Origin of the sequence: Sphingopyxis sp. (genome assembly GCF_016704835.1) — a bacterium.
GTDB lineage: Bacteria > Pseudomonadota > Alphaproteobacteria > Sphingomonadales > Sphingomonadaceae > Sphingopyxis.
In genome coordinates, this window is record NZ_JADIZJ010000006.1 from 225,791 (window position 1) to 283,461 (window position 57,671).

A 57,671-nucleotide genomic window follows, 5' to 3' on the forward strand; every position below is an offset into this window, starting at 1 on the left:
ATCCCCGGACCGGCGGGCAGCCTGTCGGCGAGCGGCGCCGACATGGGCAAATTCATGATCGCGCATCTGAACGATGGCGCAGGGCTGTTGAAGCCCGAAACCGCAAAGCAGATGCATGATTTCAAGGCACCCGGCGTTGGCCCCCTCAACAGCATGGCGCTCGGGTTCTACGAACAATGGGTCAACGGCCGGCGCGCGATCGCGCATGGCGGCGACACCGTGTGGTTCCACTCCTATCTGTGGCTGTTCCCCGATTCCGACATCGGCGTCTATGTGTCGATGAACAGCGCCGGGGCAGCCGGTGACGCGGGTGCAGTGCGGAGCGCCTTGTTCCACAAATTTGCCGATCGTTACCTGCCCGGCGACGACGAGGCGGGGACAGTCGATGCCAAGACCGCAAGCGAACATGCGCAAATGCTGGTCGGCAATTACGTCAGCAGCCGCGGCTCTTTTACCAATTTCATGAGCCTCCTCGGCCTGCTCGGGCAGGCGAGCGTCACGCTGACCGAGGATGGCAAGATCAGCTTCCCGGCGCTCGATGGGCTGGGCGCCGGCGCGCGCGACTGGGTCGAGGTCGCTCCCTTTGTATGGCGCGACCGGGGCACCGGCGAACGCCTCGCCGCCGAGGTCAAGGATGGCCGCGTTGTGCGTTTCAGCGTCGATGCCGGTTCGCCGTTCATGGTGTTCGAGCCGGCCGCGGCGAGCGTCAACGCCGGCTGGCTCAACCCGGCGCTGATCGCCGCGCTCGCTATCGTGCTGCTCGCGGCGCTGGCGTGGCCCGTGCGGGCGCTGGTGCGGCGCAGCTTCAAGTCCGATTTCGCGCTCGAAGGCAAGTCGCGGCGCGCTTATCGCCTATCGCGAATCTTCGCATGGCTCGTGCTCGCGGCGCTGGCGGGATGGCTTGGGTTGATCGCGGCGTTTTCGGCCGACATCGGCAGCCTTGGCGGGCCGCTCGACTGGCTGATCCATCTGCTGCGCGTTCTGACCCCGGTGGCGAGCTTCGGCCTGCTGGCGACCGCTGGCTGGCACCTGTGGCTGACGATCAAGGACAAGCGCCGCTGGACGATGAAGCTGGGTGCGGTGCTGCTCGTACTCGCGGCGCTGCCACTGGTGTGGGTGACGCTCGTCTTCCACCTTTATGGCTTTGGAATGGTCTATTGATGGCGACGCAAACGACGCGGGAACTGACGCTCGACCTGCGGGTCGAGCATTTTCCCTACCACCAGCCGTTCCGCATATCTGGACATGTTTTTACCGAGACCGCGCTGCTGGTCGCCGAACTGTCCGACGGCACGCATGTCGGGCGCGGCGAGGGGGCGGGGGTCTATTATCTGGCTGACGACATCGACCATATGATGGCAGAGGCGACGCGAGTGCGCGCGGCGATCGAGGGCGGCGCGACGCGCGCGGATTTGCAGCAATTGCTGCCGCCGGGTGGCGCACGCAACGCGCTCGATTGCGCCTATTGGGATCTGCAGGCAAAGCAGACCGGGCGGCCGGTGTGGAAACTGGCGGGATTGAATCCGCCGCGCGCGCTGCCTTCGACGCTGACGCTTGGTGCTGACAGCGCAAGCAATATGGCGAAGGCGGCGCTGGCGATCGATCCCGAAGCACCCATCAAGGTCAAGCTGACCGGTGATTTGAGCGACGACATCGCGCGCGTCGTCGCGATCCGCACCGCGCGCCCGCAGGCGTGGATCGGAGTCGATGCCAACCAGGGGTATGATATCCGCACGCTGGCGGAGTTGTTGCCGGTGCTGGTCCAGACCCGCGTCGCGCAGCTCGAACAGCCGCTGAAGCGCGGGCGCGAGGCCGATCTCGATGGGTTCAAGCGGCCCTTGCCGTTTGTCGCGGATGAAAGCGCGGTGTCGCTCGCAGATACCGCAACGCTCGTCGGCCGCTTCGACGTCGTCAACATCAAGCTCGATAAGTGCGGCGGGCTGACCGAAGGGCTGGCGATTGCGCGGCAGGCGCGGCTGCTGGGGCTCGATGTGATGGTCGGCAATATGATGGGGACCAGCCTGTCGATGGCGCCGTCGTTCGTCCTCGGCCAGCTTTGCGACATCGTCGATCTCGACGGCCCAACCTTCCTCGCGCGCGATCGCGCGCCGGGAGTCGAATATCGCGGGGGGATGATCCATTGCCCGGCAGAAATTTGGGGATAAATGATAAAAAATGTCCTAAGTGGGTTGACAGTTCTCTGATTAGGACAATAGTCGTCCTATTGAAATTTCGTTGAGAGGGAGGCTGGAATGACCGGGTCATTCGCAGTGGCGCGCCGCACGGTCATCGTCGGCGCGGTCGGCGCCGCCTTGTCGGCGCCGATGGTGAACAAGGGGAGTTATGCTTTTGCCGCCGCGCCGGGGCGCACCTATTCGCGTCGCGCTGTCGATCTGGTTCGCGCATCACTCGTCATTGACATGCTCGCTCCGCTTAAGATTACGATGGCGGAGGACTATGTCGCGCACCGGCTGACCGATGCCGAGGCGGCCGAGTTTCGTGCCAGCGGCATCACCGGATTTCACAATGCCTTTGGGCTTGGCGGCCCCGAAGCGAAGCAGCAGGCGCTGACATTTCTTGCGGGCTGGCAAGGATTTGCCGGGCGCAACAGCCATGTCTTCACGCTGGTCGACACCGTCGCTGACCTCGATCGTGCCAAGGTTGACAATATATGCGCCGTTATCATGGGCATCCAGAATGCCGAGCATTTCGAAAAGATCGAGGATGTCGCGCTGTTCCGCCGTCTCGGTCTGCGCTGCGCGCAGCTGACCTATAACAGCCAGAACCTGATCGGATCGGGCAGCACCGAGCGCATCGACGGCGGGGTCAGTGACTATGGCGCCGCGATCATTGCCGAGATGGAAAAGCAGCGCATGCTGGTCGATGTCTCGCATTGCACTGACAAGACCACGCTCGATGCCATCGCGATCGCCAAGGGACCGATCGCGATCACCCACAGCAACGCCCGCGCGCTGGTCGACCATCCGCGGGTCAAGACCGACGCAGCGATCAAGGCGTTGGCGGCCAAGGGCGGCGTGATGGGGATCACCGGGGTCCGCATGTTCGTGCGCACCACCGACCCGACCAATGTCGGGCATATGGCCGACCATATCGACCATGTCGCAAAGCTGGTCGGGATCGATCATGTCGGCATCGGATCGGACGCCGATCTCCACGGCTATGACGACATGATCCCGGCCGAATATGCCGCGCTCAAGGGCAGCTACAAGGGGAGCTACGCCTTTCGCGACAAGATCGACATCGACGGATTCGACCATCCGCGCAAGGTCTTCGACCTGACCGAGGAACTGATCCGCCGGGGCTATTCCAACGACAACATCGGGGCCATGCTTGGGGGGCAATTTCCGCCGCCTGCTGGCGCAAGTCTGGGGGTAAGACAATGAACAAGGGACTCTATATCGCGGCAAGCATGGCCGCAATGATTACTGCGATGCCGGCACAGGCGCAGGAACCGGGTGCGGTTGAGGCAGCAGGCGAAATCGTCGTTACCGCGCAAAAACGCGTCCAGAATGTCCAGGACGTGCCGATTTCGATCGCCGTCGTGAATGGCGAAGAGCTTCAGCAACAGGGCTCGGCATCGCTGGTCGACTATGCGGGTTACGTCCCCGGCATGAACGTCAGCAACAGCGGCACGCCGGGCCAGACGACGATCACATTGCGCGGCGTCGCTCCGCTCAACGCCAGCCAGACCGTTGGTATTTACCTTGACGACGCACCGGTTGGGTCGAGTGCGATCTACAACCGCGCCGGGGCGTTCACGATCGACCTGATGCCCTATGATCTGGAACGGATCGAGGTGCTGAAGGGACCTCAAGGCACGCTTTATGGCGCCAGTTCGATCGGCGGATTGGTGAAATATGTCACGGTCCAGCCGAACACCAATGCGTTCAGCGTCAAGGCCGGGGTTGAAGGCTTCGCGATCAAGGGTGGCGACGGGCTCGGATGGGGCGCGCAGGTGATGGTCAATGTGCCGATCATGCAAGACAAGCTGGCCGTCAGCGGCAGCTTTGCGTGGCGCAGCACTTCGGGCTGGGTCGATACCGTTAACAATGCCGCGCTGAAGGACCAGAATGATTATGAACAGCGCGGCGGCCGTGCGGCGCTGCTGTGGACGCCGACGCCCGAATTCAGCGTGAAGCTGGCGGGCATCTGGCAGTCACTCGATTCCGAAGGCAACGCGCTTTATGCCGCCGACCTGACCGGCGTGCGGCTTGGCGATGGGCGCTCGTTCAACAATTTTGTCCCCGAATCTTTCAATGTCGATCTCGACTATTATTCGGCGACGCTCGATTATGATTTCGGTGCCGCCACGCTGACCTCGGCGACGACGTACAGCAAGACGCAGAGCGCGCAGGTACAGGATGCCAGCTATGCCTTTGGCGTGCTCTTCCCGCTGCTCACCGGCGGCGCGGTGCCGCCGGGAATCACGCCGTTCCTGCTCGATCTGGGCCTGAAAAAATGGACGCAGGAAGTGCGGCTTGCCTCGCCCAGCGGCGGGCGGTTCGAATGGCTGATCGGCGGTTTCTTCACCGACGAGACAACGAGCAATTCGCAGCTTGTCCGCTCGTTCGACATGGCGGGCAATCCGATTCCCGGTCTTGATCCACTGGCGATCGTCGGCCTGCCCGCGACCTACAAAGAATATGCGATCTTCGGCAACGGCACCTTCAAGCTCAGCGATCAGTTTGAAATCACCGGCGGGCTGCGCTGGGCGCGCAACAAGCAGACCTTCCGCCAGATTAGTTCGGGCGCGATCGTGCCGCAAGCCGACGATCCCGGTGAATCGGCTGAAAGCGTGTTCACCTATTCGATCAGTCCGCAGTTCCACATCAACGAGGATGCGATGCTCTATGCGCGCCTCGCGACCGGCTATCGCCCCGGCGGGCCGAACGTCATCGTCCCCAATGTCCCGCCGACGGTCGATGCCGACCGCATGAAGAATTATGAAATCGGGCTGAAGGCCGACTTCGCCGATCGTTTGGTCTCGGTCGATGTCGCGATCTTCCTGATGGACTGGACCGACATCCAGGTCGTGCGCTCGTTCGGCGGCGTATCGGGCGGGGCGAACGGCGGCAAGGCGCGGAGCAAGGGGATCGAGGGCAGCTTCGCGCTGCGTCCGACGCCCGGCCTGACGATCAGCGCGACGGGCAGCTATACCGATGCGGTGTTGAGTGAGGATGTGCCCGACATCAGCGGCGTCGATGGCGACCGTTTGCCTGCGGTGCCGAAATTCAGCGGCGCACTACGTGCCGATTATGAGTTCGATCTGGGTAGCGGCCGCAAGGGCAGTTTCGGTGCCGGAATCCGCCACGCCAGCAACCGACTGTCGCTGGTCGAAAGCGATCCGCTGGTGGCCACGGCGAATCCTTACACGTCGGTCGATCTCAACGCCTCGATCTCCTTCAACGATCATTGGACATTGCGTGCTTACGCTCGCAACCTGCTCGACAATCGGGGTGAGATGGCGCGATCGACCTTTGCCAACGGGCTCAATCAGCCGAGCTTCCTCGGCATTTCACCGCTCCAGCCGCGCACGGTGGGCGTCGCGCTCGACCTGGCCTTTTGAGCGGATTGGAGTGGAAACGATGAACGCGCCCACCGGCAGGCTGGAGAGTAGCCTGACTCTGCCGCAGCCCTATCTGCTGTTTCTCGGCGATACGACCGAGGCCGGTTATGCCAAGACCGCTTTTGGTCTGGCCGACTGGGCGGCGGACCGCTGTGTCGGTGAGCTGGCGATCGGCGGCTGCACCGTCTCCACTGGCCTGCCGCCGATGTCGCCCGCAGAGGCGCGGGCGGCCGGGGCGCGGTCGCTGGTGATCGGGGTCGCCAACCAGGGCGGGGTGATCGGCGACAGCTGGATCGCCGCGCTGGTCGAGGCGATGGAGGCGGGGCTCGACATCGTCAGTGGACTGCACGTTCGGCTGGCGAGCCTGCCCGCGCTCTGCGAGGCGGCAAAGCGCACCGGGCAGCGGCTAATCGACGTGCGCACCCCGCCGCCTGCGATACCGATCGGCAACGGCCGCAAGCGCAGCGGCAAGCGGCTGCTGACCGTCGGCACCGACTGTGCGCTTGGCAAGAAATACACCGCGCTCGCGCTGCACCGCGCGTTCGTCGAACGCGGGATCGATGCCGATTTTCGCGCTACTGGGCAGACAGGCATCATGATCGCGGGCGGTGGCATGCCGATGGATGCGGTGGTTTCGGATTTCGAGGCGGGGGCGGCGGAGATTTTGAGCCCGGACGCATCTGATCATCATTGGGATCTGATCGAGGGGCAGGGATCGATTTTCAATCCCGCCTATGCCGCGGTGTCGCTCGGCCTGCTGCATGGCAGCCAGCCCGATGTGTTCGTGGTGTGTGATGATCCGACGCGCAAGTTCATCCTCGGTATGGAAAGCTTTGCGCTGCCCTCGATCGAGGAAGTCATCGACCTGACGATCCGCCTCGGTAGCCGCACCAATCCTGCGATCCGTTGTGGTGGGGTCAGTTTGAATACGTCGAGCTACGACGCCGACAGCGCCGAAGCGCTGATGGCGGCTGAGCGCCAACGATTGGGGCTTCCGGTCGCAGACCCCATCCGCGGCGGCGCCGCATTCGACGCGCTTGTCGACAATATTCTCGCATGAAGGTGGACGCGACGAACGGTGGGTCGAGCTGGTTCCAGCGCTTCCTGCTCCCCGGTTTTGCATTGAAAGCGGTCATCATCGGCGGCGGTTATGCGACCGGTCGCGAGCTGGCCGAGTATTTCGTGCCGTCGGGGCCGTGGGGCGGGCTCGCTGCGATGCTGCTCGCGACATTGGTGTGGAGCGTGGTTGCCGCGCTGACCTTTGCCCTCGCGCGGTCGCTCGGCGCTTATGATTATCGCAGCTTTTTCAAAGGGCTGCTTGGCTCTGCGTGGATTGCGTTTGAGGTCGCCTATATCGTCTTCGTCGTGCTGATTCTCGCGGTGTTCGGCGCCGCGGCGGGAGCGATCGGCGCCGCGACCTTTAGCTGGCCCGAAGTGGCGGGTTCGGTGCTGTTGGCAGTCGCGATTATTGCGGTGGTGGCGTGGGGTACCGGCGCGGTCGAACAGATGTTCAAATATGTCTCGTTCCTGCTCTACGCGGTGTACGGGTTGTTCCTGATCCTGGCGCTCGCGAGTTTCGGCGGCTTGATCGGACAGGGTTTTGCCGATGCGCCGCCGCCGTCGGGCGATTGGATGGCGGGCGGGCTGACCTATGCCAGTTACAACATCGTCGGCGCAGTCGTGATCCTGCCGGTGCTGCGCCACCTGACCAGCCAACGCGACGCGGTGGTCGCGGGGTTGATCGCCGGGCCGCTGTCGATGCTCCCCGCAATCCTGTTCTTCGTCGCCATGATGGCCTTTTACCCCGCGATCGGCGCCGAGACCTTGCCGTCCGACTTCCTGCTCCGCCAGATGACGGTGCCGGGGTTCCATATATTGTTTCAGGTGATGATCTTTGCCGCGCTGCTGGAAAGCGGAGCGGGGGCGGTGCATGCAATCAATGAGCGGATCTCGGGTGCGGTCGAGAGCCGCGGTCGCCCACCGCTGACGCCTGGCGCGCGCGCTATCATCGGTGCGGTGATCCTGACCGGCTGCATGTTTGTCGCGGGCAAGATCGGTCTCGTCGATCTGATCGCCAGCGGCTACCGGTTCCTCGCTTGGTTGTTTCTCATAGTATTTGTTGCGCCTTTGCTCACCATCGGGGCGTGGCGCCTGCTGCGCCGCTCCCCCGCTTCAATGGAGACCGTGTCATGACAGCCGTCCGCCTGCTTGCCTTGTCGCTGATGCTGTCGGTGGCAGCGCCCGCCTGGGCCGAACCGCCCGCTGACATCAGGGAAAGCGTTGAGGCGCTGCGCAAAAAGATCGGGGCGCCCGGCGTATCGATCGCGATCGTCGAGGACGGCAAGACGACGCTGTCGCGCGGCTGGGGCGTCCGCAAGCTTGGCGAGCGCGCGCCGGTCGACGAACACACGCTGTTCCAGACCGGATCGACGGGCAAGGCGATGACCGCCGCGGCGCTCGCGATCCTCGTCGACGAGGGCAAGATCGCTTGGGACGATCCTGTGATCAAGCATATGCCGTGGTTTCGCATGCACGACGCGTGGGTGACGCGCGAGATCACGATCCGCGACCTGCTCGTCCACCGCAGTGGGCTGGGGCTGGGGCAGGGCGATCTGATGTTCGTGCCGCGCACCAATTTGACCCGCAAACAAACCGTCGAACGCGTCGCGCACCTCAAGCCGCAGACAAGTTTCCGCTCGGCCTATGCCTATGACAATATCCTCTACGCGGTCGCGGGGCAGTTGATCGAGGAGGTCACCGGCAAGACGTGGGAGGTCTTTATGCGCGACCGCCTCCTGCGCCCCGGCGGGATGAAAGACGGGACGACCGACAGCGAGGACCGCTTCCGCATTCCGAACCGCTCGTGGCCGCACGCGCGGCTGTCAGGCGCGCTGCGCGGGCTTGGTCCGCAACAGGCGCTGAACGAACGCGACGAACTTGGCCGCAACGGTGCGCCAGCGGGTGGGCTTGCGCTCAGCGCCGACGACATGGCGGCGTGGCTCAAGATCCAGCTGGCTTATGGGGCGCTGCCGAACGGCAAGCGGCTGTTCAGCGAAGAACAGGCCAAGCAGATGTGGGCCCCGGTCACGCCGATGCCGATCACCCCGCTGCCGGACAGCCTGAAACCCGCGCAGCCAAACCAGCAAGCCTATGCATTGGGCTGGCAGGTGCAGGATTATCGCGGTCACCGCATCGTTCAGCACAGCGGCGGAGTGTTCGGATCGATCACCCGCGTCGTGATGATCCCCGACAAAAATGTCGGCTTCGCGATCATGATGAACAGCGAGGACAGCGGGATGCTCCTCGGCCTCTACTACGACCTGCTCGACCATTATCTCGATCAACCCGACTATGGCTGGATCGCCAAATGGGAGGATTGGTATCAATCGCGGCTCGCAGGCGGGGTGGAGTATCTGAAACAGGCGCAGGCCTCGCCGGTGAAATCGGGCCCCTCGCTCGCGCTGGCCGGCTATGCCGGGCGCTATCGCGATCCCTGGTATGGCGATGTGGTGATCGGGTCGGCGACGGCTGGGCTGACGATCGACTTCACCTCGACCCCGCGGATGGCGGGGCGGCTCAAACATTGGCAATATGACAGCTTCGTCACAGATTTTGACGATCCCGCCATTGAACCCGCTTACGTCACTTTCGCGCTCGATGCCGAGGGCAAGGTGATCGGGGTGACGATGAAGGCGGTGAGCAAGATTGCCGACTTCAGCTGGGACTATCACGATCTCGATTTGAAGCCGGTGGAGGATGAAAAGTGAAGCGGTTAGTGATTTTTCTGACCGCCACCGCGCTTGCGGCGTGCTCGAGCGGCGAGCAGGTGGTTAAGGCCCCCGATGCGCCGCTGCACAGCCGGATGCTGGTGCTCGACACCCATCTCGACACCCCGCTGCATTTCGAGCGGCAGGGTTGGAGCTTCGCCGATCGCCATGCGCTCACCGACGACATCGCGCAGCTCGACATTCCGCGCATGAAGGATGGCCATCTCGATGGCGGCTTCTTCGCAATCTATACCGACCAGCGGCCGCTGACCGCGAAAGGTTATAGCGATGCGCTCGCCTTTGCGCGCAAACGGTCGGATTTGATCGACAAGACCATCGCAGCGAATTCGGGCACGATCGCGCCCGCTTTGACCGCGGCCGATGCAGTGCGGCTGAATAAGGCAGGCAAGCTGATCGCCTTCAAGTCGATGGAAAACAGCTATCCTCTCGGCGAAGACCTGTCACTGTTGCAGGAATTCTACAACAAGGGCCTCCGCCTCGCGGGCCCGGTACATTCGAAGGACAACCAATTCGCCGACAGCGCGACGGGCGAGGGGCGTTGGAAAGGCCTCAGCCCGCTCGGCAAACAATGGGTGGCCGAGATGAACCGCCTCGGCATCGTCATCGACGCGAGCCATGCGTCGGACGCGGCGTTCGACCAGATATTGGCGCTGTCGAAATATCCGATCCTGCTTTCGCACTCGAGCCTGCGCTCGGCCTATGATCATCCGCGCAACATCGACGAAGGACGATTGACGGCGCTCGCCGCGAAGGGCGGCGCGATGTGCGTTTCGACGATCTTTCTGTCGGAAATGAACATGACCCCGGCGCGCGGCGAATTGTTCGGGCAATATGAAAATATTGGGACCTTGTCGCCCGCGCAACAGGCGGAGCTCAATCGCAAATGGCGTGAGCTCGACAGGAGCGAGCCGCTGTGGGCAGCCGATTTCGAAAAATATATGGCGATGGTGCTGCGCGCGATCGAGGTCGGCGGCGTGGATCATATCTGCTTCGGCGCCGATTGGGACGGCGGCGGTGGTCTTGCGGGAATTGAGGATATTTCGGCGCTGCCCAAGGTCACCGAGCGATTGAAGGGTGCGGGCTATTCCGACGCCGATGTCGAAAAGATGTGTAGCGGCAATATCCTGCGCATCCTGGCGGCGCAACAGGCGCGTTGATCAGTCGGCCTTGCCGTTTCGCAGCGACAGGCGATATCCAACCGCGAGTTCGTTGACGATCAGCCGCGGGCGCGCCGGATCGGCCTCAAGCTTCTGACGCAAGCCGCGCACTGCGATCCGCAGATATTCGACGCGCTCCGCATGCGCCGGTCCCCACACAGCTTTCAACAGCTGCGCGTGGCTGAGCACGCGATCGGGGCGCTGGGCGAGTTCGGAGAGTATGCCATATTCCTTGGGGGTCAGATGCACCTCGGCGCCGCCGCGCTCGACGCGCCGGTGGTCGAGGTCGATACGCAAATCGCCGGTCTCGATGATCGAGACCGCATCGCCCTCCGCGCTCGCCCGTTGATGGCGCAGCGTCGCCCGGATCCGCGCGAGCAGTTCGTCGGTGTCGAACGGTTTGGTCAGGTAATCGTCGGCGCCGAGGTCGAGCGCCGCGACCTTTTCGGCGCTGTCGTCGCGCGCCGATACGACGATGATCGTCGCCGCCGAGCGCTGGCGGATCGGGCCGATCAGCTCGAGCCCGTCGCGGTCGGGCAGGCCGAGGTCGAGCAGCACGACATCGGGCTTTTCGATGTCGAGCAGCGCCAGTGCCGCTCGCGCATCGGCCGCCTCGGCGACTTCGTGCCCGGCCCGCTGCATTGTTGCACGCAGCAGTCGCCGGATATGGGCGTCGTCCTCGACAATCAGAATTTTTGCGGCGCCCAGCATCGCACTGCTCTAGCTTTGCGGGCGCGTCCGGTCGAGGGCGCGATTGAGCAGCAGGACATTGACCCGCGGTTCCCCAAGGACGCCGAGCGCCGGTTGCTCGACCGCCGCCGTGACCAGAGCCCGAACCTGCGCGGGGGAGAGGCTGCGGGCGGCAGCAATGCGGCTCACCTGCGAAAAGGCCGCCTCGGGGCTGATATGGGGGTCCAGCCCCGAGGCAGAGGTCGTCACCAGGTCAGGCGGGACAGGTGTGCCCGGTGTCGTTTCGGAAAGGGTGGCAACGTCAGCTTTGACGCGGTCGGTCAGCGCCTGCGCGGCGGGGCCGAGGTTCGATCCGGCTGAGGCGGCGGCATCATAGCCGTCGGCGCCAGCGGCGGAGGGGCGGCCGTGAAAATAGGTCGCTCCGGCAAATTTCTGGCCGATCAGTTCGGAACCGACTACGGTGTCGCCGTCGCGGATCAGGCTGCCGTTGGCTTGTGCCGGGAACAATGCCTGGCCGATCCCGGTCAGCGCGAGCGGGTATGCGATGCCGAGCAGCGCGGCGAACAGCAGGGTCAGCACCAGCGCGGGGCGGATAGCGGATTTCAGATCGTTGAACATCGATTGGTCCTTAAGCGAGGTGGAGGCCGGATACGGCGAGGTCGATCAGCTTGATGCCGACGAACGGCGCGGCGAGCCCGCCGAGGCCGAACACCGACAGATTGCGCGCAAGCAACTGGCCTGCGGGCATCGGCCGATAGCGCACGCCCTTCAGCGCGAGCGGGACGAGGCAGGGGATGATCAGCGCGTTAAAGATGATCGCCGACAGCACCGCACTTTCGGGCGTCGCCAGCCCCATCACGTTGAGCACCCCGAGCTGCGGATAGAGCACGACGAAGATCGCCGGGATGATCGCGAAATATTTGGCGACGTCGTTGGCGACCGAAAAGGTTGTCAGCGCGCCGCGCGTCATCAGCAATTGTTTGCCCAGTCCGACGATCTCGATGAGCTTGGTCGGGTCGCTGTCGAGGTCAACCATATTGCCCGCCTCGCGCGCCGCTTGCGTCCCCGTGTTCATCGCGACGCCGACGTCGGCTTGGGCAAGGGCAGGGGCGTCGTTGGTGCCGTCGCCGCACATCGCTACGAGGCGCCCTTCGGCCTGTTCGCGGCGGATCAGCGCCAGCTTGTCCTCGGGCGTCGCCTGCGCCAGGAAATCATCGACCCCGGCCTCGGCCGCGATCGCAGCGGCGGTCAGCGGGTTATCGCCGGTGATCATCACGGTGCGGATGCCCATTTTGCGCAGTTCGCCAAAGCGTTCGCGCACTCCCGCCTTGACAACATCCTTGAGGTGAATGGCGCCAAGCAACTGACCGCCGCGAATGACCGCCAGCGGTGTGCCGCCCGAGCGCGCAATTTCGTCGGTGATCTTACGGAGTTCGACCACGGCTGCGTTTTCGCTCTGCGGATGCGCCTTCAGCACCGAGTCGACCGCACCCTTCTGGATCGTCACCCCGGCGACGATCACTCCCGACAGGCGGGTCTGCGCGGTGAAGGGGATGATGTCTGACCCGGCGGGCAGCGTCTCGACACGGATCGCATAGCGTTCGCGCGCCAGTGCGACGACCGAGCGGCCCTCGGGGGTTTCGTCGGCGAGGCTCGACAGCAACGCCGCTTCCGCCAGCCGGTCGATTTCGATCCCGCTCAGCGCGCGGAACTCGCTCGCCTGACGGTCGCCGATGGTGATCGTGCCGGTCTTGTCGAGCAGCAGTACATCGACGTCGCCTGCTGCCTCGACCGCGCGACCCGATTTGGCGAGCACGTTAAAGCGTACCAGTCGATCCATGCCCGCGATGCCGATCGCCGACAGTAGGGCAGCGATCGTCGTCGGGATCAGGGTGATGAGCAGCGCGGCGAGCAGCACCACGGGCACCGACCCACCCGCGTACGCAGCGAAACCCGGGATGGTCGACACGGCAATAAGAAAGATGATCGTCAGGCCCACGAGCAGGATCGTGAGCGCAATCTCGTTCGGCGTCTTGCGGCGCTCGGCGCCCTCGACGAGGGAGATCATGCGGTCGAGGAAACCTTGGCCGGGTTCGGCGGTGACCTGCACCTTGATGCGGTCGGAGATCACCCGCGTGCCAGCGGTGACCGCGCTGCGATCTCCCCCCGCCTCGCGGATCACCGGCGCACTTTCGCCGGTGATCGCGGCTTCGTTGACCGACGCGACACCCTCGATCACATCGCCGTCGGCGGGGATCAGGTCGCCGGTCTCGACGAGGACAATCTCGCCCTTTTCGAGCTGGCTCGCAGCGACTATTTCATAGGTGTCGCCGACCCCGAGCATCAACTTGGCCTTGAGTTCGGCCTTCGTCGCCCGCAGCGATGCCGCTTGCGCCCTACCGCGACCCTCGGCGAGCGCTTCGGCAAAGGTGCCGAAGAGCACGGTGAGCCACAGCCAGATAACAAGCTGGATCTCGAAGCCGAGCGACAGGCCGGGTTCGCCGATGACAAGCAGCACGGTGAGCAGCATCGCGACGACGGCGGTGACGAACATCACCGGATTGCGCATCAGCTGGCGCGGGTCGAGCTTGCGCACCGCGTCGCGCATCGCGGGGACGACAAGGGCGGCGCTGAACATCGAAGTGGGAGCGTTCATGGCTTTATATCCGTCAGAAAAGCTGGCCGCTGGTCACCGCGAGGTGATCGGCGATGGGACCGAGCGCGAGGCTAGGCAGGAAGGTGAGACCGCCAAGGATCAGGATGATCCCGACCAGTAAACCGATCCACAGCCCACCGGTGGTGGGGAAGGAGCCGCTGGTCGCAGGGACATGGCGTTTGGCGGCAAGGCTGCCGGCGATGGCGAGCGCGGGGATGATCACGAAGAAGCGACCTAGCCACATCGCAATGCCGAGCATGCCGTTGTAGAAAGGCGTTCCCGCTGTCAGCCCGGCGAAGGCCGACCCGTTGTTCCCGGCCCCCGACGTAAACGCATAAAGAATCTCCGAAAAGCCGTGCGGACCCTTGTTGAGCGGACCGGCGAGGCCAACAGGCAGCACGCTGGCGATCGCGGTGAAGCCCAATATCACCAGCGGCAGGATCGCGATCGCGAGCACCGCGAGCTTGACCTCGCGCGCCTCGATCTTCTTGCCGACATATTCGGGTGTCCGCCCGACCATCAGCCCGGCGACGAACACCGCCAAAATGGCGAACAGCAGGAAACCATAGATGCCCGCGCCGACCCCGCCGACGACGATTTCACCGAGCTGCATGTTGAACAGCGGGATCATGCCGCCGAGCGCGGTGAAACTATCGTGCATCGCATTGACCGCGCCGCACGACGCCGCAGTGGTGACGACCGCGAACAGGGCCGACGCGGCGATGCCGAAGCGTACCTCCTTGCCTTCCATATTGCCGCCTGCGACGCCCAACTGGTGCAGCACCGGGTTGCCCGCCGCTTCCTGCCAATAGGTGATGGTGACGCCGGCGATGAACAGCACGCCCATCGCGGCGAGGATTGCCCAGCCCTGGCGCGTGTCGCCGACCGCTTTGCCGAAACACCAGGTCAGCCCGACGCCGATTGAAAAAATTGACAACATCTGGACCAGGTTGGTCAGCGCAGTAGGGTTTTCGAACGGATGCGCGCTGTTGGCGTTGAAGAAGCCGCCACCATTGGTGCCGAGCATCTTGATGGCTTCCTGGCTCGCGACCGGGCCGAGCGCGATCGTCTGCTTGACGCCCTCGAGCGTGCTCGCGTCGATCGAGCCTGCCAATGTTTGCGGCACCCCGCTCGCGATCAGGAAGATCGCGTAGACGATACAGATCGGCAGCAGCAGATAGAGGGTGACGCGCGTCATATCGGCCCAGAAATTGCCGATCGTCTTCATCTCGCGCCGCGCGAAGCCGCGGAACAGTGCAAATGCGATTGCGATGCCGGTGGCGGCCGACAGGAAGTTGTGGATCGTCAAACCCAGCATCTGGCTAAGGTTCGACAGCGTCGTTTCGCCGGAATACCATTGCCAGTTGGTGTTGGTGGTAAAGCTGACCGCGGTGTTGAACGCCCCGTCGGCACCGACCGCGCCGAACCCCTGCGGATTGCCCGGCAGCACGCCTTGCAGCCGCAGGATCGCATAAGTGAACAGCAACAGCACAAGGTTGAACAGCAGCATGTGCAGCGCGTAGCGCCGCCAGCCTTGCTCCTCATTGGGGTCGATCCCGGCAAGGCGATAGAAGCCGCGCTCGACCGGGCCGAACACCCGGTGCAGCCAGGTGGTGCGCCCCTCGTAGAGCGCGAACAGCCACAGCCCGATCGGCTTGGCAAGCGCGATGAGGATAGCGACGAAGAGGAGGATCAAGCCCCAGCCGGCGACGGTCATGTCAGGTTCCGATCAGAAGCGCTCGGGCCGCAGCAGGGCGGCGAGCAGATAGATGAGGAGGGCGGCGGCGGTGACGCCTGCGAGGATCAGCGCGGTGCTCATGGGTTAGGCGCCGTCACAGAGGTGCGCGTAGCCGAGCGTACCCACGAAAAGCAGGGCGATAAGGCCGAGCCACAATAAATCGGACATGGTTTAATCTCCGGCGAGGGGACTCCAGCGGGAGCCGGTTGGGATGTGGGCGCCGCTACGCCCCTTCGCCGTAAAGTTTCGCGGGCGAATTGGCCGATCCGCATAAAGTTTCCATAAAGTTCGGCGGCGGCCGCTTGGCGTCGGCGATCGCGTTCGTCTAAGCTTGGCCGATGCCGACGCCGCCCTCTTCGGAAAAACGACCCTCGCCCGAAGCCCTGTTGCGTCAGGCGCGGCGTGAGGATCGCGGCCAGCTCAAGATATTCCTCGGTGCCGCGCCGGGGGTCGGCAAGACCTACGCGATGCTTCAGGAAGGCGCAGCGCTGAAACGTGTCGGGGTCGATGTCGTTATTGCCGTTGTCGAAACCCATGGCCGCGCCGAAACCGAAGCCCTGCTCAGCGGACAGGAAATCATCGCACGCCGCGAGCAGGAATATCGCGGCCGCACGCTCACCGAAATGGACCTCGACGCCGTGCTGCGCCGCGCACCCGCGCTGGCGCTGGTCGATGAATATGCCCATACCAACGTCGAGGGCAGCCGCCACCCCAAACGGTGGCAGGACGTCGCTGAACTGCTCGACGCGGGTATCGACGTCTATACAACGCTGAACATCCAGCATGTCGAGAGCCTCAACGATGTCGTTGCCAGCTTCACACGCGTCCGCGTGCGCGAGACGGTACCCGACAGCGTGTTCGAGGGCGCCGAGATCAAGCTTGTCGACCTGCCGCCCGACGAACTGATTGACCGGTTGAAGGACGGCAAAGTCTATGTGCCACAGGAAGCGTCGCGCGCGCTCGGTCATTTCTTTTCCAAGCCGAACCTGTCGGCCTTGCGCGAAATGGCGCTGCGCCGGGCGGCGCTTAGCGTCGATCGCCAGATGCTGCACGACCTCGATGTCGGGGGTCTCGCGGGGACGTATGCGGCGGGCGAACGCATTCTCGTGGCGATTAGCGAGCAACCGGGTGCCGACGCGCTGGTCCGTACCGCCAAACGGCTTGCCGACGGGCTCAATGCGCCGTGGACGGCGGTCCATATCGAAACTCCTCGCAGCGAAAATTTCGACGAAGATGCCAAGCGGCGGATTGCCGCGGCACTGTCACTCGCTGCCACCCTCGGCGCGACGATCGCCACCATTCCGTCCGAGAATGTCATTGCCGGATTGCGGGGCCAGATCGAGGTGCAGCGGGCGACGCAGCTGATCATCGGCCGCTCGCAACGCAGCTGGTGGTTCGAGCTGCGCCATGGGTCGGTGGTCGAAACGCTGATTCGAGGGTCAAACGATCTGGCAGTCCATGTCATTCCGTCGCCAGAAACCATTTCCGGCGCGGTGGGGTGGGCCGGCTGGCTGCGCGGCTGGGGACAGCCGGCGGCGTATATGGGCGCGCTGATACTGATCGCGGCGACAACGCTGCTCGCCAGAATTGCTCAGCCGCTCATCGGCCGCGGCGCCGTCGACCTGCTCTATCTCGTTCCGGTAATCGTCACTGCGACGCTTTACGGTCTCCGCCCCGGACTGTTTGCGAGTATCGCGGCCGCGCTGGCGTTCAATTTCTTCTTTCTCGACCCACTCCACACCTTCACCATCGCCGATCCGCAAAGTGTGCTGACGATGCTGGTGCTGACCGGGGTGGCGGCGGTGACCAGCAACCTCGCGGGTCGGCTCAGGACCCGCGCGCGGATTGGCGTGCGCAGCGCTGAGGAAAATGCCTCGCTGGCTGCCTTCGGTCAGATGCTGGCGCGGGCATCGGATCGCGAGGCGACCGCGGTCGCGACCTGCGATGAAGTGTCGCGACTGCTGGGCGTACGCTGCGTCATGTTCGCCGAAACTGAAGGCGTCTTGAGCTTGATCGTGGCGCGTCCGCGCGAGGCGACGATCTCGCCGATCGATCAGGCGGCGGCCGAATGGGCATGGAGCAGCGGTGAGCCCGCCGGTCGCGGTACGGGCACGCTGCTGGCCTCGGACTGGCAGTTCCACCCGCTCAAGACCAGCCTTGGCGTCCTCGCGGTGCTCGGCATCGCGCGCGACGACGACAGCGCCCCGGTCGCTGCCGACAAGGCAACCTTGCTTGCAACGCTGATCGGGCAGGCGGCGCTCGCGCATGAGCGCCTCTATCTCGAGGATGAAATGCGCAGCCTGTCGGTGCTCGAAGAGCGCGACCGGCTGCGCGCAGCGTTGCTGTCGTCGATCGGCCACGACCTGCGCACGCCGCTGACCGGGGTAACTGCAGCGATCGAGGCCATCGGAGCCGAGCATCCGGGCGCCCGCTCGCTGCCAACCGCGCGCGCTGAGCTTTCGCGCTTGCGCCGCTTTCTCGACAATCTGATCGAACTGGTGCGGATCGACGCGGGGGGCATTGATCTCAGCATGGCATCGGTTGACCTCACCGATGCGGTCGCCGGGGTCGTTCACGACCTCAAGGACATGCTGCGCGGGCATCAAATCGATTTTCAGGTTCCGGCCAGCTTGCCGTTCGTCAGGACCGACGAGCGGCTGCTTCACCATATTCTGCTCAACCTGGTCGCCAATGCGGTTCAGCATGGCGGCAACGCCGGGCCGATCTCGATCATTGGCCGCCGCACCCCCGACGCGCTGCTGCTGACCATCCGCGATCGCGGCGCCGGGCTGGAACCGGGAACCGAAACCGCCATTTTCGACACTTTTGCCCAGGGCGCGGGCACCGACCGACATGGCGGGAGCGGGCTGGGGCTGGCCATTGCCAAGGGTTTTGCCGATGCGCTGGGCATCGGCATAGGGGCCGCCAATCACCCTGATGGCGGCGGCGCGTTCACGCTGACTTTTCCCGACAAGCTAGTCGTGGCCATGTCGGATTAGCCGGGCGGTAGCAGCCGCAGGGTCTTCGTCGATGGAGTGCGGCCGCCCCGGCGCGCGCTGATAGTTAACACGCCGTTAACCATGTTGCTGAAGCGAATTCTCACCTCGCTGCGGCATGACTTGCGGCATGATCGCGCGCGCGCCTCCTCCGGCCTTCACCAGTCTTGCCACGCTTGCGATGGTGGCCGCCGCCGCCTTGCTGCCGACGACCGCCCATGCGGCCATCGCGGCGCCGCTCGCGAAGGCCGCCAACACCAAGCGTTTTGCGGTCAGCGACACATGCCGCGCCCGTGCGGCATTTGCATCGCCGGCGCTCACGTCCGTTACGCCGTCGCCGATCGCGGACCAGTTGCCAAGCGCGCTCGATCGGATGCGGATGAGCCAGGAACGCCCGATGCCAATCGTCGATGTCACCCCGGCGCGCGGCGAACCCGCCACCGTCCGAGCCGTCGCAACGGGCGCCGATCGCCTTTTCAAGCCCGTTCGCCCTCCATCCATGTCGTTGGCGCAGACCGCCTCTGCGCCGCGGGTCGACTGCGCCGCGCAGGCCGCTGCGATGGCGTCGCCTGCGTTCGATGACGACAGCGAACTCGGGACGTTGGCGATCCAGGTCGAAACGACACGCTTTGACGATCGCTGGGCGCGCGTTCGCCGCCCGCCGGCGGTGCGACTGATGCGGGCGCAGCTCGATCGCGCCGTGGTGAACCATGGCATCGGTGAAGCGGCGACACTCGAGCGCGTCAACCTGTGGGTCAATCGTCAGATCGCCTATGTCGATGACGAGCGCAATTACCGACAACGCGACTTCTGGGCGACCGCCGACGAGACGGTCGCCCGCGGCAGCGGCGATTGCGAGGACTTTGCAATCCTGAAAATGCATATGCTGCGCGCCGCCGGCATCGATGATGATCGCATGAAGCTGGTTTTGTTGCGCGATCTTGCGCTCAACGCCGACCATGCATTTCTGTTGGTACGGTCCGCATCCGGATGGGTCGTGCTCGATAACATGACCGACCGGATCTACGATGGCCGTCAATCCGATGCGATGCGGCCGATCCTCTCGTTTAGCGGCAGTCACCGCTGAGTCCATGGCTATCGCGACGCGGCGGCGCCGACATTGATAACGACTTTATCGGACAAGGCCGAAGTATCGTCGGCAGGCTTTGCAAGCGCATCAGCGGCAGTGACCGGGCGGACGGCGTCCAAGACTGCTTTGGTGAGCATAGCCGGGGCGCGGCTCGCGTTGGCGCATCTGTCGATCGTGAACGAACTGCCAAAGATGTTTGGACGCCTGCCGTCGCGCGGAGCCAAATAAACGCTGCCGATCGGTGGAGGGTATTGATCAAATCGCTGGATTTCAAAGCTTCTGACCGCAGCGTGGAAATGCTGTCAAATCGGCAGCATCGAATGAACTGCGACTCGCGCAGTGCTATCGGTTTAGAACCAGCTCTTTATCAGCTGACGGGCGAGCATTAACCAGAGTTATTAGCGATTTCGGCCCGATCTGGGCCGGCGCGCGGTCGGCCACCTATCCAAAAGGATAGCGAACGGCCGGGTTGACCGCTTCAGAATAAGCCGCTGCATTTGATGCGATTAAATTAGCCGCATGGCCGCGGAAGTGCGCCAGGGCGTATATCGCGGCGATCTCGAACGTACCCCTTTGTGGGTATGCATCAAAATCCTCGTAGATTGTGTCATTTAGTTGTATAACTATATGGGTAGTTATTAGATAACCAAACTACAAGCTTAACATATTCAACGTGGTGAGGGGTCCGCCGCGATGAAGATCAAAGAGAATTTGGGGTTTAGACCGAAAACCAGACAAGTAGGGTCGCCTTGACTGAGCATTCAGGGGAGGCGGAAATGTCGCAATTGATCAAGATTTCGCTCTTGGCGAAATATGAAATCGCGAGGGAAGGGTTACGCAACATCCTTTCCGGCGAGAGTTTTCAAATCCAGGCGTCGGTTGCCGATGCGTCGGCGCTGTTCGACGCGCAGGGGGCGATCGTGGACGATGTCGATTGCCATGTCATCGTTGTCGATGGTGGGGATAGCGGGTTCGGGCTTGACGCGTGCCGTCGGCTCGCGGCGAAAAAGATCCATGCGCGGCTGGCGCTGCTGTTCGATCACTATGTCTTTGAGGATGTGGTCGAGGCGTTTCAGATCGGGGTGGACGCCGTCATCGTCAAGGAGATCCTGTGCGCGCCGCTGGTCGAGTCGATCAAATTGGCTGCGCTGGGGGAAAAGGTGTTCCCGTCGCAGCTGGTCAACAATCTGACCAGCTGGGTTCCGGCCGCGCTGGGCGGTGACTGGAAGAGCAGTGCGGCGTCGGTCGGGCTGTCCGACCGCGAGATCGAAATCCTCGAAAGCATTATGGCCGGGATGGCGAACAAGGTAATCGCGCGGCAGTTCGGCATTTGTGAAGCCACAGTCAAAGTGCATGTGAAGGCGATCCTGCGCAAACTGGGGGTTGAAAACCGCACCCAGGCGGCAACCTGGGGGGTTAAGAATGGCCTGGGGGAGCCGGTGCAGTTGAACCTGCGCGAGGTAAGACCCGTCCGCGCCGTGGTTAGGCCGCCCCCCTATTCGGGCCGGGCGGCCTGACGTCGGTCATCGTCGGCTTAAGCAAAAAAGAGGCGCTGCGGGGACAACTGCGGTGCCTCTTTTTGTTATCGCGTTATGCCGAGTTTCTCAGCGTTCGGTAAACGCCTCAGACCGAGCCCGCAGGAACGGCTTGAACAAATAGCTTAGGATGCTTTTCTTGCCCGTCAGCACCTCGACATCGCAGATCATCCCTGGCGTGATCGGCAGCTGGCGCCGGCCATTTTGCAGATAGGCAACATCGGTTTCGACAACGACTGTAAAATAGGCCTCTTTGGTGGCCTCGTCATACAGGCTGTCTGCTGAGATCTGAACGACGCGGCCGGACAGGCCGCCATAGACCGCAAAATCATAAGCGGTAACTTTGACATTCGCGCGGTCGTTGACCTTTATGAAGGCGATGTCGCGCGGGGCGACACGCGCTTCGATCAATAGTTTGTCGCCCACCGGCACGACCTGCATGATCTTTTGCCCGGCCTGGACGAACCCACCCACCGTGGTGACCTGGACATCGTTGACTATGCCGTTGGCCGGCGAGCGGATTTCGCTGCGTTGCTGGCGTCCGGTGGCGCCGCGCAGCGATTCGGAATTGACCGCCATCTTGGCGACGATCTGGTTACGCTCATCGAGCGCCTCCTGACGAAATTCCAACCCGGCGGAGGCGGCCTGCGCCTGCGCTTCGCTGATCGCGGCTGCGGCGCGCGACGCGGCCTGTTCGGCGGCGGCCAGCTTGCCGCGTACCTCGGTCGCTTCGCGCTGGGCGTTGAGCAATTCGGTCTGGGGGACGATCGATTTCGCGGCGAGCGGCGCCAGCAATTCGACCTGGCTTTGCGCGAGCGACAGGCTCGATCGCAGCGAGGCGATCGTCGCCTGTGCTTCGCCATAGTCGCGGCGGCGCTGTTCCACCGCGGCGTTGAGCGCCATGCGGCGGCTGCGCTGGGTCGCGGCGCGGACCGATTGCAGATCGGCCTCTTGGCTGCACTCCGCCGGTCGGACGCCGCTGGCGCTGGGCGCGCAATCGCCTGCAGACGCACCGTTGCCTTCACGCCCCAAGCGCGCGGCACGGGCCGCCAGCGAACGGTTCTCCGCCGCGATCTGGCCGAGCTGCGACGAGGATTCGGTGTCGTCGAGGCGCACGAGCAACTGCCCCTTGCGCACGGGTTGGCCCGATCGCACGACGATGTTCAAAATGGTCGCCGGTTCGGATGATTGAATGATCTGCGCCTTGCTTGACGGGATCACGCGGCCCTGGCCTCGCGTGACTTCATCGACCTGGGCAAAGCTTGCCCAGCTGACAAAAACGAACAGCCCGACCCCCGATGCCAGGATGATCCGGCGGGTGCCGACATAGGGCCGCGATCTGATCATGATCCACTCTCCTTTGTGGCGACGTCGAATTCGCCGCCCTGCTGCCGTGCCATCATTCGTGAGGCGCGGCTCGTTTCTTCGGGTTCTGGGATCGCCAGTTCCCAGCCGAGCGACGTGTCGAGGCGGCCGCCAGCGTCGTTGTCGGTGCGGCGTTCCTGTAGCGCATCGAGGGTGTTGCCGGCCGATAGCTGGATCAAATTCTGCCCGTCACTGCCGTCGCGCGAGCGCGCCATGGCGCTTCGAGGCAGGATCGCCGGGATCGCTTCCAGGCCGTTATAGCGACCCGAAAATGCGCCCGGCGTTCCCCATTTTCCCGGCCAGCGATAAAAAATGTGAGCGCCGAGTTGCGCAATCTTGACCAGCTTGGGCGCCCAATAGGGCGACACATAATTGGCATGATAATGCGTCGCGTGACCGACCGAGGTTTCGACATAGCCAGCCAGTGCAGCGCGCGCGACATCTTCGGCTTCCTGCCATTTGGCCGGATTGGGACGCCGGTTAAGCGATCCGTCGCAGGTGAAGCTGAACTGGCAGACCGGGCGGTTGACGCCCTGATAGACGACGCCGCAGATCGACTTGGGGAAGGCGGGGTGCAGGGCGCGGTTGATCACCACCTGCGCGACCGCGCGCCGTCCGGCGATGGGTTCATAGGCCGCTTCGAAATATACCGCCTGGGTCAGGCAGCGCAGAGCGGTCAGCGCCGTCTTTTGATCGATCGTCACCGGGTGGAAGGGCCGCGCCGACGCGACCGGACCGGTGGAGAAGGGGATCGCCGCGTTGCGCGTCATCGCCGATTCGGGCGCTTGAATGAGCGTCGCGCCGGGGTCTTCGGTCAGCTTGATGAGGCGCACCATTTCCGGGTCGGTGATGACCGGGGCTTCAGCGTTGCTGTAGGGGGTGCCGGTGCTGTCGCCGCCGACAAAATCGGCCACATGCGCCCACATCGTCCGCGACGTGAGAAGCGTCACCACCACCGCCATCACGATGAGCCACAGGATCGTGCGGCGGTTGTCGTCGCTGGCGACCGTACCATATCTGCGGGCGGTGGCGGCGGTCATGATGCGGCTCGCTGGGCAAGGATTTCGTCGCGCGGGCCGTCGGCGACGATCCGGCCATTGTCCATGACGATAAGCCGGTCGACCAGCCCGAGTACCGTCATCCGGTGCGTCGCGATGACCAGCGTCTGGCTGGGGGGGATGGCGGCTTGCAGGCGATCGACGAAATGCTTTTCAGTCTGGCTGTCCATCGCGCCGGTTGGCTCGTCGAGAAACAGCAAATGCGCGGGTGTCATCAGCGCGCGCGCCAGCACCAGAAAGCTGCGCTGTCCGCCGGAGAGGCGCGCACCGCGCTCGCCGATATGGAAATCGAAACCCGTGGCGTCGCGGCCGAGGAATTCGTCAGCCCCTGATCGTCGGGCCGCATCGATGATAGTGGCGTCATCGGCGTCGCTGGCGCCGACCAGCAGATTCTCGCGCACCGTGCCGGAGAACAGTTCGGCATCCTGACCGACGAAACGCAAGGTCGAGCGCAGGTCGTGCGGGTCATATTGCCGGCTTTCGAGGCCGTCGATACGATAGCTACCGCTGGTCGGATCATATAGACCGCACAGGACGCGGCCCAGCGTCGATTTGCCCGACGCGACGCGCCCGATCAGGCCGACGCGCTCACCTGGTTCGATGCTCAGGTTGACTTCGGCCAGCGATTCCCGCTCGGTATCAGGGTAGCGGAAGCAGACATGGTCGAGTTGTAACCGCCCGTCCCGGACTTCGGGGGTCATCGAGCGGCTACCCTTATCGCGCTCGTCATCCTGATCCATCAGCTGTTGCAGGCTGTTCAAGGTGACAAAAGCCTGACGTCCGCGCGTCATCAGAAAGGCCAGCTGGCCGACGGGGGCCAGCGAGCGGCTGGCGAGCATGACGATCGCGATGATGGCGCCCATCGAGATAATGCCGGCGTTGAACAGATAAAAGCCACCGATGACCAGCGCGATGCTCGTTGCCTGCTGACACAGCGTCGCCAGGTTGACCGCGGTTGCGGTCAGTTTGCGCATTTCTTCCTGCGTGTAGGCGTTCGATGCCGAAAGCCGCCGCCACCTGCCCAGCATCCGACCTTCGGCGCGGCAGGCCTTGACCGTTTCGAGGCTGCCGATCGTTTCGACCAGCGTCGTTTGCAGCATACTGGCGTCGACCTGCGCGTCAGCGACGGCAGCGCTCATCCGGCGCTGCAAGATCCAGCCCATCGCGAGCATGATCACCATCGCGATGAACGGAATGACGGCCAGCCAGCCACCGAGTATTGCGATCAAGGCAACGAAGACGACCAGGAACAGAATATCCGTCAGAAGCACGACGGTGGTCGAGGCGAAGAAATCTCGAACCTGTTCATAGTCGGTCACCCGCCTTGCGAGCGCGCCCGTGCTGCCGCGCTGGGTTGCCAACGGCAGGTTGAGCACCTTGTCCAGCAGGCGCTGCGACAGCCGCGCATCGATGCCGCGCCCGACTTCGTCGATCAGTCCGGTGCGCGCCAGCCGCAGGCCATATTCTACCGCGATCGCAAACAGCGCGCCGAGCGCGAGCATCCACAGGCTGGCTGCGGCCTTGTTCGGAATGATGCGATCGTACACATTCATCGTGAACAACGGCATGGCAAAGGCGAGCAGGTTGATCAGCAGCGAGGCGAACATCACATAGCCATATTGGCTGCGCTCCTTCCAAACTTCGCTCCAGAACCAATGCTGCCTGGTCGCCTGATCCCATGGCCGCTCGCGCGCCGTTTCGCTGAGGGGATCATGGCGGACGATGACGCCCTGGCCCGAATAGCCGACTTCGAGCAGGCGGCGGTCGATCTGGAGGTCGCTGCTCGCGCCGGGCAAGCGGACCCAACAGCTCTCATTGTCCATCGCGGTCAGGACCAAGGGTCGGTCGTCCGCCAGCAGCAGGATCGCCGGCACATCGTGCGCGTTCCCCCCGGCGCGTGGCCGCCGCACGAGATGGCAGCGCAGACCTACAGCCGTGAGCGCATGGTCAAGCTGATCGAGCGGCACCAGCCCGTCATCGTCGAGCGCCAGCCCCTTTTTGATACGGAGGTCGGAGAAGGGGCGTTCGAACAGCGCGGCAATCGCCGCCACGGCATCCAGCAGCTCGTCGCCCTGCGCCGGGGTGCTGCGCCATGCTTCGAAACCCGTTGCGGGGGACGGATGGCGTGACCGCCGTGCCCCGCGGGCGTCGGCCGGATAGTTCATGTGGGATCCCGCATCGCTTCAAGATTCATTTCGGGGGTCGGCGCCACTTTGAAGCGGTCGCGCGCGGTCGCCGCGGCTGCGGCGGGCGGCTGGACGTCCATCGATGCAAGCAGGTCGTTGAGCGCTGCGAGCAGTTTGAACTCGGAATAGAATTGCGCGAATTTCGCGGTCTCGGTCCGCACCTGGACGTTATAGCGCGTGTTCTGCGCGTCGAGCACGTCGAGCAATGAGCGGCGGCCGACGTTGAACTGAGCGCGGTAGGAACGCAGCAAGTCGTCCGACACGCGGCTCTGTTCTTCGAGCTCCTTGACCAGGCGTCCCTGCGCGTCCCAGGTGTTCCAAGCGACGCGCACATCTTCTTCGGCTTCGCGAACCATCTGATCCATCCGAAAGCGCGCTTCCTTCTCGCGCCGGTACATTTCCTGCACCTTCGACCGTTTCAGACCGCCGTTGAAAATGTCCCAGCGCAGCACCAGCCCGGCGCGCAGATCGTTGGTCTCGCCGCGGAAGCCGTCGATGTCGTCGCCGATCCGCGCGTTGCCCTCGAGCGCGAGCGTCGGTGACATTTCGGCTTTTGACTTGCGAACGACTGCGTGCGCCGCGTCGAGGTCGGCCTGTGCTTCGCGCACCCGGGGGTGGCGTTCGCGCGCGCGTGCCAACGCATCCTCCATCGTCGCTGGAATATTGCCCGCGAGTGACGGCGGCAGTGCGGCGCCGTCGATCAAGTCAAGCCCAGTCAGGGTGCGAAACGATGCCGATGTATTGACGAGGTCAAGATTCGCCTCGGTTACGCGCGCGCGCGCTGCCTGCTGGCGTTCTTCGGCTTGCTGCTGATCGGCGATGCTCAGCGATCCCTTCGCCACGCCTTCGCGCAGGTCGGTCACCAGCTTGCTGTGGAAATCGATATTGTCCTCGGACGCCGCGACGATCCTTTGCTGCAACAGATAGTCGAGATACTGGCGGGTGACCTGCAATGCGATGAACTGCGAGCGCTCCTCGACGCGGAATGCCGCACCGTCGGTGCGCGCCGCCTGTCGCTTGACCTCGTTGCGCCGAACCCCGCCGTCGAACAGCGTCTGTTCGACCGACAGCCCGCCCTCCATCGGGTACAGCTCGTTGTCGGCGATGCCGAGCGCGCGGCGGGTGCTGTTTTCGAGCCGGCGAATGCCCACCGATCCCTCGACCGAGATGCGCGGCGCGAACAGACGCTGCGCCTGCTCGCGCTCGAAATCGATAGCGGTTTTGTTCTCGACCGCCTGGTTGATTTCGGGGTTGGTCTGGACTGCGGTCTCAACCGCGGTCTTCAGCTCGATGCGCTGTGTCCAGCCGGCCTCGTGCGTCGCGGTGAGTGCGACGGCGGTCAGCAATAAAGCTGCGGTACGAATTTTCGGCATCTTATGTCCCCTGCATCTATTCGATTGAAGTTGCAGATCCTTCGGCGTGATCTGTCACCTCAAAGTGTCCGGCATCGCCGCCGGTGGTTTAGGCGTGCCCGGCTGACGCCATTTGTTCGAGCTGCACCACGACATGCTGCTGCGCGAGGTCGGCGATGAATGAATGGCCGGATGCGACCGAACCGCCGTCTGCGAGCAATCCGGCAGCGCCGCCGTCGCCCAGCATGAACCCAGCGAGCGCCGGTACGGCCTGTGTTACCGGGCCGAGCAGCGCGTCGAGTTCGATCTGCGGTCCTTCCAGCGCGGCGGCTACGATCGTGTCGATCTCCGCGTCAGCGAGGTCGAGCACTGCCTGCGGCGGCAGCGCCATCTGCATCTGATCGCTCGACGCGACAGCCGTTGCCGATTCGGACGGCAGATCGACCTCGGTTCCCGCGACCAGCGGGGAATAGGTCGGATCGGGCGCCGCGGCGTCGCTAGCGTCGCTGCGGGCTTCGCGGTGTTCGTCCTGGTCCATCTGGCGCTGGGTGGGTTCGGTTTCGATCCGGGCCGTGGCAGGGGCGGAGAAATATTCGTGGACGAGGCCATCGGCCTTGGCGGCAGGAAGGGCAGCGGCATGGTCCGTCGCTTCGTTGGAGACGTCAGCCTGTGGCCCCGCGACCGGGGCGTCGCCATCGGGTGTCGCGTTCGGTCGCGCCGCCAACGGTGTCGCGGCTGCGAGCCCGGCCACGAGCATCGCGGTAGAAAGTCCAGCGGTTCCCGTCGTGGCAGCAACACGCTGCTGGTCGGCAAAGTTGGTGGCGAATGCCGCGTCGGCGAGTTTGCCGGTGCTGCCGTCAGCGCGGGTGTAGAGCGCTTCGCCTCTCACCTGAACCTGGCCGTCGGCGGCGATATAGGCGCGGCCGTCGGAGGTCAGCGAAATGCTGATAATGCCCTCGCTGATCAGTGAGCGGAATTCACCGGCGTCGGTGACGCCGTTGCTGTTGGCATCCTGCCAGATACCGAACTTTGCAAAATCCGCGTCGACCGCGTCAAGCTTGCCGTCGCCGTTACTGTCATAGGTGGCAGCCAAGCCTTGCAGGTCGGACAGGCCGCCGCCGCCGAACACCAGTTCGGAACCATTGTTGACCTTGCCATCACCATTTTTGTCGATCGCCAGCAGGCCGTCGTCAGCCCCGACCCATGCGGTGGTTTCGGCCATGCCGTCGCCATCATAGTCGAATTTCACTCCTGCTGCGTTCGACACAAATTCAGTCCCGTCGCCGTCCAGATCGACGGCGATCGGCGGCGCCAGCGCGGTAATGGTGACCGACAGGTTCGCGGTCGCAGTATCGCCGTCGCGATCGGTGACCACGTAATTGAAAACTTCGGTGGCGGTGACGGTGATCGGGCTCGGCGGTTGATAATTATACTGGCCGGTTGCGAAATTAAGCGTCAATGTGCCGCCCATCGGCGTCGTGATCGCGTTCAGCGCCGTCCCGGCAATGCTGCCGCCTGTCGATACAGCGATGCTCGACGCGCCATCCCAGGTGTAGGTCGTTGTGCCGATCGTGATTGACAGCAGTCGACCGCCATCGGCGCCGAAAAAGTCATTGGCGTCGAGATCGCCCGACACCGCCGACGGAACGATGACCGACAGCAATGTCGCGACCAGGTCCTCGAAATCGTTGACCAATATCGGATTGTTGTTTGGCGCATCGTTCAAATCTACGTCGCGCAACCGCTGGATGTTCAGCGGTTGCAGCGGATTATTGTCGATACCGATCGCTGTGACGTTGATATTGTTGTTGTCGACGAAACTGTTCCAGGCGGTGGCGGTGGCTGAGGTCAGCGAATTGATGACCATGGGCGGTATACCGCCGAACTGCGTCTGCTGGTTCGGGTTGCCGTCGCTCAGGAAAAAGACCTGGTTGCTCGCCCCCGGGATGGTGGTGAAATTCGCGAGCGCGGTCTGGATCGCGCCGGTGTAATTGGTGTTGAGCCCGATGTCGTCCTGCGATGGACGTTCGCCACCGGCGAGCGGATTGAGCGAGTCGAGATAAGCATTCGCGTCTGCCGCTGTCGAAAAGGCTTCGGAAGCGAACGAGCCTGACGAAAAGATCACGAATTTGATCGTGAGTGCGCCCGACGCCGCGCTATCGAGCTGCGAAAGCGCCCCTGGACGGCCTCGAGCATCGTGTTGAGTTCGCCACTGTCGATGCTGTCGCTGAAATCGAGGATGAAGAGCGTGTTCACGTCCTGCATCGGCTGCGATGTCGCTCCGGTCTCGCCGTTGGCGGTCGGGGCATCGTCTTCGATCACGATCTGGATCGCCGTAGCGTTGGTGGTCGTGGTGGTGCCATCGGATACCGAAACGGGGACGAAGAAATCCTTGAGGTCCTCCAGGGTGACATTGGGGTGATCAACAGCGCGCGACAGCGTGACGGTAAAAGCGCTATTCGATGCCAGCGTGACGCGGATGACTTCCGAGCCGCCGACCGAGCCAATCAAGATATCGGTGCCGACACCGGTCCAGGCAACGGGAACGCCTCCCGCGGTCAACACCGCGCCGGGATTGCCGAGGGTCGCGGTCAGCATTTCGCCGGCATCGGCGTCACCGATCGCCAGCGTGCCGCTGAAGGTCGTACTGTTGGTGGTGTCGAGCGTCGCGTTCGGCGCCGTGTCGGCAAGCCCGTTCGGCAGACCTTCCTCGGATACCCGCGCGATTGCGGTGCCAATCGTCGGTGCGTCGTTGGTACCGAAAACGGTGATGGTCAGGGTTGAGCCGACCGACAGCGCGCCGTCGCTGATCGTATAGGCGAAGCTATCGACCAGCGTCTGTCCGCTATCGAGCGCGTTGACCACCGGCTTGTCCTCATCAAGCGTGTAGGTATAGCTGCCGTTGGCGTTGAGAACGAGCGTGCCATAGAGGCCGACATAGGTTCCCGCCGTGGTGACAGTGATCGTCTCCAGGTCAGGGTCATTGTCGGCGACGTCGGAAAAGCTGCCGAACGGTGCGCCGGGATGCGCGATATCCTGGAGGACATTGCCGGTAGCGCTCGGGTCGGTCCCGCTGGCGCCGTCGAGGACCCAATTTGTGTCGGCGCGCGCGATCGGGAAATCATTGGCGCCGGTGATCGAGATGGTGATTGTTGCGATCGACGTGTCGCCGTCTGCGTCGCGCACCGTATATTGGAACGTCTCGGTGAGCGTCGTGCTGGACGTCAGCGCGATAACCGCCGGATCATTGGGGTCGAGATCGTAACGATAGGTGCCGTCGGCCGCGATGATGATCGTGCCATAGTCGCCTGCCACCGCACTTCCCGATGTTCCCGCAACTGCGCCGAACGCCACGCCAATCACGCTAAGCCCGCCGTCAGCGCCAGCATTGTCGGCCGATCCGTCCATGCCGTTATCATCGGTGCCACCAATTCCGGTCAGCACATTGCCGTCGGCAAAAATCTGCCCGTCGCGCGCGACATTGTCTTCGTCATGGACCGCTTGCGGTGCGTCGTCACGGATCGCGAAACGGCCGGTGATGTCGGCGGTGGTCCGCGCGGTGTCACCGTCGCCGTCGGTCGCGATGGCGGTCAGCGTGATCAGGTTGCTTCCCGACAGGAACAAGGTCTGGTCGGGGCCGCTGTCGGGCAAATGGAGGACTGCGCGCGACTGGTCGAAGGTGACGAGGCCGCCGGGGGCCACCGAAATGCGGAAAACTTCGTGCGTGGAGGTGCGGCCGAATACAACGCCGCTCTCGATCGAAAGGATGACCGCTTCGCCGGTCAGCGAGTCGACCAGCCCGCTTGCCCCTGCGGTAACGCCAAGTTCATAGGCGACCGCGCCCGGACCATCGGCGCCAAAATCGGTCGTTGGTGCAAACAGTCCCGACAGGTCGGCGGTGGCGTTCGCGGCGAAATCGCTTTCGTCGACCGTCAGCGTGGGCGCGATGCCTCCGGCGGAAATCGACGGTCCATCGTCGGCGAAGCGGATGTTGCCCCCCAGATCGACCGCAACGGTGTCCGAAATGCTGTCGCCGTCGCGATCGACGATTGCCGCGGTGCCGCGTAGCTCGACCAGGTTGGCCGCGAGTTCGACAAGCTGCGCGGCGTAATTGCTGGCGGAACCCGGCAGCGGATGGTCGATTTCGGCAAATTGGGTCAGCGTGACAATGCCGGTCGCGGCGTTCACCGCAATGGAAAAAATGGGCGTGCCGGCCGCGCTGCCGGCGATCTCGCCGGAGACAAGGGCCAGCGTGACCGGCACGCCGTTGCTGGTCAGGGCGGAGGTCGCGGCCGCCGAGCCCAGCGCAAGGGAATAGGTCCAGGTCACCGCGCCCGCGTTCGCGGGACCATCGGCGCCGAATTGAACCAGCGAAGTCGAAAAGGCCGATGACAGATCGGCGGTCGCCACGTCGAAGGCGCTGCCGCGCGTATCGCCGTCCTGCGTCGTCAGGGTGATCGCGTTGGCATCGACATTAGTCGCGTCGATCGACGGCCCGTCATCCTTGAACACCAGCGTGCTGCCGATGGCAACCAGCGCCGAAGCCTGGTCGCCGTCGCCGTCGGTGACTGTCGCGATCATCCGGATGATGGTCGGCGACAGCGTCACGGAATCGTCAGGGTTGCTGGCGTCGGGATGGCGAACGGCGCGGATCTGGTCGAGGGTCGCCTGACCGTTATTCGCGACGGTCAACCGGAAGGCGACGGTCGAGGGCGAATCTTGCAGGCGCCCTTCGACAGTATTGCCGATGGCTTGCAGGATGATTTTTGAACCCGTGGCAACGTCGATCAGTCCAGTGGCCGTCGTCACCTCGAAGGCATAGCTCACCGTGCTGCCAGCCTGATCGGCACCAATCACGATGTTGAACAGACTGGCAAAATCAGCGGTGGCGTCCTGTGCAAGGTTGGTCTCGTCAACCGTCAACAGCCCCGCTGTCGGGGACAAGGCCGTGATCGACGGCACGTCGTCGGATACCGAAATATTGACTGTCCCCGAGACCTGATCGCCATCGCTGTCGGTGGCGACGACTTCGATAAAGCCAAGTTCGGTCAGATCATCGATTGTCGCATCAGGATGCAGGCCATAACTATATTGCAGCGTCACCGTGACCGTCGCGACATTGCCCGACAGGCTGAGGTCGATCACGACAACCGGGTTTTCGTCGGCGTCCCAGCCGATGATCTGGGTGTCTGATTCGAGCGTCCAGCTGAGCCCACCGTCGAGCGTCGAGAGGTCGCCAAAGCCCATCGATGCGATCGCGTCGGAGCCGGGGGTGAAGACGATGTCGCCGCTCGACGAAACCGGCTGCGCCGGCGATGGCGTCGAACCACTTTCCAGATGCTGGTCATCAACAATTAGCTGGATCGGGTCGCTCGCGGTCGGCAACGAGCCGTCAGCCAGGCGGATCAGCTGCACCGCGGACGATTGATCGCCGTCGCCATCGGTGATGGTGTAGGTGAAATTGGCGTGGATCGGGAACACGCTGATCTGCGGCACCGGATCGAAGCTCCAGGCACCATTGGCCTGGAAGCTATAGGTGCCGTTGGGGTTGGTGTATGTGGTGGTTCCGGTGGCGGCGATCGCGATAACGGTGCTGCCGACAGTAACCGACGTGACTGTCGCGCCATCTGCGCCGAGCGTGTCGTTCGCCAGCAGATTGCCCGAAATGGCGGCAGCGTCTTCGGCCACGGTGATCGACGGTTCCGATTGCGCGACGGGAACGTCGTCGACAATCAGCACGTCAAGGGTCGCCGTCGCGAGTGAACCGTCGCTGTCGGTTATCTCGATAGCGAAAGACTCGGTGAGCGCGGCATCGGTCGGCCCGCTGTGAAGCCCGCTGTTTTCGGAGAGCTCGTAGCTGTAGCTGATTGTGCCGCCGACAATGTCCCCCGCAGCGTCGAACACGGGCGCGAAATCGGTGATCGTCAGAATGCCAAGGTCAGTGGTAATCACCAGCCCTGCGGCAATCGCGCCGTCGAACAGACTTTCGCCTGCAATGGTGATCGCGGCGATGCCGTCGGCTGCGTCAAAACTGAAGTCGCCGGTTTGGATCAGTGCCGCACTATCCGGGCTCGAACCGTCGGACAGATTGGCTTCCAGCACCGTTGCTTCGGCGCCTGCGGGATTGAGGCCGTTGATGGTGACGATGTCGTTCCGACCCCGGATGACGACGGTCAGCGTTGCTGTCGCCTCGTCGCCGTCGCTATCGGTGATGACATATTCAAAGGTCTCGGTGAGTTCGTCGTCGCTGTCGAGCCCCAGGACATCGGAATTTTCGGGATCGAGCGTGTAAATATAGCTGCCGTCGGCAGCGATCGCGAGCGTGCCATATGCGCCAAAAGTCAGCCCGTTGATTTCGCCGCTGTCACCGCCGAAAGCGATGGCGGTAACGCTGGCGCCGTCGGCGCCCTGGATGTCGGCTTCGCCATCGGTTGCATTGGCATCTTCCCCGCCGACCCCGGTCAGGACATTGCCGTCAGCGCTTTGTCCGCTGCCCGACTGCAGCGCGTCAAGGTCGTCGATCGCGGTCGGGACATCATCTTCGACGACAATGCTGAGCGTACCGCTGGCACTGTCGCCATCGACATCGGTGACGACGACGCCAAAGTTTTCAGCGATATCGTCGCCGTTGGTTGCGTCGGTCAGGGTGTAGCTGTAGCCGATCGCCGTCGCACTGATGCTGGTAATCGTGAGCGTTCCGAACGCGCCGACGACAGTCTGCCCGATTGCCGTCACCGGTTCGCCGTTGATGCGAACCGAGCCGAGACCATCGGCGGCCGAAAAAGCGAATGAACCACTGGTTGTTGCCGTGCCGCTCTCCGGCGCCGACCCCAATGGCAGTCCCGCTTCGGATACCAGTTGGCCGTCGTCATCGCCGTCGGGCAGCGTAAGCGTAACGCGGCCATCGGCGATCGCGATCGACAGCGTCGCGGTCGAGGTATCGCCGTCGCCGTCGGTCAACTGATAGATAAACACGTCAAAAACGCCGCCCGGGCTGCCGGGATTTCGAGCATAGCTGTAGCTGCCATTGCTGTGCAGCGTCAGCACGCCGTAGAGTCCCGCAACGGGCGTTCCTGGCGCAACGGGGTCGCCGGCGCCGGAAACCGCCGACACGCTTGCGCCATCAGCGCCGGGGAAATCCAGCCCGCCGTCATTTTCGGCGTCGGTAATGACGTTCCCCGTAGCGGGGCCAAAGGTGCCCGCCGGGATGCTGTCGAAATCGGCAACGGCTTCGGGAACATCATCGATGATGTCGATTTCGAAACTGGCGGCTACCGTGTCGCCATCAAGGTCGGTGATGCCGACCGTGATCAGCTGCGATGTCGCATCGCCGAACGTGTTGTCGGTCAGCCAGAAGAAATATTCGATCGAATCGGGATTGATCGCGATGATGTAGAAGGTGCCGGTGGCGAGTGCGATCTCCTGACCTTCTTCAGTGACGGGAACGCCGTTGATCGTCAGCGCCGCTGGTCCGTCACCCGCAGCAAATTGGATGACGCCGGAGGTGAAGTTGGAACCGTCGCCGTCACGCGAACCGGGGTTTTCGCCGTCGCGTTCGGAGAGGCCGGCTTCGTCGACGAAGGTGCCGTCGTCGCCCGCCGCGGGCAAGAGCAGGCTGGGCGTGCTGTCGCCGATGCGGATCGTCAGCGTCGCCGTCGATACATCGCCGTCGCCGTCGGTCAATTGATAGGTGAAAACATCACTGACGCCGCCGGGTGTCCCGGCCGAACGGACATAGGCATAGGTGCCGTCGGGGGCGATCACCAGGCGGCCATATTGGCCCTGCACCGGCGTCGCCGTCGGGCTGAATTCGGTGGCCGATGCGCCGCGTACACCGGTAATGATTGCGCCGTCGGCGCCAGGTGTATCAGCGCCCGCCGCACCGGACGCGGTCCCCGCGCCGGTGATGACGTTTCCTGCCTGCGGCGCAGTGCTGCCGGGAACGGTGTCGTCGATATCGGCGCGCGCGATCGGGGCGTCGTCTTCGATCGTCAGAGTCAGAGTGGCCGTGCCGACGTCGCCGTCGCTGTCGGTGACGGTGATCGTGACGGCGTCGGTCGCGGTCGGGCTGGTGCTGTTGTCGGTCAACGTATAGCTGTAACCGATCAGATCCGGCGTGATGCTGGTGATGGTGATCTGGCCAAGCGGCGTCGTGATGACCTGGCCGACGGCGGTGACGGCCGTGCCGTTGACCGCTACGACGACGGGCTGGTCGAGCGCAGCAATCTGGATCGTGCCGCTGGTCGATTCACGCGGCGAAGCGGCATCGGATCCGGCGGGTTCGGCACCGCGCGCCGCCAGCGCCGCTTCCGACACGATCGCGGTTGCGGCTGTCACACCGACCGTCTGGTCCGGGGTCGTGATCAGGATTTTGGGTTTGTCGTCGACCGCATCGGGAATCACCTCGACGTCCGGAATTCGCCCGAAGCCGAACTCGGTCGGCGGCAGTAGGTCGCCGAGACCGAAGGGGTCGCCGATGTCGCCCGGCGTCTGCGCGAAGTTGCCGCCCGAGCTTTGCGGCCGGCCGGCGGCGGGTTCGGGCTCCTGTCCGGCGATCAGCGCGGCGACCGTGGGCGCCGGGATGTTGATCGGGCCTACCTTGATCTGCGGAATCCGCAGCGCGCCATCGACGATGACCAGTATTTCCCCGTCAGGCAAGGTGACGACGAGGTCATTACCGGAAAGCTTGATCGCGTCGAGGCGCGTGCCGGGCGGCAATTGGATAACGCCATCGACGGGCAGGATGGACGTCGCTCCGGGCGGAATGGCCCTTGCTATGGTGGCGGTTTCGCCCACCTGTTCATTCCGCTTCAAGTCCATCGTCTATGCCCCCTGCACCTCGATGCTCGCCAGTTCACGCGGCAGCGACCTGTACGGGGGCCGCTGCAACTACGGGCGAACGGCATCGCTTGTCCGCGCTGGATGTCGCGCGGAGCAGCAATGCAAGCTCTTGTGATCGTGCTGGGTTCTCTCTGGCGACCGATGCCCGTGCCTTGTCACTGACCGGGCGAATACAAACCCCGGGGGGTGATTCTGCAATGGCAATTTCCGGTATGCTAACCTATACTTTTGGATAAGTTCAATATCTTATGAGTTAATTTTCTCTTAATATATTTATAGAATGCAACAATATCGATAAAAACTGTCACATTGTGAATATGACTTGATATAAAATTAATTATTGCAGATGAATATGTAAATAAAAATATCAGCTTACTGTGATTTCATTGACCATTATACTGGTAAAGAAGGCGATATATATCGTTCTGATATCAAGGTAATTGACGGACTATTTTATTAATCCATTTGATTCAATTCGCGCGACCACTGCGTCGCCGCGTCGCAACGCATAGCGACCGACATAACGACCGCTGGGCCAGCCCGTTGCCGGGGCGCGTTTGCCGCTATAGGCGAACCAGCTGAGGCCACCGTCGGCGATGACCGATTGCTGCTCATGCACGATCTGCCCCTTCGGCCCGATGATCGTGAAGGTCTGACGGTCACCCTCGCGCGCGCCGATCGCATCGACCCACAGGATGAGCGGTTCCTGCGCGCTGACGGGCGCGGGTGGCGGGTCACGCTCGGTGACCGCCTTGGCCGGCACCGCGGCTGAGAGGCCACCGGTAATCACGGCCGCGGGCTGGTAACCCAGCATCGGTACCGCGCTCGGCGTCCAAAGACCGGATGCGCGGGAGTCGGCGCTGCAACGGGGTAGGGCGCCAGCGCCGACGAACGGATCGACGGCTTCACCGCGATAGCGAACCGTAAAGTGCAGATGCGGGAATTCGGTATTACCTGACAGGCCGATCAGCCCGATGCGGTCGCCGGTTGCCAAAGGCTGACCCGGACGGACGCCGATGCTGCCCTGGCGGAGGTGGCTGTACTGGGTCTGCCAGTCGTTGCCATGATCGATCACCACCGCGTTGCCGGCATCTTTGCCATTCGGTGCGGTCCGTTCGGCTACGCTGACATCGGCTTCGCCATCGCGGATACGCAGCACCGTTCCAGGCGCGGCGGCAACGACGGTAAAGCCGGTTCGCATGTCGGCCATCGTCCGCAAGCGGATATCGATCCCATCATGCCCATTGGTCGTCAGCAGTCCGCAATGATAGTCGCGGCGACCGGGACCGGGATCGTGATCGACCAGTTTCTGGATCAGGCAGGATTGGCCGACGACGCATTCGACGGGAAAGCCAAGCGCAGGAGCAGCGTCCGCGGGTGGCGCCTGCAACGCTGCCATCGCCAGCGAAAAGGAGAGGAGGAACGCATGCATCATGATCGGGCTCTCGATATGGTCGACATGCTCGCTGCGCGAAGGGAAGAGCGTTGAAACTTCGACGCCGGCCGCCGCCAGGGGGCGTGGCGGCGGACACGGCTAGCCAGCGGGAGCTGACCGAACTCGAAGATCTACCAAGTGTCGGAGGACAAAACTGCCACCGGGTCGTCGATAGAACTCTTACTTTTCTTACACCCTGTCTCTGCAGACCTGCTCGGCTAAAGCAGGCTTCGTTAGGATGATTCTTGCCCTGTCATCCTTGTGTCAAAATTGGCGGAAAGCGCGGTTTCCTGCCATTCCCTGATGGGGACATTGCAAATATTGGTGAGCGTCCACGATGCTATTGTGTTGCGGCATCGACGAAATATCTTGGCACCCGAATGCAAAAAGGAGGGCAGGCCGCGGCCTGCCCTCCAGTTAGCAGAGGTCCGTCGAGGAGTGGCTCCCCGTACGAAGCCTTGTCCTCAGACGAACGTGATCATGTCGTAGGACGCATTGCCCTGGCTGTACGCGTTGAGCGCCGCAACCGAGTCATAGGCACCGAGGGCAGCCAGCGCTGCGATCGGAGCCGAAGCGCCTTCCCAGAAGTCCTCGATCAGGACCGCACCGGCTGCGGTGAAGACGTACACGTCGAGCGCATCGCCTTGGCCGTCCCAGTCCCCGGTGACCACACCAACATCGACCGCGGGATCGAAGCCAGCGTCGACGTCGAAGACCAGCGTGTCGCGGTTCGCGAGATTGAAGTCGCGGCCCGATCCCAGGCTGAACGGCGCACCGATGACATCATTGCCAAAGCCCGGCGATGCATCGGTCGAGTCGAAGCGGAACAGATCCTTGCCCGCGCCGCCCGACATATGGTCGTCGCCTTCGCCGCCGGTGATGGTGTCGTTGCCCGATTCACCTTCCAGATTGTCATCGCCAAGGCCACCATTGATGGTGTCGTTGCCGGTGTCGCCCCGGATGCTGTCGTCGCCGTCATCGCCGTTCATCACGTCGTTGCCGAAGCCGCCCGACATGTAGTCGTTGCCGTCGCCACCCGACATGGTGTCGTTGCCGCCACCCGGATTGCCCAGGTTTTCATACAGCGTGTCACCATACATGATGTCGTCGCCAGCGCCGCCCGACATATTGTCGTTGCCGGCATCACCAGCAAGCTGGTCGTCGCCGTCATTGCCGTTGACCACATCGTTGCCAGCGCCGCCATAGATCAGGTCGTCGCCGTCATTGCCCGACAGGTTGTCGGCGCCGTTGTTGCCCTGGATGACGTCGTCGTCGTCGCCACCCGAGACAACGTCGTTGCCGTCATTGCCGGTGATGTTGTCTTCGCCAGCGCCACCCGAAATGGTGTCGTTGCCGGTGTCGCCCGCGAGCAGATCGTCGCCGTCATTGCCTTCGATAACGTCGTCGCCTTCGTCACCGTTGATCGTGTCGTTGCCATTACCGCCCGAGATGAAGTCGGCATCGGTATTCTCCGGATCGAGCGGATCGAAGAAGGGATCCCCGTTGCCGCGGATCACATCGTCGCCATCGTCACCATAAAGGCTGTCGTTGCCGCCTTGGCCCCAGATGACGTCGTCACCGCCGTCGCCATGGACGAGGTCGTTGCCGTCGTTGCCGTTCAGCGTGTCGGCATCCGCACCACCGCCGATGTCGTCGTTGTCAGCACCACCCTGAACGAAGTCGAGGCCGGCGCCGCCGCGGATGAGGTCATCGCCGGCATCGCCATCGATTTCATCATCGCCATCTTCGCCGAGCAGCGTGTCATTGCCTTCGCCGCCGTCAACCTGGTCGAAACCGGTGCCGCCGAAGATCGTGTCGTTGCCGTCATCGCCCCACAGCAGATCGTCGCCGTTTTCGCCAAGGATCAGATCGTCGCCGCCCTGACCAAAGACCTGGTCGTCGCCGTCACCGCCCAAGATTACGTCGGCGTGGCCGAGCCCAGGATTGTAGCCGCTTTGGTTGTAGGCATAGTCACCATCAGCATTGCGGTTCGGCCCACCGTCGCCGAAGATGACATCGTTGCCCGCGCCGCCATTCAATAGGTCGACACCGTTCGAGTTGGTACCGCCGTTGATGTAATCGTCGCCATCGCCGCCGGTCACGACGTCGGTTTCGGTGCCGCCATAAAGATTGTCATTGCCGGTGCCACCGTCGATGGTGTCGTTGCCAGCATTGCCTTCGATGCGGTCATCGCCCGATTGGCCGTTGAGCGTATCGTTGCCGGCATCGCCGCGGATGAAGTCGTTTCCGCCGCCACCCCAGGCCGTATCGTTGCCGGCACCACCGAGCAATGTGTCGTTGCCGTCAGCACCGCCATTGTCATCGCCGGTATAGACGACGTTTCCGGGTCCGACGACGACGAACGACGCCTGGTCGCCGATCAGCGTGTCGTTGCCGGCGCCGCCATCGACACGATCATTGCCGCTCCGGCCGATGACATTGTCGTCACCGGCATCGCCGTACAGATCGTTGTCGAGATTGTTGCCATAGACGGTGTCGTTACCGCCATTGCCGCGCGCATTGTACGGCAGGGTCGCGGTCGACGTGATCGCATTCAGATCGATGAAATCGACCGCATTGGTCCCCAGCACCTGACCGCGCGAGGTCGGGTTCTTGGGATTATTCGGAGCGTTTGAAGGTCCAACAGTAGGCATTTCGCTATCCTCTTCATTGGTGGGTCGCAGGGATGCGGTTTCGCCGACTCGGCTTTGCCATCCCCCCAAATGGCCACGAAAATCCGAAGCCATGACGAAGGGATATGGCGGGGCAGGGGGAGCGGACATTCCTGCTTGGGGACATGACCGACAATTTTGTGAAGTGGTTCATTTTGGGGCAGATCATCCGACGACGCGCCGATCCATTCTGACCAGGCGCGCGGATTTCTGCCGTTCCGCAGCGGGGCGGAACAAGCCTCTCGCAACGCGGATTCTGACCCTAGTTGAGCTTGCGCCCGAGCGCCGAAGATGCTGGACGCGACATAGCGGTCGACGACCCGCCGTCGAGGGCGGCGGCTCCATCAGGCGCTGGGTCGGGCATGCGGCCCAGCGACGACATTTGGGGCCGCGACGATATCGATGGGTCGGTCATCGCATTGTCGACGCTCGCCATGGTCGGTCGGCCCAGCGCCGACATTCCTGGGCGTTCGATGGGGTCGGCTCCGCAGCAGCGGCCATCGAGAATCGCCTTCGCGTCGAGCTGACCGGTCGCTGCCAGCAAACTGGCGCGCGCGACAAATTCATTGCGGTGCGCGCGCTCCAGCGTGACGCGCGCGGTCAGCAGCTCATTCTGCGCGTTCAGCACGTCGGTAAGCGTGCGGTTGCCGCCGACGGCCTCTTTCTTGATCCCTTCGGCCGCCTCCTGGGTTGCCGCCACCGCCGTCTCGGCGGCCACGATCGTGCTTTTCGCCGATTGCCAGCGCGTCCAGGCGCTCGCCACCTCCTCGGCCACCGTGCGCACTGCCATGTCGGTCTGCGACAGGCGTTGATCGCGGACGGCGCGCGCGCGGCGAACCTCGGCATGGTCGCGCGGCAGGAAAATCGGCACGCGCAGTTCCAGCCCGTAATAAAGTGACGAGCGGTCGTCGGGATATTTGCCCGTGAACGTATTGGTCGCGCCGCCGGTCAGATAGTCATAGCCGCTGACCGCATCGAGTTGCGGGAGCAAGGCACCGGTCGCAAAGCGGACGCCCGACTTGCCGGCTTGGGCATTGAGCCGCGCGGCGCGGAGCCGCGGTGCGGCGTCTTGGGCGATCTTTTGCGCAGCGGCGAGCGACGCCGGAACCGCCGCGAGCGGCGGTAGCGGCGGCACCATCGTCCCCGACTGGCCGCTGACATTGCGAAACCGGTGGCCGTTGACGCCCAGTTCTTCGGTCGCGGCGAGCACCCCGGCTTGCGAGGTCGCGAGTCGCGCGCGTGCCAGCTCTTCGTCAGTGCGCGTGGCTTCGCCGAACTCGAGGCGGCGCGATGTCGCGCGCAGTTGCTCGCCGATCGCCTCGCTCTGCGCCTGTGAATATTGCAGGATCTTGCGATTGAGATGGACGTCGGCGGCGCTGCTCAGCAGTTCCAGCAATATGTCCGAAGTGATCGCGTCGAGCCCTGCGCTGGTCGCCTCGAGTTCGGCCTTGGCGATCTTGACCCCATTGTAGGTCCGGTCGCCGTCATAGAAGCGCAGCCTTGCCTCGATCCCTGCCTGACCGGCGGTATAGCGCGCATCGTTCGTGCTGCTGCCATTCTTGATGTCGATCTCGCGGCGCTGGACGGTGCCATTTGCCTCGATCGTCGGCAGAAAGCTGGCTTCGGCAGCCTGCAGCCGTGCCGCGGCGACTCGCACCTGATGGCGCTGCGCCGCAATGTCGGGGCTGGAGATGACGACCTGACGAGCGAGTGCTGCCATCGTGCTCGACGGTGCGACGGCGGGCGACGCCGATTGCGCCAACAGCGGAGTCGCGGCGATTGCCAACGTCGCAACGGCGGCGGGCGCGCTCAGAGCGCTCGCCCAAAAAGTCCATGATTTCCGCACGTCACCCCTCCTGAATCATCCTAGATTCGAGTGCCGACCCCTCATTCTCTTGTGCACAAAGGGTAATGCGCGGCGGTGCAGGACGAAACTACCCTAACGGATATGTCCGAGGGGATAATAGACTCGATCCGCCGAATCGAAATAGACAATGGCTGTCGTTTGCAGCCGTCACGGCAGACGACGCTATCGAGAGATTCGCATCAATCGACAGCCAACGCCGGGTAGAAAATGCTTCAGGCAACCCCGGTGGGCGCGCGCGTTCTGGACCGTACTCAGAGCATCGCGCCAGACATCATGGTCGCGCGTGAATCCCCTGTGGCGAGCTTTTGGCATCGCTCCGGGAACGATGATTTTTGGGGGCCATAATGTCAGCGACCATGGAATTTTCGACGCATTATGCAGAAGCAGTTCGCGACGACACTCCGCTGTTCGAGGGGGGTGGGTTCGAGCCGCATGACGTCATGGCGGACCAGGCGCGGTCGGCCGATGTTGCGGCGGATACGCGGCGGCTTTGGCACGACTATCTGGCGCAGTTCGATATCGCATCCGCCATGCTCACCGTTACGCTTCCGGGGCCGGGTCCACAGCGTCACGCCTTTCTGATTGGTTTCGATAACATACGCGAAGATGCAGCGGCGACGCGGCGCCTGATGGCGATGATGGAGGATGTCTGGGCGCGGATCGGCGAACAGCCGGTGCATCATTTTCAGTTTTCCGGAGCCTTGTTCGGCGTGGCGCCAAAATCTGCCGACGCCGATCCAAATTCTGCCGACGCTGATCCTGCCGCCGCTGACGCAGCCGGTACTGATGCTCAGCTCTATAGCGGTATCGCCATCCAGATGAAGCGCGAGGGCAAGGCCATTCGTGCGCTGTTTTTCCGCCCGAATGGCAACGCGCAGTTCAGTGATCGCGATGCCGCCTCGTTGCAGCTGATCGCACCATTGCTCGCCGAGTCGGCGACCGGTGTGGCGCAGTTAGCGCGCCAGTCGCAGCGTTCGTCAATGCTCGAAGGGATGTTTGATCGGGTGTCGCTGGCGACGGCCTTGCTGTCAGCTGAGGGCCAGCCGTTGTTTCTCAACAGCGCAGCGACGGGTCTGGTTGAGCAACGCAAATGGCTGCTCCGCGCTGCCGATGGAACGATCGTGGCGGCTAACCCGGCGCAGGCGAAACAGCTGCGCGAGAGTATCCGGCGCGCCGCCACCGCGGCGCCCGACGCACCGGTCGAGGATGTTTTTCGGCTCGATTGCCGCGACGGCGAATGGCGACTGGCTTATGTCATTTCGGCCAAGTCGCGCACCGGCGACAGCATGACGCGCTGCGCGATGGTGATCATCATGGGGCCGGGCAAGGTCGATGCTCCGACCTCACTGCTCGAAGCGCTTGGGCTGCTGCCCTCCGAACAGCGTTTCCTGGGCCATTTCCTCAAATCGAGCAGCCTGTGCAACGCGGCCGAAGGGTGCGGCCTGTCGGAAGAGACCGCGCGGACCTATCTCAAGCGCGTGCGCGCAAAGCTGGGAGTCCACCGCCAGATGGAACTTGCCGGCTTGATCTCGGGGCTGGTGCTGCCGCTGCACGCCGCCGATAGCCCCGCATACCTGGAACGATAGGTATGGCCTGGAACCCTCTGACGCTTGGGCGGGCGTCTGCCAGTTCAGACAATCTGCTCAAAAGCCTGCTGATCCCGCAAAAGCCCATCGCGGTCCGGCTGATCCTGTTTTCGGCGATCACCAATATGGCAGCGCTCGCCATGTCGCTGTTCATGATGCAGGTTTTTGACCGCGTCCTGACCAGCCAGAGCAAGGACACCCTGTTCTTTCTGGCACTGGCGATCACGCTGGTGATCGGACTCGGCTCGATCCTCGACGGCATCCGGCAACAGGTTGCCAATCGCGTCGGCACCTGGATGGCGCAGCAATTGGGACCGACGCTGCTGCTGCGCTCACTCGAACAGCGACTGATCGCGCCGAACGTCCGGCTCGAGGCGCTGCGCGAAATGACGCAGGTCAAAAATTTCATCTCGACCCCGACGGTGTTCAGCGTCGTCGACATGCTGTGGGTGCCGTTCTACCTGCTGATCGTGTTCATGCTGCACCCGGTTTTCGGAGTGATCTCGACGGTCGGCGCTGCGACGCTGTTCGGCCTGACCTGGTACAATGAACGGATCACGCGCAATGCGATCCGCGAGACGCAGTCGCTAGCCACGAGCAACATGCAATATGCCGAATCGCTGGTTCGCAACAGCGAAGTGATCGACGCGATGGGAATGGGCAAGGACACCGTCGCGCACTGGCGCGACCGTTATGTCGCCGAAACCGAAGCGGTCGACGGGACGCAGTTTCAATCGAGCAAGATCCTCGCCTGGATGAAATTCGTCCGCAATCTGGTCCAGGTCGCTGTGCTGGGGATCGGGGCATTGCTGGTGCTCGATCAACAGCTGACCGGCGGCGCGATGATCGCCGGATCGATCCTCATCGCCCGCCTGCTTGCGCCGATCGAGGCGGCGATGAGCTATTGGAAACAATTTGTGCTGGCGCGCGCAAGCCTGCAACGCCTGTCGCGGTTTTGCGACCAGCCGACCCCGCGACCATCGCAGATGGCACTGCCGAAACCTTCGGGCAGTATGGCGATCGAAAACCTGACCTATGCGGCGCCCGGCATGAAGGGCGCGATTTTGAAGAATGTCAGCTTTGCGATCGCGCCGGGGACGTCGCTAGCTATCGTCGGACCGTCGGCATCGGGCAAGACCACTTTGTCGCGACTGCTCGTCGGGGTGCTGAAGCCGCTTTCGGGGCATGTGCGGCTCGACGGCGCCGACACCTTTGACTGGATGCGCAGCGATTTCGGGCCGAACGTCGGTTATCTGCCGCAAGACGTCGAACTGCTGCCCGGATCAATCCGTGAGAATATCGGTCGGTTCCGGCCTGACGCGCGCGACGCCGATGTGATCGCGGCGGCGAAACTGGCCGATTGCCACGAGATGATCCTGCACCTCGACGGCGGCTATGATTGCGTGCTCACCGACGGGGGGCACCAGCTGTCGGGCGGTCAACGCCAGCGGATCGGGCTCGCGCGTGCGCTGTTCGGGCTGCCGCCGCTGGTGGTGCTCGACGAACCCAACGCCAGCCTCGACGCGCGCGGCGATGCCGCGCTGCTGGCGACGATCAAGAAGCTCAAGGCATTGCACATGACGACAATCATCGTCTCGCACCGCGCCAACCTGCTCGAACTGGCCGACAAGATCCTGCTGATGATGGATGGTCAGGTTGCCAAATTCGGCGACGCCCGCACCGTCGTCGACGAAATGGCGGGACGAAAGCGTGCGATTCCGACGGGCGAGGGAGCGCCGCAGGGCGATCCCGCAAAATCCAATCCGGCGATGTTCAAGCAAGGGGGAATGGAAGCATGAACATTCCCTTTCGCCTTGGCGCCGACGGCGACCCGGTGCGCCTCGCGCTGCCGTCACCCGATTACGATGTGGCGGGTCCGCGGGTGAAGGGTTCGATGCGGCTCGCGCTTGCGTCCATCGGCCTGTTCGTGCTCGCCTTCGCGATCTGGAGCTGGGCGGCGCCGCTGAATAGTGCGGCGATCGCGAGCGGGTTTCTGGAGGCAGAGGGTGGCGGTCGGCGCACGGTCCAGCATCTGGAGGGCGGGATCGTCCGGCAGTTTCTGGTCAAGGAAGGGCAGGAGGTGCGCGCCGGCGAGCCGCTCATACTGTTCGATGCGACCCAGAATGATGCGTCCGATGCCGCCTTGCGTTCGAGCTTTTTCGGCCTGTTGGCGCAGGACGCGCGGCTGACCGCCGAACGGCTCGGCCTCCCGACCGTAAATTATCCGGCCGAGTTGCTGGCCGCAGCCAGCGACCCGGAGGTCAAGGAGATTATCGCTGCGTCGAACGCCGAATTTGCCTCGCGGCGACGCGGCCTGTCGGAACAGGCACAGATCCTGTCGCAGCGGATCGGTCAGTCGAACGCTGACATCAGAAGTTCCGGCGCCCAGATCGCGGCGCTGGCCGATCAGGCGAAGCTTCTCGACGACGAACAAATGGGCGTGGACATGCTGGTCGATGAGGGGCTGGAGCGCAAATCGCGGCTGCTCGCGCTGCAACGGCAAAAGGCGCTCGTCGATGGCGAGCGCGGTAAGCTGACCAACAACCTCGATCGGCTCCGCGACACGATCGGTGAGACGCGTGCCCAGATGGTTTCGCTGCGCGGGCAAATGGTGCTCGAGGCGGCAGGCCAGCAGCGCCAGGTTCAATTGCAGATCGCCGAGGCGCGCGAAAAACTGAAGGTCAGCGGTGATATTCGTGCTCGGCAACAGGTGATCGCGCCGGTCGCCGGCCGTGTGGCCAATCTGCGACTGATCACCCCCGGCGGCGTCATCGGGGCGGGGCAGCCAATCCTCGACATTGTGCCGACGTCGGAGAAAATTGTCGTGTCGGCGCGCCTGCGGCCAATCGACATCGACATGGTCCACCGCGGGCTGAAGGCGGAAATCAAGCTCACCCCATATAAGGCGCGCGTGATCCCGAATCTGCTCGGCACCGTCAAGGAAGTCAGCCCCGACGCGATCTATGACAAGGACGCGCAGCAGATCTATTACAAGGTGATCGTCGAGATATCGGCCGCGCAGCTTAAAAAATATCCCGATGTCCAGTTGATGTCGGGAATGCCTGCCGAAGTCTATATCGACCTGGGATCGAGTTCGCTGATGCAATATCTGTTCCAGCCGATGATCGACAGTTTCAATCGGTCCTTCCGGGAAGGATAACCCCGACGCGGCTTTGGCAAAGGTGTGAGCTGGGGACCAGCCAGCAAAGAGGGGGAAGAGGTTGGCGGGATACGGAATATTGTTCCGGGGCATTCATCAGGCGGTGCAGGGCACCGCGCTGGGTGTCGCGGTCATGTTCGGTATTGGCGAGACGACGCCGCTGCATGCGCGCGAACCAGTGATCCTCCAGTCTTCGCCTCATCCGGCTCTTCGTCAGTCCACCGCGATGGCGCGGGTGCTGTTGCTGGCCGACGGACAGCCGCTCCACCGCCGACCGCCGCTTATTGCGACGATGCCGCGAACGGCGGAGTCCAGCGATTTTGCTATGGCGGTGCCGATTGCGCCAGCGCTCGATGAAACAACATGGCTCGCCTCTCGTCCGATTGCCGAAGACGATCCCGGCCTGCGCGCGCCGTTTCGAGTCGATTGGGACGCACCAATCGCGCCGAAGATAGTCGCCGCTAAGAATGCGGCCGCCGTAGAATTTTCCTCGCCCGCCACATCTGAACCCGTTGCGGCGCAAGCAGCAGCAGCGCCAGGGCTCTTCTCCGCGTTCGTCGCTGACGTATCCGCCGCACCTTGGCTGGAAGACAATAGCGCGCACCGCCAGGCGCTCATCGCCCGGGGCGCCGACGCGCGACACAGCGATGGATGGGCTTGCCGCGACTGTCCTGGCGGCGTTGGAAAAGCGCGTGCAAGCAAGAGCCCGTCACCCCTGATACAGGCTGATAGCAGCGTTCGGAGCGCCAAGGCGACCAAGCACAGCCGCGCGTCGCGCGCGCCGGCGAAGTCGGTTCCAACGGGCCTGAAGCCGACCTTCACGACGCGTTTTCCGCCGACATCGCCCGCCATCGCTTTCGACGCAGCCGCGCTGCCCGCCGACATGGTCCATCTGGCGTGCGTCGTTGCGGCCCAGAATCGCATCGGGCCGCCCTGTTTTGCGATCGGCGGGACCAAAGCCATGGGCCGGAAAGCAGCGCAGAGCATGCGCCGATTTCCTGCATTCGACGCCGATGTCTCGGCCGCCCCCTGGCTCGGCGATCCGGGCGCGCGCCGCGCAGCCCTGGGCGCGCGACCCGATGCATCAAAGCTGGGAATGGCGCCTGCCGATCGTGAAGATGAGGGCGAAAGCGAAGCGGATACGATAGCCGACAGTGCCATGGGCATCGACGGCGCGGATGGCCAGGCCAGCGAAGCCGACTTGCTGTCGATCAAGACGCTGCCGCGCGGCGGCCTCGCCTTCTCGGGCGGCTATTCGTCGCTCGAAGGCCCGGTTGGAACGGTGAAGATCGCGCGGACCAATATCGGCGCGCCCGGGCGCGACATCACTGCGTCGGCGCGCTATTCCAAAATCCAGCGGCAAGTGGAGTTCGGGGTCGCCGACGCCAATTTCATGGGCAGCAAGCTGTCGATAGCTCCGACCTTCTTCTATTCGCAATCGACCGCCGTCGGGTTCGATGAACAGGAAAAATCTTCGGTCTTCCGGCAAACCGCGCGCGGCGTGAATTTCTATCTCGGCAAACAGCTTCGCCGCGGGTTGCGCGTTGCGGCGAATTACCGATATTCGGATGAGGATTTCCTGATCCGACAAAAAATGCACAGTGCGATGTTGGCTTGCACGGCAGCCCCTTTTGCAACGCGCTTGGTCAGTCGACCAGTTCCGTGGTCAGCGTCTCGCTCAGCCTTGATCGCCGAGACAGTGCGGTTGACCCCAGGCGTGGGTTCCAGTTCCGCGTGACCCAGGACGTCGCCGGGCCTGGCGGCACGACCCGCTACCTGCGCACGCGTGTCGGTGGCACGTTCCATCACCGGCTCGGCGGCAGTCTGGACGTCTCGCTGGGCCTCGAGGGCGGACTGATGAAGCCGATTGGTGGCCGCGAAATTCCGCTGTTCGATCGCTTCTATATCGGCGGCAACAGCATGCGCGGCTTCGACCTGCGCGGCATCGGGCCAAAGGTCGTACCGCTGACCGCGCCGGCCGGACTGACGACAGCAGTTGGCGGCCGCGCCTATTATGTGGGGCGGCTCGAAATGTCGTTTCGGCTTGACGGCGCGATGGACAGGTTCGGCGTGTCGCCTAGCGTATTTGTTGATGCCGGTTCGGTTTTCGGTGCCGCAAAAGCCGAGCTTTTGCCAGGCGAGCGGCTGATCGGCAATTCGGCCAAGCCGCGGGTTGCGGTGGGCGTTGGCCTGTCGTTCAACGCCGGGCCCGGGAAACTGCGGTTTAATATCGCCCAACCCGTGGTGCGTCAGCAGGGCGATCGGGCTAAGAGCTTCTCGATCGCGCTGGGAACCGCCTTCTAAACGCAGGCGACGCCGCCCGGATCAGGCTGACTGTGCAATGGCGGGACTTGCAGAATTTTGCGTGTCCCCATCAGGGAATGGCAGAAAACCGGGATTTCTTTCACATCTACATCCATCGTGGCGCGTTATTTGAGGGGGGCGTCAATGGATAGCAATGTCATCGGCAAAATCGGCGTCACTTCAAGTCGTCAAGACCTCTGGGCACCTTCTGCTCGATCGTGCGCGCTTTGCGCGGTGCACCCGCAATGAGCGCCTCTGCCCACCCCATTGAATATGAAATGATCGAGCCCTTGCCGACGCGGCTGCGCCGGTTTCGCGAGCAATGCGGCATTAGCCGGTCAGAGCTTGCGATGCGGACAGGCCTGAGCCGGCCGACAATCTGGGCGTGGGAGTCGGGCAAGACCCAGCCGCGCCTCAGCAACTTGCGCGTGCTCGCCAGCGTGCTTGGCATTTCGCAGATCGAACTCGTCGGCGGTCTCGAGGCTGCCGTCCCTGATGAGGAGGTCGATATGATGCTCTCGACGAACTGGGATCAAGGTGAGGTCCCGGCAGGCCTCGCCAATCCGCAGCGACTCAGCATCATGATCTATGCCGCGAAACTCAGCATCGCAGCCCTGGCTGGGATCAAGCCCCAGAATGTGAAGATTTCGATCGAACTTTGAACCGCGCCGCAGTGGCTATTGGCGATAGGCGCCGACCCCTTCGCCCAGATACTGGTTGTTCGCCTCGCGCTGCGCCGCCGCCGCATCGTCATAGAGAAAGGGCAGGAACGCATAGCGACGCCCGCGGGAAACCGGTGTCGCCTCGTGGAGCAGGCCGCAGCCAAAGACGATCGCGCCACCCGGCGGAGGGCGATAGGTTCGCGTGCCGAATTCAGGAAACCGCAGCTCGCCCCCGTCGAAATCGTCGTTGAGGTTGATCGTAACCGCAAAGCGGCGGTGCGCGGTGCCCCTCGTCGTATTGTCGCGGTGCGCGCGAAAATGACCGCCGACCGATGCCTCGTAACAGGCGACGATGTACCGCTCCATCCGTGTTGCCTCGAAGTTGAAGGCACGGTGGATGATGGGGCGCAGGCAATGATTGACCCGCGCGCTGAGCATCTTGCACAATTCCTGGTCCTTGATCGTGACATCGGACCGGCGCTTGTGGCCATGATCAATGATCGAGACGGTCTTGCCATCGACTTCGCGCATGAAACCCGAATCCTCGCCGCCTTCGGCATCATAGATATCGATCAGCGTTTTGCAGGTGGCCTGATCGAACACCCGCGGCACCAGCAGCACTGGCGCCCAATCTTCGGGCGTGCCTTCGCCGATCAGTTTGTCAGCCAGCGATAACGCGGCATGCATATCACGGATGAGAAATCGCCCCGCAACCCGCAACTGGCGATCAAGGATCATGACATATGGTTCGTAGAGGACGGAATCGGCACGGCTCGCACCATATACCGCACTGACGGCGCGATCATCGTCGAGGATGTAGCGGATGCCGGGAAGCCGGGTCTCAATCCTGTCGGCGGGCTGGTCGTCGGGGTCGGTCGTGATACCGAAAAAGCAGCATTGCCGGTCGTCGAACCGGTCGGCGCCCCCGATGAGTATGTCGTGCGCTGATTTAACCTCGGGTGTCGCAGCCGACCCCATGAAGAACAGGACAACCACGCGGCCCGCGACTGTGTGAAAACTATATCGAGCGTTCACATCCAGAACATGCGCCTTGAACCAAGGTGCTGGCGAACCGAGCACTGGCTTCGGGATTGAATCGGCGCTCGTCCGCAATTGTATCATCGACTTGCCCCCGCCCCCGCGTGATGCCATCGCTTTTTAGCATTCAGAAGTAATGGGTACAAGCACCGTGACCGTGAAAAGGCGTGCAAACTGATGGCCTTGTTTTCCGTGTGTCGCGAGCGTTGCTCTCAGTGTCGCCAAGGGGGCGAGCCGCCAGACCGCGTGTCGGTAAGGCAGCGTCCAGCACCGCGAAGCGAAATGGGCATCTTCAATCCACTGGCATATTGACCGCGATCAATGACCTGGCTCCCGGCATCGCCTCATATTCCTGCTTTCGCAGGAGATTTGACGTGCGCAACATCTTGATTCACGCCGACGATGGTCCCGGAATGGCAGCGCGATTGGAGAGCGGCCTGGCAATCGGGCGGAGGCACCAGTCACATCTTGATCTGGTGATCAGTTCGCCGTTTCAACAGTTTATCGCGACCGATCCTTTCGGCGGCATGTATCTGGCGGGCGATCAGTTGCGCAAGGCGCAGCAGGCGGACCAGGCGCTCGACCGGCGGTTGCGGGTCGAGCTCGAACGCGAAGATGTGCCTTGGGAGGTGCGGATATCCGACGGCGATGTTCTGGCAACATTGACGCTGGCTGCAACATTGGCAGATCTTGTGATTGTCTCGCTGGGTACCGCCGATCGTCGCCGCAGCTTCACTCCTCCGATGATGGCGGGCGATCTGGCGATGGCAGTGCCCGCGCCGGTGCTTGCCATTCCCGAGCCGTGCGGTCCGATCGATCTCGACGCGCCGGTGATGGTCGCTTGGAATGGCAGCGCCCAGTCGGCGCATGCACTGCGTGCGGCCGTCCCGCTGCTTCGCGATGCGCGGCAGGTCGTTATGGTCACGATCGGCCAGGACGATGGTCAGGTGGCCGCCGACGACGCGCTGCGTTACCTTTCGCGGCACGAAATTCATGCCGAGCTTCGCAAGGTGGAGCGCAGCGTCGAGACGGTCGAAGAGGCGATCGAGCGAACAGCGCGGGAGATCGGCGCAGGTCTGATCGTGATGGGCGCATTTGGCCACACCCGTCTGCGCGAGACGTTTTTTGGCGGCGTGACGCGCTATCTGCTTGAATCGGCATCCGCCCCGTTGCTGCTCGTGCACTGACCGGCCGCCGGCCGCTCCGCTTCCCAAATCAACCGGACTGCTGTACGGCGGCGGCATGACCGATTGTTCCGCCTGCGTTGTCCGCAACCGCGCGATTTGCGCCAGCCTCGACGCGACAGAAATTCTCGTTCTGGGCAAGATGGGGCGCAAGCAAAAGGTCCGCCAAGGTCAGACGTTGCTGTGGGAAGGCGACGGCGCGCCGGTCGTCGCCAATGTCCTGACCGGGGTGTTGAAGCTGGTTGTGTCGACCGCCGATGGCCGCGAACAGATCGTCGGAGTGGTGTTCCCCTCCGACTTCATTGGCCGCCCGTTCGGCAAGGAAAGCCCCTACACCGTCACCGCGATGACCGATGCCGAAGTGTGCATCTTCAACCGCAACAATTTCGACGAATTCGCCAGCTCGTCCGAAAAAGTTGCATCGTTCCTGCTCGAAATGTCCGAGCGCTTGTCGGGGCAGGGATGCGATGCAGAGGTTGCAGAGGGTGGTTTCGAGCTTCCTTTCGGGCGCCAGCAGATTGCCGACATCCTGGGATTAACGATCGAAACGACGAGCCGTCAGCTGACCAAAATGCGCGCCGACGGTGTCGTCGATCTGCCATCACGCCGCGAGATCGTCATCAACGACCGCGCGGCAATGTTGGACATGGCAGGCTGATTCTACCGCCGGCGCCGGTTGGGGAAGCTCAAAAGCGGAAGGCGATTCCGGCGCTGACGACCCAGGGATCGAGTTTGTGCCGCGTCCGCAGCACTTCGGTCGTACCGGCGAACCAGCGCGCAGTGGACCGCATGTAATAGCGTTTGGCGTCGAACGTAACCGACAGACCCTTGGCATTCACCGGGACATCGATGCCGGCCTGCAACGCCATCCCGAGCGAATCTCCCATCTTCTGCCGCGTCGCCCCCAGCGCAACCGCAGTCGCACCGGGCTTTTCGTCGATGAAGATGAAATAGCTCGGACCCGCGCCGACATAGGGCTGCACGCCGCCATCTTTGCCGAAATGATATTTCAGCGTGAGCGTTGCGGGGACAATATTGGCGTTGGACACCAACCCGGCACCTGCCAGGGCGCCGCGGCCGACGACATCATGCTGGGTAACGCCGGCGATCGTCTCGACCGATAAATTGTCGGTAACGAAATATTCGACCGCAACCGTCGGCACAACATTGTCGTCGGCCTTGGTCTGCGTGCCGGCCGGCAGGCCGATCAGGTCGAGCTTCACATCCTTGATCTTGCCGTCAGGCGCGACATAGGTCGCGAGCAGCTTGAACTGGACGTCGCCGCTTTTTGCCGCGGCTTGCCCGGGGATCGCCAGCGTGGCGACTAACGCGGCGAGGGGGAGATATCGGGTCTTCATGAGTTTTGGCTCCTATTGTTGATGAAGCCGTCCCTGCGCTGGATGCCAACGCGCCGCATTGATGAAGCGCAAGCAATTCGTTGATCCCGATCAATGTTTCGCGGTTCCCGCACGTCCAAGAGCGAAGCGAAGCGCGGCCCGAAGGCCGCACCAAGCGGGGACAAGCATATGGACGGTCTGGTACTCAAAGCGGGCGGCTGGCTGGCGCTGGCGCTGCTCGCGCTGGTGATGGCGGCGCTCGCGGTCGATGCCCCTTTTGCTGTGCATATGGGCATCGTTGCTGTCGCCGCACTGACCGTGCTGTGGGCGACCGTCTCGCGGGCCGACTATGGCGCGATGGCGCGCGGCCTGCTGAAGATGCCCGCCAACGAAAGCACCTATGATGACGACCCGATCCGCTGGGGCGTCATCGCGACTTTGTTCTGGGGCATCGCCGGGATGGCAGCCGGCCTGTTCATTGCGCTGCAGCTGGCTTTCCCGGCACTCAACTTCAACCTCGAATTCACGACCTTCGGACGGATCCGGCCGCTCCACACCTCGGCAGTGATCTTCGCCTTCGGTGGCAACGCGCTGATCGCAACGAGCTATTATGTCGTCCAGCGCACCTGCCGCGCCCGGCTCGCTTTTCCCAAGCTCGCCCGCTTCGTATTTTGGGGTTACCAGCTGTTCATTGTCCTGGCGGCGACCGGCTATCTGATGGGGATCACCGAGGCGCGCGAATATGCCGAGCCCGAATGGTATGTCGACCTTTGGCTGACCGTCGTCTGGGTCGCCTATCTGGCGGTTTTTGTCGGCACAATCGTCAAGCGCCGCGAACCACATATCTACGTGGCGAACTGGTTCTACCTCAGCTTCATCATCACCATCGCGATGCTCCACATCGTCAACAATCTGTCGATGCCGGCCAGCATCTTTGGCTCGAAAAGCTATGCCGCCTTTGCCGGGGTGCAGGATGCGCTGACCCAATGGTGGTACGGGCATAACGCGGTCGGTTTTTTCCTGACCGCCGGCTTCCTCGCGATGATGTATTATTTCGTGCCGAAGCAGGCCGAGCGACCGGTCTATAGCTACCGCCTGTCGATCATCCACTTCTGGTCGCTGATCTTCCTCTACATTTGGGCGGGGCCGCACCATCTACATTACACGGCTCTGCCCGACTGGGCGCAGACGCTCGGCATGGTGTTCTCGATCATGCTGTGGATGCCGAGCTGGGGCGGGATGATCAACGGCCTGATGACGCTCAACGGCGCGTGGGACAAGATCCGCACCGACCCGATCATCCGCATGATGGTGATGGCGCTCGCCTTTTACGGAATGAGCACCTTCGAAGGACCGATGATGTCGATCAAATGGGTCAACTCGATGTCGCATTACACCGACTGGACGATCGGTCACGTCCACAGCGGCGCGCTCGGCTGGAACGGCATGATCACCTTCGCCTGCATGTATTATCTCGTGCCGCGCCTGTGGGGGCGCCCGCGTCTCTACAGTCTGCGCATGGTGAACTGGCACTTCTGGCTCGCGACCGTGGGGATCGTTTTCTACGCCGCCTCGATGTGGGTCGCCGGCATCATGCAGGGTTTGATGTGGCGCGAATATGGGGCCGACGGCTACCTCGTGTACAGCTTTGCCGAGAGCGTCGCTGCAATGCACCCCATGTACCTGATCCGCGCGACGGGCGGGCTGCTCTATCTCGCCGGTTTCCTGATCATGATCGTCAACGTCTGGGCGACGCTCGCCGGGCGGGTGCGCAATGAAAAGCCGATGACCGAAACCCCATATAACGCCGCTGCGGATCGCCCGCTCGCGCCTGTTCCCGCCGCATAAGGAACCCGAACAATGGTCACCCCACCCGCTGAAAAGCGACTGAGCCACAAGAAGCTCGAGCGTAACGTCAGCCTGCTCGGACTGTTCGCGCTCGTCGCGGTCGCGATCGGCGGCATCGTCGAGATCGCACCGCTGTTCTGGATCGACAATACGATTGAGAAGGTCGACGGCATGCGGCCCTATACGCCGCTCGAGCTTGCCGGGCGCAACATCTACATGCGCGAAGGCTGCTACACCTGTCACAGCCAGATGATCCGCCCCTTCCGCGACGAGGTCGAACGCTATGGCCATTACAGCCTCGCCGCCGAGAGCATGTATGACCATCCGTTCCAATGGGGGTCTAAGCGCACCGGACCTGATCTGGCGCGCGTCGGCGGTCGCTATTCTGACGAATGGCACAAGGCGCATCTGATCGACCCGCGCAGCGTCGTGCCCGAATCGATCATGCCGCCCTATGCCTTTCTGGCCGAGCGCGACCTCTATACCGGCGACATGCAGAACGATCTTACGGCGCTGTCGCGGGTTGGCGTGCCGTACAGCAAGGCAGCCATTGCCGCCGCCAATGACGATGTGAAGGCGCAGGTCGATCCGGCTGCAGGCATCGATCTGCAAAAGCGCTATCCGAAAGCGCAGGTGCGCGATTTCGATGGCAATCCCGATCGTCTCTCCGAAATGGATGCGCTGATCGCCTATCTCCAGATGCTGGGCACACTCGTCGATGTCGAAAAGGCGGCCCCGCAGGATCAGACTGCCGTGCCTGCCGGGCCGCAGGAGAAGGCGCGATGAGTTACGACGCGCTCCGTCATTTCGCCGACAGCTGGGGCTTGCTCACGATGGCGATCCTGTTTCTTGCCCTTGTGACCTGGCCGTTTCGCAAGGGCGCACGCCGCCACAATGAAGAGGCTGCAACGATGATCTTCAAGGAAGACGACCATGGCTGACCGCAAACGCATCGACGAAGCCACCGGGACGAGCACCGTCGGTCATGAATGGGACGGCATCGAAGAGCTCAACGCGCCGCTGCCGCGCTGGTGGCTGTGGACCTTCTACGCCTCGATCGTCTGGGCCGCCGGTTATGTCGTCCTCTATCCGGCTTGGCCGATGCTCCACAGCGCCACGCAGGGCGTGCTGGGGTGGAGCAGCCGTGGCGCATTGGAGCAGGCGATGCAGGCGAACGCCGTGCGCCGCGCGCCGATCAACACGGCCATTGCGGCGACGGCGCTGACCGATCTGCCTGCCAAGCCCGAACTGATGCAGGCAGCGGTGCAAGGCGGGGCCGCAGCGTTTCGTGTCCACTGCGTCCAGTGCCACGGGGCGGGCGGTGCGGGGGTGAAAAAACTCTACCCCAGCCTGACCGACGATGACTGGCTGTGGGGCGGCGATCTGGCGAGCATTGAATATACGATCACCCACGGCATCCGAAACCCCGACCATAGGGCAACGCGCACCAGCCAGATGCCGGCGTTCGGGCGCGACGGCATTCTGGATGCGGCACAGCTCGCCGACGTCGTCAGCCATGTCCGCGTGATCAGCAAACAGGAAAAGCCGACGGCAGCCTCGGCGCGCGGCGATGTGCTGTTCCAGGCGAATTGTGCCGTCTGCCACGGCGCAAGCGGCGCAGGGAATCGCGGCCTCGGAGCGCCGAAACTGACCGACTCCGTGTGGCTCTACGGCGGCGATCGCGCCAGCCTGGCCGCGACGATCACGCAGCCGCGCAACGGCGTCATGCCGCGTTGGGGTGACCGGCTCGACCCGGTGACGGTCAAGATGCTCGCGACCTACGTCTATTCGCTGGGTGGCGGCGAGAAAGCGGCGGCGCCTGCGGCGGTTTCGATATCCGAAGGGCAGGGAGTCGATGGCCAGCCCTGAAGACCTAATCGATCCTCCCGCTGCGCTGTACGAGGCGCGTAAGGGCGTTTACCCCAAAAAGGTCGATGGTCCCTTCCGCCGCTTCAAATGGGCGATCATGGGGATCACACTCGCAATTTATTATGGCACGCCATGGATCCGCTGGGACCGCGGACCATATGCGCCTGATCAGGCCGTGCTCGTCGACCTCGCAAACCGGCGGTTCTACATGTTCCAGATCGAAATCTGGCCGCATGAATTTTATTATGTCGCCGGCTTGCTCATCATGGCGGGGATTGGTTTGTTTCTCGTTACCAGCGCGGTAGGGCGCGCCTGGTGCGGCTATGCCTGCCCGCAAACGGTGTGGACCGACCTGTTCCAGCATGTCGACCGGCTGGTCGATGGCGACCGCAACGCACAGGTGCGGCTGGCGAATGGTCCGTGGACGGCGGAAAAGGTCGCGAAGCGCGGCTTCAAATATGCGATTTATCTCGCCATCGCCTTCTGGACAGGTGGTGCGTGGATCATGTATTTCGCCGATGCGCCGACGCTGACCGTGGATTTCTGGAGCGGGCAGGCGGCACCGGTCGCCTATGGCACTGTCGCCGTTCTCACCGCAACGACCTTCATCCTCGGTGGTTTTATGCGCGAGCAGGTGTGCATCTATATGTGCCCTTGGCCGCGCATTCAG

The 57,671-nt window shown here is 63.2% G+C and carries 40 protein-coding genes (2 of these 40 running past the window's edge); 24 read left to right on the plus strand and 16 right to left on the minus strand.

The features are described 5' to 3' along the window. The 8 genes from IPF76_RS12580 to IPF76_RS12615 form a co-directional block, all read left to right on the plus strand. Nucleotides 1-1,161 carry the 3' portion of a serine hydrolase domain-containing protein gene (locus tag IPF76_RS12580; protein ID WP_293844430.1) on the plus strand. It extends 819 nt beyond the left edge of the window, so 1,161 of the gene's 1,980 nt are visible here — the last part of the coding sequence; its start codon lies beyond the left edge, outside the window; it ends in the stop codon at nucleotides 1,159-1,161. Further along, on the plus strand, nucleotides 1,161-2,165 hold the full coding sequence (locus IPF76_RS12585) for a dipeptide epimerase (protein WP_293844433.1): 1,005 nt from the start codon (nucleotides 1,161-1,163) through the stop codon (nucleotides 2,163-2,165). Before IPF76_RS12580 ends, IPF76_RS12585 begins: the two co-directional genes overlap by 1 nt. A gap of 87 nt (nucleotides 2,166-2,252) precedes the next feature. Next, nucleotides 2,253-3,404, plus strand: a complete 1,152-nt coding sequence (locus tag IPF76_RS12590) for a membrane dipeptidase (protein WP_293844436.1) — start codon at nucleotides 2,253-2,255, stop codon at nucleotides 3,402-3,404. Next, nucleotides 3,401-5,587: a TonB-dependent receptor gene (locus IPF76_RS12595; protein WP_293844439.1), complete on the plus strand. Its 2,187-nt coding sequence runs from the start codon at nucleotides 3,401-3,403 to the stop codon at nucleotides 5,585-5,587. The genes IPF76_RS12590 and IPF76_RS12595 overlap by 4 nt, the downstream gene beginning before the upstream one ends. A gap of 19 nt (nucleotides 5,588-5,606) precedes the next feature. Beyond that, nucleotides 5,607-6,647: a DUF1611 domain-containing protein gene (locus tag IPF76_RS12600; protein ID WP_293844442.1), complete on the plus strand. Its 1,041-nt coding sequence runs from the start codon at nucleotides 5,607-5,609 to the stop codon at nucleotides 6,645-6,647. Then, complete coding sequence (locus IPF76_RS12605) at nucleotides 6,644-7,780, plus strand: hypothetical protein (RefSeq protein WP_293844445.1); 1,137 nt, start codon at nucleotides 6,644-6,646, stop codon at nucleotides 7,778-7,780. Before IPF76_RS12600 ends, IPF76_RS12605 begins: the two co-directional genes overlap by 4 nt. Then, nucleotides 7,777-9,354, plus strand: coding sequence for a serine hydrolase (locus tag IPF76_RS12610; protein ID WP_293844448.1), 1,578 nt, complete (start codon nucleotides 7,777-7,779; stop codon nucleotides 9,352-9,354). The genes IPF76_RS12605 and IPF76_RS12610 overlap by 4 nt, the downstream gene beginning before the upstream one ends. Then, on the plus strand, nucleotides 9,351-10,532 hold the full coding sequence (locus IPF76_RS12615; protein WP_293844451.1) for a dipeptidase: 1,182 nt from the start codon (nucleotides 9,351-9,353) through the stop codon (nucleotides 10,530-10,532). The genes IPF76_RS12610 and IPF76_RS12615 overlap by 4 nt, the downstream gene beginning before the upstream one ends. Here the strand turns inward: IPF76_RS12615 and IPF76_RS12620 are convergent, their stop codons facing one another. Genes IPF76_RS12620 through kdpF form a run of 5 tightly spaced genes read right to left on the minus strand, consistent with a single transcriptional unit; the run spans nucleotide 10,533 to nucleotide 15,697 of the window. Further along, complete coding sequence (locus IPF76_RS12620) at nucleotides 10,533-11,243, minus strand: response regulator (RefSeq protein WP_293844454.1); 711 nt, start codon at nucleotides 11,241-11,243, stop codon at nucleotides 10,533-10,535. It lies immediately after the preceding gene. A gap of 9 nt (nucleotides 11,244-11,252) precedes the next feature. Then, nucleotides 11,253-11,840, minus strand: a complete 588-nt coding sequence (kdpC, locus tag IPF76_RS12625; RefSeq protein ID WP_293844457.1) for a potassium-transporting ATPase subunit KdpC — start codon at nucleotides 11,838-11,840, stop codon at nucleotides 11,253-11,255. A gap of 10 nt (nucleotides 11,841-11,850) precedes the next feature. Continuing rightward, nucleotides 11,851-13,878 carry a potassium-transporting ATPase subunit KdpB gene (gene kdpB / locus IPF76_RS12630; protein WP_293844460.1) on the minus strand — a complete coding sequence of 676 codons (2,028 nt, stop codon included), beginning with the start codon at nucleotides 13,876-13,878 and terminating at the stop codon, nucleotides 11,851-11,853. A gap of 13 nt (nucleotides 13,879-13,891) precedes the next feature. Then, nucleotides 13,892-15,595, minus strand: a complete 1,704-nt coding sequence (kdpA, locus tag IPF76_RS12635) for a potassium-transporting ATPase subunit KdpA (protein ID WP_293844463.1) — start codon at nucleotides 15,593-15,595, stop codon at nucleotides 13,892-13,894. Nucleotides 15,596-15,607: 12 nt separating this feature from the next. Next, entirely contained in the window at nucleotides 15,608-15,697 is a 90-nt protein-coding gene (gene kdpF, locus IPF76_RS12640) for a K(+)-transporting ATPase subunit F (RefSeq protein WP_293844466.1), read from the minus strand. 257 nt (nucleotides 15,698-15,954) lie between these two features. On the opposite strand from kdpF, the gene IPF76_RS12645 reads away from it, so the two are divergent. The 3 genes from IPF76_RS12645 to IPF76_RS12655 all read left to right on the plus strand — a co-directional run bounded on the left by IPF76_RS12645 (nucleotide 15,955) and on the right by IPF76_RS12655 (nucleotide 21,219). Beyond that, on the plus strand, nucleotides 15,955-18,615 hold the full coding sequence (locus IPF76_RS12645; protein ID WP_293844469.1) for a sensor histidine kinase KdpD: 2,661 nt from the start codon (nucleotides 15,955-15,957) through the stop codon (nucleotides 18,613-18,615). A gap of 127 nt (nucleotides 18,616-18,742) precedes the next feature. Then, nucleotides 18,743-19,699 carry a transglutaminase-like cysteine peptidase gene (locus IPF76_RS12650; RefSeq protein WP_293844472.1) on the plus strand — a complete coding sequence of 319 codons (957 nt, stop codon included), beginning with the start codon at nucleotides 18,743-18,745 and terminating at the stop codon, nucleotides 19,697-19,699. A gap of 779 nt (nucleotides 19,700-20,478) precedes the next feature. Further along, nucleotides 20,479-21,219, plus strand: coding sequence for a response regulator transcription factor (locus IPF76_RS12655; protein ID WP_293844475.1), 741 nt, complete (start codon nucleotides 20,479-20,481; stop codon nucleotides 21,217-21,219). A gap of 87 nt (nucleotides 21,220-21,306) precedes the next feature. Here IPF76_RS12655 and IPF76_RS12660 read toward each other — a convergent pair whose 3' ends face one another. The 9 genes from IPF76_RS12660 to IPF76_RS12700 form a co-directional block, all read right to left on the minus strand. Further along, a complete protein-coding gene (locus IPF76_RS12660) occupies nucleotides 21,307-22,584 on the minus strand; it encodes an HlyD family type I secretion periplasmic adaptor subunit (RefSeq protein WP_293844478.1) in 1,278 nt (425 codons plus the stop codon). After that, nucleotides 22,581-23,642, minus strand: coding sequence for a cell wall hydrolase (locus IPF76_RS12665; RefSeq protein ID WP_293844481.1), 1,062 nt, complete (start codon nucleotides 23,640-23,642; stop codon nucleotides 22,581-22,583). The genes IPF76_RS12660 and IPF76_RS12665 overlap by 4 nt, the downstream gene beginning before the upstream one ends. Then, a complete protein-coding gene (locus tag IPF76_RS12670; RefSeq protein ID WP_293844484.1) occupies nucleotides 23,639-25,825 on the minus strand; it encodes a type I secretion system permease/ATPase in 2,187 nt (728 codons plus the stop codon). The genes IPF76_RS12665 and IPF76_RS12670 overlap by 4 nt, the downstream gene beginning before the upstream one ends. Next, the gene (locus IPF76_RS12675; RefSeq protein ID WP_293844487.1) at nucleotides 25,822-27,219 is read right to left on the minus strand and encodes a TolC family outer membrane protein; all 1,398 of its coding nucleotides are present in this window, start codon (nucleotides 27,217-27,219) and stop codon (nucleotides 25,822-25,824) included. The genes IPF76_RS12670 and IPF76_RS12675 overlap by 4 nt, the downstream gene beginning before the upstream one ends. A gap of 88 nt (nucleotides 27,220-27,307) precedes the next feature. After that, nucleotides 27,308-29,323, minus strand: coding sequence for a hypothetical protein (locus IPF76_RS12680; protein WP_293844490.1), 2,016 nt, complete (start codon nucleotides 29,321-29,323; stop codon nucleotides 27,308-27,310). Beyond that, a complete protein-coding gene (locus tag IPF76_RS12685; RefSeq protein WP_293844493.1) occupies nucleotides 29,320-36,012 on the minus strand; it encodes a DUF5801 repeats-in-toxin domain-containing protein in 6,693 nt (2,230 codons plus the stop codon). Before IPF76_RS12685 ends, IPF76_RS12680 begins: the two co-directional genes overlap by 4 nt. Before the next feature lie 475 nt (nucleotides 36,013-36,487). Next, nucleotides 36,488-37,474 carry a M23 family metallopeptidase gene (locus tag IPF76_RS12690; RefSeq protein WP_293844496.1) on the minus strand — a complete coding sequence of 329 codons (987 nt, stop codon included), beginning with the start codon at nucleotides 37,472-37,474 and terminating at the stop codon, nucleotides 36,488-36,490. 464 nt (nucleotides 37,475-37,938) lie between these two features. Further along, nucleotides 37,939-40,128 carry a calcium-binding protein gene (locus tag IPF76_RS12695; protein ID WP_293844499.1) on the minus strand — a complete coding sequence of 730 codons (2,190 nt, stop codon included), beginning with the start codon at nucleotides 40,126-40,128 and terminating at the stop codon, nucleotides 37,939-37,941. A gap of 280 nt (nucleotides 40,129-40,408) precedes the next feature. Further along, nucleotides 40,409-41,992, minus strand: coding sequence for a TolC family protein (locus tag IPF76_RS12700; protein WP_293844502.1), 1,584 nt, complete (start codon nucleotides 41,990-41,992; stop codon nucleotides 40,409-40,411). A 365-nt stretch (nucleotides 41,993-42,357) separates the two neighbouring features. Between IPF76_RS12700 and IPF76_RS12705 the strand changes: the two genes are divergently transcribed. The 6 genes from IPF76_RS12705 to IPF76_RS12730 all read left to right on the plus strand — a co-directional run bounded on the left by IPF76_RS12705 (nucleotide 42,358) and on the right by IPF76_RS12730 (nucleotide 49,725). Next, nucleotides 42,358-43,599 (plus strand): hypothetical protein, encoded by a 1,242-nt coding sequence (locus tag IPF76_RS12705; RefSeq protein ID WP_293844505.1) that lies wholly within the window; start codon nucleotides 42,358-42,360, stop codon nucleotides 43,597-43,599. Nucleotides 43,600-43,601: 2 nt separating this feature from the next. After that, on the plus strand, nucleotides 43,602-45,398 hold the full coding sequence (locus IPF76_RS12710) for a type I secretion system permease/ATPase (RefSeq protein WP_293844508.1): 1,797 nt from the start codon (nucleotides 43,602-43,604) through the stop codon (nucleotides 45,396-45,398). After that, nucleotides 45,395-46,759, plus strand: a complete 1,365-nt coding sequence (locus tag IPF76_RS12715) for an HlyD family type I secretion periplasmic adaptor subunit (RefSeq protein WP_293844511.1) — start codon at nucleotides 45,395-45,397, stop codon at nucleotides 46,757-46,759. Before IPF76_RS12710 ends, IPF76_RS12715 begins: the two co-directional genes overlap by 4 nt. Before the next feature lie 79 nt (nucleotides 46,760-46,838). After that, nucleotides 46,839-48,497, plus strand: coding sequence for a hypothetical protein (locus IPF76_RS12720; RefSeq protein ID WP_293844514.1), 1,659 nt, complete (start codon nucleotides 46,839-46,841; stop codon nucleotides 48,495-48,497). Continuing rightward, complete coding sequence (locus IPF76_RS12725; protein WP_293844517.1) at nucleotides 48,422-49,063, plus strand: BamA/TamA family outer membrane protein; 642 nt, start codon at nucleotides 48,422-48,424, stop codon at nucleotides 49,061-49,063. The genes IPF76_RS12720 and IPF76_RS12725 overlap by 76 nt, the downstream gene beginning before the upstream one ends. 278 nt (nucleotides 49,064-49,341) lie before the next feature. Then, nucleotides 49,342-49,725 carry a helix-turn-helix transcriptional regulator gene (locus IPF76_RS12730; RefSeq protein ID WP_293844520.1) on the plus strand — a complete coding sequence of 128 codons (384 nt, stop codon included), beginning with the start codon at nucleotides 49,342-49,344 and terminating at the stop codon, nucleotides 49,723-49,725. Between the two features lie 15 nt (nucleotides 49,726-49,740). Here IPF76_RS12730 and IPF76_RS12735 read toward each other — a convergent pair whose 3' ends face one another. Next, entirely contained in the window at nucleotides 49,741-50,877 is a 1,137-nt protein-coding gene (locus tag IPF76_RS12735; protein ID WP_366499631.1) for a 2OG-Fe(II) oxygenase, read from the minus strand. 260 nt (nucleotides 50,878-51,137) lie between these two features. On the opposite strand from IPF76_RS12735, the gene IPF76_RS12740 reads away from it, so the two are divergent. After that, nucleotides 51,138-51,950, plus strand: coding sequence for a universal stress protein (locus tag IPF76_RS12740; protein ID WP_293844522.1), 813 nt, complete (start codon nucleotides 51,138-51,140; stop codon nucleotides 51,948-51,950). A gap of 55 nt (nucleotides 51,951-52,005) precedes the next feature. Further along, the gene (locus IPF76_RS12745) at nucleotides 52,006-52,605 is read left to right on the plus strand and encodes a Crp/Fnr family transcriptional regulator (protein WP_293844525.1); all 600 of its coding nucleotides are present in this window, start codon (nucleotides 52,006-52,008) and stop codon (nucleotides 52,603-52,605) included. A gap of 28 nt (nucleotides 52,606-52,633) precedes the next feature. Here the strand turns inward: IPF76_RS12745 and IPF76_RS12750 are convergent, their stop codons facing one another. Further along, entirely contained in the window at nucleotides 52,634-53,305 is a 672-nt protein-coding gene (locus IPF76_RS12750) for an OmpW family outer membrane protein (protein WP_293844527.1), read from the minus strand. A 168-nt stretch (nucleotides 53,306-53,473) separates the two neighbouring features. Here IPF76_RS12750 and ccoN point away from each other — a divergent pair, with 168 nt between their 5' ends. The 5 genes in view from ccoN to ccoG are tightly spaced (at most 12 nt apart) and all read left to right on the plus strand, a layout consistent with a single transcriptional unit that may run on beyond the window. Further along, complete coding sequence (gene ccoN, locus IPF76_RS12755; RefSeq protein ID WP_293844529.1) at nucleotides 53,474-55,132, plus strand: cytochrome-c oxidase, cbb3-type subunit I; 1,659 nt, start codon at nucleotides 53,474-53,476, stop codon at nucleotides 55,130-55,132. Between the two features lie 12 nt (nucleotides 55,133-55,144). Further along, on the plus strand, nucleotides 55,145-55,918 hold the full coding sequence (ccoO, locus tag IPF76_RS12760; RefSeq protein WP_293844531.1) for a cytochrome-c oxidase, cbb3-type subunit II: 774 nt from the start codon (nucleotides 55,145-55,147) through the stop codon (nucleotides 55,916-55,918). Continuing rightward, nucleotides 55,915-56,073 carry a cbb3-type cytochrome c oxidase subunit 3 gene (locus tag IPF76_RS12765; RefSeq protein ID WP_293844533.1) on the plus strand — a complete coding sequence of 53 codons (159 nt, stop codon included), beginning with the start codon at nucleotides 55,915-55,917 and terminating at the stop codon, nucleotides 56,071-56,073. The genes ccoO and IPF76_RS12765 overlap by 4 nt, the downstream gene beginning before the upstream one ends. Continuing rightward, nucleotides 56,066-57,001 carry a cytochrome-c oxidase, cbb3-type subunit III gene (gene ccoP, locus IPF76_RS12770; RefSeq protein WP_293844536.1) on the plus strand — a complete coding sequence of 312 codons (936 nt, stop codon included), beginning with the start codon at nucleotides 56,066-56,068 and terminating at the stop codon, nucleotides 56,999-57,001. Before IPF76_RS12765 ends, ccoP begins: the two co-directional genes overlap by 8 nt. Then, nucleotides 56,988-57,671, plus strand: partial view of a cytochrome c oxidase accessory protein CcoG gene (gene ccoG / locus IPF76_RS12775; protein ID WP_293844539.1) — the 5' end (the start) only. It continues 774 nt past the right edge of the window; the window shows 684 of its 1,458 coding nt (coding positions 1-684); its start codon is at nucleotides 56,988-56,990; the stop codon falls past the right edge of the window. The genes ccoP and ccoG overlap by 14 nt, the downstream gene beginning before the upstream one ends.

What these genes read in the sequence shown, in the direction of transcription:
- IPF76_RS12670 (WP_293844484.1), bottom strand. Translation starts at nt 25,825, where the DNA reads ATGAACTATCCGGCCGACGCCCGCGGGGCACGGCGGTCACGCCATCCG.
- ccoO (WP_293844531.1), top strand. Translation starts at nt 55,145, where the DNA reads ATGGTCACCCCACCCGCTGAAAAGCGACTGAGCCACAAGAAGCTCGAG.
- IPF76_RS12730 (WP_293844520.1), top strand. Translation starts at nt 49,342, where the DNA reads ATGATCGAGCCCTTGCCGACGCGGCTGCGCCGGTTTCGCGAGCAATGC.
- ccoN (WP_293844529.1), top strand. Translation starts at nt 53,474, where the DNA reads ATGGACGGTCTGGTACTCAAAGCGGGCGGCTGGCTGGCGCTGGCGCTG.
- IPF76_RS12600 (WP_293844442.1), top strand. Translation starts at nt 5,607, where the DNA reads ATGAACGCGCCCACCGGCAGGCTGGAGAGTAGCCTGACTCTGCCGCAG.
- IPF76_RS12605 (WP_293844445.1), top strand. Translation starts at nt 6,644, where the DNA reads ATGAAGGTGGACGCGACGAACGGTGGGTCGAGCTGGTTCCAGCGCTTC.
- kdpB (WP_293844460.1), bottom strand. Translation starts at nt 13,878, where the DNA reads ATGAACGCTCCCACTTCGATGTTCAGCGCCGCCCTTGTCGTCCCCGCG.
- kdpA (WP_293844463.1), bottom strand. Translation starts at nt 15,595, where the DNA reads ATGACCGTCGCCGGCTGGGGCTTGATCCTCCTCTTCGTCGCTATCCTC.
- IPF76_RS12655 (WP_293844475.1), top strand. Translation starts at nt 20,479, where the DNA reads ATGTCGCAATTGATCAAGATTTCGCTCTTGGCGAAATATGAAATCGCG.
- IPF76_RS12665 (WP_293844481.1), bottom strand. Translation starts at nt 23,642, where the DNA reads ATGACCGCCGCCACCGCCCGCAGATATGGTACGGTCGCCAGCGACGAC.
- IPF76_RS12715 (WP_293844511.1), top strand. Translation starts at nt 45,395, where the DNA reads ATGAACATTCCCTTTCGCCTTGGCGCCGACGGCGACCCGGTGCGCCTC.
- IPF76_RS12645 (WP_293844469.1), top strand. Translation starts at nt 15,955, where the DNA reads ATGCCGACGCCGCCCTCTTCGGAAAAACGACCCTCGCCCGAAGCCCTG.
- IPF76_RS12585 (WP_293844433.1), top strand. Translation starts at nt 1,161, where the DNA reads ATGGCGACGCAAACGACGCGGGAACTGACGCTCGACCTGCGGGTCGAG.
- IPF76_RS12745 (WP_293844525.1), top strand. Translation starts at nt 52,006, where the DNA reads ATGACCGATTGTTCCGCCTGCGTTGTCCGCAACCGCGCGATTTGCGCC.
- IPF76_RS12710 (WP_293844508.1), top strand. Translation starts at nt 43,602, where the DNA reads ATGGCCTGGAACCCTCTGACGCTTGGGCGGGCGTCTGCCAGTTCAGAC.
- IPF76_RS12595 (WP_293844439.1), top strand. Translation starts at nt 3,401, where the DNA reads ATGAACAAGGGACTCTATATCGCGGCAAGCATGGCCGCAATGATTACT.
- ccoP (WP_293844536.1), top strand. Translation starts at nt 56,066, where the DNA reads ATGGCTGACCGCAAACGCATCGACGAAGCCACCGGGACGAGCACCGTC.
- IPF76_RS12610 (WP_293844448.1), top strand. Translation starts at nt 7,777, where the DNA reads ATGACAGCCGTCCGCCTGCTTGCCTTGTCGCTGATGCTGTCGGTGGCA.
- IPF76_RS12690 (WP_293844496.1), bottom strand. Translation starts at nt 37,474, where the DNA reads ATGATGCATGCGTTCCTCCTCTCCTTTTCGCTGGCGATGGCAGCGTTG.
- kdpF (WP_293844466.1), bottom strand. Translation starts at nt 15,697, where the DNA reads ATGAGCACCGCGCTGATCCTCGCAGGCGTCACCGCCGCCGCCCTCCTC.
- IPF76_RS12695 (WP_293844499.1), bottom strand. Translation starts at nt 40,128, where the DNA reads ATGCCTACTGTTGGACCTTCAAACGCTCCGAATAATCCCAAGAACCCG.
- IPF76_RS12590 (WP_293844436.1), top strand. Translation starts at nt 2,253, where the DNA reads ATGACCGGGTCATTCGCAGTGGCGCGCCGCACGGTCATCGTCGGCGCG.
- kdpC (WP_293844457.1), bottom strand. Translation starts at nt 11,840, where the DNA reads ATGTTCAACGATCTGAAATCCGCTATCCGCCCCGCGCTGGTGCTGACC.
- IPF76_RS12675 (WP_293844487.1), bottom strand. Translation starts at nt 27,219, where the DNA reads ATGCCGAAAATTCGTACCGCAGCTTTATTGCTGACCGCCGTCGCACTC.
- IPF76_RS12660 (WP_293844478.1), bottom strand. Translation starts at nt 22,584, where the DNA reads ATGATCAGATCGCGGCCCTATGTCGGCACCCGCCGGATCATCCTGGCA.
- IPF76_RS12735 (WP_366499631.1), bottom strand. Translation starts at nt 50,877, where the DNA reads ATGGCATCACGCGGGGGCGGGGGCAAGTCGATGATACAATTGCGGACG.
- IPF76_RS12765 (WP_293844533.1), top strand. Translation starts at nt 55,915, where the DNA reads ATGAGTTACGACGCGCTCCGTCATTTCGCCGACAGCTGGGGCTTGCTC.
- IPF76_RS12650 (WP_293844472.1), top strand. Translation starts at nt 18,743, where the DNA reads ATGATCGCGCGCGCGCCTCCTCCGGCCTTCACCAGTCTTGCCACGCTT.
- IPF76_RS12620 (WP_293844454.1), bottom strand. Translation starts at nt 11,243, where the DNA reads ATGCTGGGCGCCGCAAAAATTCTGATTGTCGAGGACGACGCCCATATC.
- IPF76_RS12750 (WP_293844527.1), bottom strand. Translation starts at nt 53,305, where the DNA reads ATGAAGACCCGATATCTCCCCCTCGCCGCGTTAGTCGCCACGCTGGCG.
- IPF76_RS12705 (WP_293844505.1), top strand. Translation starts at nt 42,358, where the DNA reads ATGTCAGCGACCATGGAATTTTCGACGCATTATGCAGAAGCAGTTCGC.